At 68.8% G+C, this 56,163-nt stretch carries 56 protein-coding genes and 3 pseudogenes (2 of these 59 cut by a window edge); 25 read left to right on the top strand and 34 right to left on the bottom strand.

Going from position 1 to position 56,163, the window contains the following annotated elements:
• A protein-coding gene (locus GA0070607_RS31655; RefSeq protein ID WP_089021477.1) for a M4 family metallopeptidase crosses the window boundary here: on the bottom strand, positions 1 to 1,851 show its 5' portion. It extends 1,107 nt beyond the left edge of the window; only the first 1,851 of its 2,958 coding nucleotides appear in the window; its start codon is at positions 1,849 to 1,851; the stop codon falls past the left edge of the window.
• 325 nt (positions 1,852 to 2,176) lie between these two features.
• Positions 2,177 to 2,563: pseudogene (locus GA0070607_RS33710) on the bottom strand (guanitoxin biosynthesis pre-guanitoxin forming N-methyltransferase GntF); the annotation flags it as partial.
• A 74-nt stretch (positions 2,564 to 2,637) separates the two neighbouring features.
• Between GA0070607_RS33710 and GA0070607_RS31665 the strand changes: the two are divergent.
• Positions 2,638 to 3,234, top strand: a complete 597-nt coding sequence (locus tag GA0070607_RS31665) for a site-2 protease family protein (RefSeq protein ID WP_231930621.1) — start codon at positions 2,638 to 2,640, stop codon at positions 3,232 to 3,234.
• A 69-nt stretch (positions 3,235 to 3,303) separates the two neighbouring features.
• Here GA0070607_RS31665 and GA0070607_RS31670 read toward each other — a convergent pair whose 3' ends face one another.
• The 4 genes from GA0070607_RS31670 to GA0070607_RS31685 form a co-directional block, all read right to left on the bottom strand.
• Positions 3,304 to 3,831 carry a DUF2231 domain-containing protein gene (locus tag GA0070607_RS31670; protein ID WP_231930623.1) on the bottom strand — a complete coding sequence of 176 codons (528 nt, stop codon included), beginning with the start codon at positions 3,829 to 3,831 and terminating at the stop codon, positions 3,304 to 3,306.
• 41 nt (positions 3,832 to 3,872) lie between these two features.
• A complete protein-coding gene (locus GA0070607_RS31675; RefSeq protein ID WP_089021479.1) occupies positions 3,873 to 4,370 on the bottom strand; it encodes a YcxB family protein in 498 nt (165 codons plus the stop codon).
• Between the two features lie 85 nt (positions 4,371 to 4,455).
• Positions 4,456 to 5,733 (bottom strand): RNA polymerase sigma factor, encoded by a 1,278-nt coding sequence (locus GA0070607_RS31680; RefSeq protein WP_089021480.1) that lies wholly within the window; start codon positions 5,731 to 5,733, stop codon positions 4,456 to 4,458.
• 100 nt (positions 5,734 to 5,833) lie between these two features.
• Complete coding sequence (locus GA0070607_RS31685) at positions 5,834 to 6,265, bottom strand: YciI family protein (RefSeq protein ID WP_089021481.1); 432 nt, start codon at positions 6,263 to 6,265, stop codon at positions 5,834 to 5,836.
• 191 nt (positions 6,266 to 6,456) lie between these two features.
• Here GA0070607_RS31685 and GA0070607_RS31690 point away from each other — a divergent pair, with 191 nt between their 5' ends.
• Complete coding sequence (locus tag GA0070607_RS31690) at positions 6,457 to 8,250, top strand: glycoside hydrolase family 15 protein (protein WP_089021482.1); 1,794 nt, start codon at positions 6,457 to 6,459, stop codon at positions 8,248 to 8,250.
• A gap of 78 nt (positions 8,251 to 8,328) precedes the next feature.
• On the top strand, positions 8,329 to 9,108 hold the full coding sequence (locus tag GA0070607_RS31695) for a glucose 1-dehydrogenase (RefSeq protein WP_089022238.1): 780 nt from the start codon (positions 8,329 to 8,331) through the stop codon (positions 9,106 to 9,108).
• A 3-nt stretch (positions 9,109 to 9,111) separates the two neighbouring features.
• Here the strand turns inward: GA0070607_RS31695 and GA0070607_RS31700 are convergent, their stop codons facing one another.
• The 3 genes from GA0070607_RS31700 to GA0070607_RS31710 all read right to left on the bottom strand — a co-directional run bounded on the left by GA0070607_RS31700 (position 9,112) and on the right by GA0070607_RS31710 (position 11,901).
• Positions 9,112 to 9,642, bottom strand: a complete 531-nt coding sequence (locus GA0070607_RS31700) for a low temperature requirement protein A (RefSeq protein WP_231930625.1) — start codon at positions 9,640 to 9,642, stop codon at positions 9,112 to 9,114.
• 275 nt (positions 9,643 to 9,917) lie between these two features.
• Positions 9,918 to 11,339, bottom strand: a complete 1,422-nt coding sequence (locus GA0070607_RS31705; RefSeq protein WP_089021483.1) for a dihydrolipoyl dehydrogenase family protein — start codon at positions 11,337 to 11,339, stop codon at positions 9,918 to 9,920.
• A gap of 1 nt (position 11,340) precedes the next feature.
• Positions 11,341 to 11,901 (bottom strand): hypothetical protein, encoded by a 561-nt coding sequence (locus GA0070607_RS31710; RefSeq protein ID WP_089021484.1) that lies wholly within the window; start codon positions 11,899 to 11,901, stop codon positions 11,341 to 11,343.
• Between the two features lie 112 nt (positions 11,902 to 12,013).
• On the opposite strand from GA0070607_RS31710, the gene GA0070607_RS31715 reads away from it, so the two are divergent.
• Positions 12,014 to 12,622 (top strand): TetR/AcrR family transcriptional regulator, encoded by a 609-nt coding sequence (locus tag GA0070607_RS31715; RefSeq protein WP_089021485.1) that lies wholly within the window; start codon positions 12,014 to 12,016, stop codon positions 12,620 to 12,622.
• A 45-nt stretch (positions 12,623 to 12,667) separates the two neighbouring features.
• Here the strand turns inward: GA0070607_RS31715 and GA0070607_RS31720 are convergent, their stop codons facing one another.
• Complete coding sequence (locus GA0070607_RS31720) at positions 12,668 to 13,138, bottom strand: VTT domain-containing protein (RefSeq protein ID WP_089021486.1); 471 nt, start codon at positions 13,136 to 13,138, stop codon at positions 12,668 to 12,670.
• A complete protein-coding gene (locus GA0070607_RS31725; RefSeq protein WP_089022239.1) occupies positions 13,135 to 13,728 on the bottom strand; it encodes a CDP-alcohol phosphatidyltransferase family protein in 594 nt (197 codons plus the stop codon). Before GA0070607_RS31725 ends, GA0070607_RS31720 begins: the two co-directional genes overlap by 4 nt.
• Before the next feature lie 397 nt (positions 13,729 to 14,125).
• Here GA0070607_RS31725 and GA0070607_RS31730 point away from each other — a divergent pair, with 397 nt between their 5' ends.
• The 5 genes from GA0070607_RS31730 (at position 14,126) to coaD (ending at position 17,228) form a co-directional block, all read left to right on the top strand.
• The gene (locus GA0070607_RS31730; protein ID WP_231931224.1) at positions 14,126 to 14,974 is read left to right on the top strand and encodes a sensor histidine kinase; all 849 of its coding nucleotides are present in this window, start codon (positions 14,126 to 14,128) and stop codon (positions 14,972 to 14,974) included.
• An 8-nt stretch (positions 14,975 to 14,982) separates the two neighbouring features.
• Complete coding sequence (locus GA0070607_RS31735) at positions 14,983 to 15,615, top strand: response regulator transcription factor (protein ID WP_331716439.1); 633 nt, start codon at positions 14,983 to 14,985, stop codon at positions 15,613 to 15,615.
• A 145-nt stretch (positions 15,616 to 15,760) separates the two neighbouring features.
• The gene (locus tag GA0070607_RS31740; RefSeq protein WP_089021489.1) at positions 15,761 to 15,970 is read left to right on the top strand and encodes a hypothetical protein; all 210 of its coding nucleotides are present in this window, start codon (positions 15,761 to 15,763) and stop codon (positions 15,968 to 15,970) included.
• Positions 15,971 to 16,188: 218 nt separating this feature from the next.
• Positions 16,189 to 16,722, top strand: coding sequence for a DUF6817 domain-containing protein (locus GA0070607_RS31745; RefSeq protein ID WP_089021490.1), 534 nt, complete (start codon positions 16,189 to 16,191; stop codon positions 16,720 to 16,722).
• Positions 16,723 to 16,778: 56 nt separating this feature from the next.
• Positions 16,779 to 17,228, top strand: coding sequence for a pantetheine-phosphate adenylyltransferase (coaD, locus tag GA0070607_RS31750; protein WP_231930626.1), 450 nt, complete (start codon positions 16,779 to 16,781; stop codon positions 17,226 to 17,228).
• A gap of 249 nt (positions 17,229 to 17,477) precedes the next feature.
• Here the strand turns inward: coaD and GA0070607_RS31755 are convergent, their stop codons facing one another.
• From GA0070607_RS31755 to GA0070607_RS34010, 3 genes are all read right to left on the bottom strand, one after another.
• On the bottom strand, positions 17,478 to 19,136 hold the full coding sequence (locus GA0070607_RS31755) for a thiamine pyrophosphate-binding protein (protein ID WP_089021491.1): 1,659 nt from the start codon (positions 19,134 to 19,136) through the stop codon (positions 17,478 to 17,480).
• Between the two features lie 13 nt (positions 19,137 to 19,149).
• The gene (locus GA0070607_RS31760) at positions 19,150 to 19,911 is read right to left on the bottom strand and encodes a cyclase family protein (RefSeq protein ID WP_089021492.1); all 762 of its coding nucleotides are present in this window, start codon (positions 19,909 to 19,911) and stop codon (positions 19,150 to 19,152) included.
• A gap of 346 nt (positions 19,912 to 20,257) precedes the next feature.
• Entirely contained in the window at positions 20,258 to 20,467 is a 210-nt protein-coding gene (locus GA0070607_RS34010) for an Ig-like domain-containing protein (RefSeq protein WP_157743332.1), read from the bottom strand.
• Between the two features lie 667 nt (positions 20,468 to 21,134).
• Between GA0070607_RS34010 and GA0070607_RS31765 the strand changes: the two genes are divergently transcribed.
• Entirely contained in the window at positions 21,135 to 23,567 is a 2,433-nt protein-coding gene (locus tag GA0070607_RS31765; protein WP_331716440.1) for a non-reducing end alpha-L-arabinofuranosidase family hydrolase, read from the top strand.
• Between the two features lie 139 nt (positions 23,568 to 23,706).
• Positions 23,707 to 25,035, top strand: coding sequence for a poly(ethylene terephthalate) hydrolase family protein (locus GA0070607_RS31770; RefSeq protein WP_172899142.1), 1,329 nt, complete (start codon positions 23,707 to 23,709; stop codon positions 25,033 to 25,035).
• 429 nt (positions 25,036 to 25,464) lie between these two features.
• Here GA0070607_RS31770 and GA0070607_RS31775 read toward each other — a convergent pair whose 3' ends face one another.
• Entirely contained in the window at positions 25,465 to 26,205 is a 741-nt protein-coding gene (locus GA0070607_RS31775) for a uroporphyrinogen-III synthase (RefSeq protein WP_157743333.1), read from the bottom strand.
• 203 nt (positions 26,206 to 26,408) lie between these two features.
• Here GA0070607_RS31775 and GA0070607_RS31780 point away from each other — a divergent pair.
• Positions 26,409 to 27,401: pseudogene (locus tag GA0070607_RS31780) on the top strand (IS1634 family transposase); the annotation flags it as partial.
• A 214-nt stretch (positions 27,402 to 27,615) separates the two neighbouring features.
• On the opposite strand, the gene GA0070607_RS31785 reads toward GA0070607_RS31780, so the two are convergent.
• The 4 genes from GA0070607_RS31785 to msrB all read right to left on the bottom strand — a co-directional run bounded on the left by GA0070607_RS31785 (position 27,616) and on the right by msrB (position 30,864).
• Positions 27,616 to 28,272 carry a TetR/AcrR family transcriptional regulator gene (locus GA0070607_RS31785; RefSeq protein WP_089021495.1) on the bottom strand — a complete coding sequence of 219 codons (657 nt, stop codon included), beginning with the start codon at positions 28,270 to 28,272 and terminating at the stop codon, positions 27,616 to 27,618.
• A gap of 245 nt (positions 28,273 to 28,517) precedes the next feature.
• On the bottom strand, positions 28,518 to 29,699 hold the full coding sequence (locus GA0070607_RS31790) for a low temperature requirement protein A (protein WP_089021496.1): 1,182 nt from the start codon (positions 29,697 to 29,699) through the stop codon (positions 28,518 to 28,520).
• Positions 29,700 to 29,868: 169 nt separating this feature from the next.
• Positions 29,869 to 30,375: a peptide-methionine (S)-S-oxide reductase MsrA gene (gene msrA / locus GA0070607_RS31795; RefSeq protein ID WP_089021497.1), complete on the bottom strand. Its 507-nt coding sequence runs from the start codon at positions 30,373 to 30,375 to the stop codon at positions 29,869 to 29,871.
• Between the two features lie 9 nt (positions 30,376 to 30,384).
• Complete coding sequence (gene msrB / locus GA0070607_RS31800) at positions 30,385 to 30,864, bottom strand: peptide-methionine (R)-S-oxide reductase MsrB (protein ID WP_089021498.1); 480 nt, start codon at positions 30,862 to 30,864, stop codon at positions 30,385 to 30,387.
• Between the two features lie 756 nt (positions 30,865 to 31,620).
• Here msrB and GA0070607_RS31810 point away from each other — a divergent pair.
• The 3 genes from GA0070607_RS31810 to GA0070607_RS31820 all read left to right on the top strand — a co-directional run bounded on the left by GA0070607_RS31810 (position 31,621) and on the right by GA0070607_RS31820 (position 33,545).
• Complete coding sequence (locus tag GA0070607_RS31810; RefSeq protein WP_089021499.1) at positions 31,621 to 32,538, top strand: NADP-dependent oxidoreductase; 918 nt, start codon at positions 31,621 to 31,623, stop codon at positions 32,536 to 32,538.
• Between the two features lie 131 nt (positions 32,539 to 32,669).
• Entirely contained in the window at positions 32,670 to 33,038 is a 369-nt protein-coding gene (locus tag GA0070607_RS31815; RefSeq protein WP_089021500.1) for a GNAT family N-acetyltransferase, read from the top strand.
• Positions 33,039 to 33,071: 33 nt separating this feature from the next.
• Positions 33,072 to 33,545 (top strand): GNAT family N-acetyltransferase, encoded by a 474-nt coding sequence (locus tag GA0070607_RS31820; protein WP_089021501.1) that lies wholly within the window; start codon positions 33,072 to 33,074, stop codon positions 33,543 to 33,545.
• A 20-nt stretch (positions 33,546 to 33,565) separates the two neighbouring features.
• Here GA0070607_RS31820 and GA0070607_RS31825 read toward each other — a convergent pair whose 3' ends face one another.
• Complete coding sequence (locus tag GA0070607_RS31825; protein WP_089021502.1) at positions 33,566 to 34,012, bottom strand: DUF1772 domain-containing protein; 447 nt, start codon at positions 34,010 to 34,012, stop codon at positions 33,566 to 33,568.
• 91 nt (positions 34,013 to 34,103) lie between these two features.
• Between GA0070607_RS31825 and GA0070607_RS31830 the strand changes: the two genes are divergently transcribed.
• A complete protein-coding gene (locus tag GA0070607_RS31830; RefSeq protein ID WP_089021503.1) occupies positions 34,104 to 34,682 on the top strand; it encodes a TetR/AcrR family transcriptional regulator in 579 nt (192 codons plus the stop codon).
• Positions 34,683 to 34,814: 132 nt separating this feature from the next.
• Here GA0070607_RS31830 and GA0070607_RS33930 read toward each other — a convergent pair whose 3' ends face one another.
• The gene (locus GA0070607_RS33930; RefSeq protein WP_089021504.1) at positions 34,815 to 35,165 is read right to left on the bottom strand and encodes a P-loop NTPase family protein; all 351 of its coding nucleotides are present in this window, start codon (positions 35,163 to 35,165) and stop codon (positions 34,815 to 34,817) included.
• A 139-nt stretch (positions 35,166 to 35,304) separates the two neighbouring features.
• Positions 35,305 to 35,427 carry a hypothetical protein gene (locus tag GA0070607_RS33935; RefSeq protein WP_269458407.1) on the bottom strand — a complete coding sequence of 41 codons (123 nt, stop codon included), beginning with the start codon at positions 35,425 to 35,427 and terminating at the stop codon, positions 35,305 to 35,307.
• A 138-nt stretch (positions 35,428 to 35,565) separates the two neighbouring features.
• On the opposite strand from GA0070607_RS33935, the gene GA0070607_RS31840 reads away from it, so the two are divergent.
• Positions 35,566 to 36,390: a hypothetical protein gene (locus GA0070607_RS31840; RefSeq protein WP_089021505.1), complete on the top strand. Its 825-nt coding sequence runs from the start codon at positions 35,566 to 35,568 to the stop codon at positions 36,388 to 36,390.
• Positions 36,391 to 36,773: 383 nt separating this feature from the next.
• On the opposite strand, the gene GA0070607_RS31845 is transcribed toward GA0070607_RS31840, so the two are convergent.
• From GA0070607_RS31845 to GA0070607_RS33940, 5 genes and pseudogenes are all read right to left on the bottom strand, one after another.
• Positions 36,774 to 37,706, bottom strand: a complete 933-nt coding sequence (locus GA0070607_RS31845) for a zinc-binding dehydrogenase (RefSeq protein ID WP_089021506.1) — start codon at positions 37,704 to 37,706, stop codon at positions 36,774 to 36,776.
• Positions 37,707 to 37,824: 118 nt separating this feature from the next.
• Positions 37,825 to 38,391 carry a MarR family winged helix-turn-helix transcriptional regulator gene (locus GA0070607_RS31850; RefSeq protein WP_231930630.1) on the bottom strand — a complete coding sequence of 189 codons (567 nt, stop codon included), beginning with the start codon at positions 38,389 to 38,391 and terminating at the stop codon, positions 37,825 to 37,827.
• Positions 38,392 to 38,393: 2 nt separating this feature from the next.
• Positions 38,394 to 38,900: an SDR family oxidoreductase gene (locus tag GA0070607_RS31855; RefSeq protein ID WP_269458408.1), complete on the bottom strand. Its 507-nt coding sequence runs from the start codon at positions 38,898 to 38,900 to the stop codon at positions 38,394 to 38,396.
• A 64-nt stretch (positions 38,901 to 38,964) separates the two neighbouring features.
• Positions 38,965 to 39,078, bottom strand: a pseudogene (locus GA0070607_RS34245) (SDR family NAD(P)-dependent oxidoreductase); the annotation flags it as partial.
• Between the two features lie 55 nt (positions 39,079 to 39,133).
• Positions 39,134 to 39,259, bottom strand: coding sequence for a hypothetical protein (locus tag GA0070607_RS33940; RefSeq protein ID WP_269458409.1), 126 nt, complete (start codon positions 39,257 to 39,259; stop codon positions 39,134 to 39,136).
• A 200-nt stretch (positions 39,260 to 39,459) separates the two neighbouring features.
• Here GA0070607_RS33940 and GA0070607_RS31860 point away from each other — a divergent pair, with 200 nt between their 5' ends.
• From GA0070607_RS31860 to GA0070607_RS31875, 4 genes are all read left to right on the top strand, one after another.
• The gene (locus GA0070607_RS31860) at positions 39,460 to 39,897 is read left to right on the top strand and encodes a hypothetical protein (protein ID WP_157743334.1); all 438 of its coding nucleotides are present in this window, start codon (positions 39,460 to 39,462) and stop codon (positions 39,895 to 39,897) included.
• Between the two features lie 2 nt (positions 39,898 to 39,899).
• On the top strand, positions 39,900 to 44,237 hold the full coding sequence (eccCb, locus tag GA0070607_RS32905; RefSeq protein WP_089021508.1) for a type VII secretion protein EccCb: 4,338 nt from the start codon (positions 39,900 to 39,902) through the stop codon (positions 44,235 to 44,237).
• A gap of 113 nt (positions 44,238 to 44,350) precedes the next feature.
• Entirely contained in the window at positions 44,351 to 46,135 is a 1,785-nt protein-coding gene (locus tag GA0070607_RS31870; protein ID WP_331716441.1) for a hypothetical protein, read from the top strand.
• A 35-nt stretch (positions 46,136 to 46,170) separates the two neighbouring features.
• Positions 46,171 to 47,235, top strand: a complete 1,065-nt coding sequence (locus GA0070607_RS31875) for a glycosyltransferase family 2 protein (RefSeq protein ID WP_231930642.1) — start codon at positions 46,171 to 46,173, stop codon at positions 47,233 to 47,235.
• A 107-nt stretch (positions 47,236 to 47,342) separates the two neighbouring features.
• Here the strand turns inward: GA0070607_RS31875 and GA0070607_RS31880 are convergent, their stop codons facing one another.
• From GA0070607_RS31880 to GA0070607_RS31910, 6 genes are all read right to left on the bottom strand, one after another.
• Positions 47,343 to 48,797: a glucose-6-phosphate dehydrogenase gene (locus GA0070607_RS31880; RefSeq protein WP_089021509.1), complete on the bottom strand. Its 1,455-nt coding sequence runs from the start codon at positions 48,795 to 48,797 to the stop codon at positions 47,343 to 47,345.
• A gap of 51 nt (positions 48,798 to 48,848) precedes the next feature.
• Positions 48,849 to 49,178, bottom strand: coding sequence for a DUF6510 family protein (locus GA0070607_RS31885; RefSeq protein ID WP_089021510.1), 330 nt, complete (start codon positions 49,176 to 49,178; stop codon positions 48,849 to 48,851).
• A 2-nt stretch (positions 49,179 to 49,180) separates the two neighbouring features.
• A complete protein-coding gene (locus tag GA0070607_RS31890) occupies positions 49,181 to 49,921 on the bottom strand; it encodes a ferredoxin reductase (RefSeq protein ID WP_089021511.1) in 741 nt (246 codons plus the stop codon).
• On the bottom strand, positions 49,891 to 50,487 hold the full coding sequence (locus GA0070607_RS31895; protein ID WP_089021512.1) for a sulfite oxidase-like oxidoreductase: 597 nt from the start codon (positions 50,485 to 50,487) through the stop codon (positions 49,891 to 49,893). The genes GA0070607_RS31890 and GA0070607_RS31895 overlap by 31 nt, the downstream gene beginning before the upstream one ends.
• Positions 50,488 to 51,425: 938 nt before the next feature.
• A complete protein-coding gene (locus tag GA0070607_RS31905) occupies positions 51,426 to 51,677 on the bottom strand; it encodes a hypothetical protein (protein WP_089021513.1) in 252 nt (83 codons plus the stop codon).
• Complete coding sequence (locus GA0070607_RS31910) at positions 51,656 to 52,033, bottom strand: low temperature requirement protein A (RefSeq protein WP_157743335.1); 378 nt, start codon at positions 52,031 to 52,033, stop codon at positions 51,656 to 51,658. Before GA0070607_RS31910 ends, GA0070607_RS31905 begins: the two co-directional genes overlap by 22 nt.
• A gap of 403 nt (positions 52,034 to 52,436) precedes the next feature.
• Between GA0070607_RS31910 and GA0070607_RS31915 the strand changes: the two genes are divergently transcribed.
• The 4 genes from GA0070607_RS31915 (at position 52,437) to GA0070607_RS31930 (ending at position 55,432) form a co-directional block, all read left to right on the top strand.
• Positions 52,437 to 52,901: a YkgB family protein gene (locus GA0070607_RS31915; protein WP_089021515.1), complete on the top strand. Its 465-nt coding sequence runs from the start codon at positions 52,437 to 52,439 to the stop codon at positions 52,899 to 52,901.
• Between the two features lie 93 nt (positions 52,902 to 52,994).
• Positions 52,995 to 53,477 (top strand): carboxymuconolactone decarboxylase family protein, encoded by a 483-nt coding sequence (locus GA0070607_RS31920; protein WP_197701205.1) that lies wholly within the window; start codon positions 52,995 to 52,997, stop codon positions 53,475 to 53,477.
• A 289-nt stretch (positions 53,478 to 53,766) separates the two neighbouring features.
• Positions 53,767 to 54,672, top strand: a complete 906-nt coding sequence (locus GA0070607_RS31925; RefSeq protein WP_089021516.1) for a ferritin-like domain-containing protein — start codon at positions 53,767 to 53,769, stop codon at positions 54,670 to 54,672.
• A gap of 190 nt (positions 54,673 to 54,862) precedes the next feature.
• The gene (locus tag GA0070607_RS31930; RefSeq protein WP_089021517.1) at positions 54,863 to 55,432 is read left to right on the top strand and encodes a DM13 domain-containing protein; all 570 of its coding nucleotides are present in this window, start codon (positions 54,863 to 54,865) and stop codon (positions 55,430 to 55,432) included.
• A 79-nt stretch (positions 55,433 to 55,511) separates the two neighbouring features.
• On the opposite strand, the gene GA0070607_RS31935 is transcribed toward GA0070607_RS31930, so the two are convergent.
• On the bottom strand, positions 55,512 to 56,163 hold the 3' portion of the coding sequence (locus tag GA0070607_RS31935; protein ID WP_089021518.1) for a sensor histidine kinase. It continues 371 nt past the right edge of the window; 652 of the gene's 1,023 nt are visible here — the last part of the coding sequence; its start codon lies beyond the right edge, outside the window — the gene reads right to left on this strand; its stop codon occupies positions 55,512 to 55,514.

A 56,163-nucleotide genomic window follows, 5' to 3' on the forward strand; every position in this document is an offset into this window, starting at 1 on the left:
CCACTTCGCGGTGATCCCGCGCGAGTCGAACGCCGCCCGGACCACCTTGAGCTCCTTCTGACTCAGGCCGGAGGACTTGGCGGAGGCGAGCACCGCCTCGCGGGCGTCGACGAAGTCGGACATCGGCGTGAGGTAGTCGGTGAGCGCCCGGTAGACGATCTTGTCAGCGACCGCGCCACCGAATGCCTGACGCAGGTCCCACAGCGCCCCGGACACGATCGTCGAGTTGAGGTGCACGCCGCCGTCGTCCATCTGCGGCGTGTCCATGAGGTGCTGGAAGTTCGCCGTGGTGGCGCCGTCGTCGAGGTTGCGCAGGGCGCACTTGGTGGGCGCAAGGGTGCGGCAGAGGTCGCCGCCGATCAGGCTCGCCTCGGGGTCGGACATGGGCGTGCCGGCCGCGTCGAGGTCGATGGCGTTGCCGAAGTAGTCGGCGATCGCCTCATTGAGCGCGCCGGGCTGGCCGGCGTAGACGAGGTTGGCGGAGTTCTCCACCACACCGTGCGTCATCTCGTGGCCCACGACGTCCGGGTCGGCGGCCAGCGGCAGGTACTCGTCGTCGCCGCTGCCGTACACCATGCGGGTGCCGTCCCAGTACGCGTTGACGAACGGGTAGCCGCCGTAGGTGATGCCCACGATCGAGTTGATCGGCATGCCGTCATCGTCCAGGCTGTTGCGCCCGAGATTCGTCTGGAACCACTCGAACACCTTCGCGGCGTCCCAGGCCGCGTCCACGGCGCCGGCGTCGGTCAGGTCCGCGCCGAGTGTGCTCGACGGCGACGCGAACGGCCCCACGCCCTCGGGCAACTGGCCGTCGAGCAGCTCGTAGTAGTCCCGGCCCCGAGCATCCCAGGTGGTGATCGGCACCGTCCGGCCGTCCGGGAGGGTGTGCGTCTGATCGATCATGAGGTAGGAGCTCGCGTCGTCGGTCCGGACGAGCGGGACCGGCACAGTCGCGCCGTGCAGGCTCCTGCCCTCGCCGACGACCGGCGTCGTGCCCTTGCCCGACGGGAGCGCCTTCGTAACGGCCCGCGGCGCGACGGCGGTCCCGCCGGCGGCCAGGGCGGCGGCCTGCTGCGCGGTGGCGAAGGGCTTGATCCGGCTGACGCTGAGCAGCGTCACCCCGTTCGTCGCGCCCACGTACACGTCGCGGAGCACGGGCTGGCCGGTGACGACGTCCTTGCCCTTGACCAGCACGCGCCGGGCGAGCACGCCGGTGCCGGTCGGCATGACCACGAGACCCTGGTCGGTGCCGCTGAGATCGGCGTGGGCGGCGTCGGGCGTCGTGCCGGGCCGCGGGGCGCCGGCCACGACGGCCGCACCGGGGTGCAGGCTCTTGCGCACGTCCTCGACCGCTCGGGAGACCGCGACGTGCGCGGGCATCGGGGTGCTGGTCGTGTCGACGTCGAGGTCTGTGAAGTAGGTGCCCGACGTGCCGGTCACCGCTCGCTTGCCGGTCTTCTTCTCCATCCGCACCACGTACTGGGCGCCGAACACGGGCAGGCCCTTGTACTTCTGGTTCAGCCGGACCGTCTCCCGCGCGCCCTGCGTGTCGATGTTCGCGGTGGTGAGCGTGCCGGCCGGGTCGGCGATCCGGTAACGGTCCTTGTGGCCCGCGAGGTGGGCCTTGGCGGCCTTGTCCGGTGCGATCGTGGCGTCGACCGGGTCGGCCAGGTCGTCGACGAGCGCGGGGGCGTCCGTAGCGGGTGCCACGGTGGCCGGAACTGAAGCCTCCGCGGCGGTCGTCGTGCCCGTCGCCGACGGGGTCGCCGCGGTCGCGGCCTGGGCGGTGGTTCCGAGGAGGGCGGCCGTCGCCAGGATGGCGAGGGCGGGTGGTGCCTTGAGTCTGCGCATCTGTGCTCCTGCAAGGTGGTCCAGCGCCCGGCCGACTCCTTGCGGCACGGGGTTCGCTCACCCTCACCGCGGTGTCGCCATCGACACAAGGACGACTTTGCGCATCTGCACAAGTCAGAAGCCCGTCGAGGAGAGCCGATCCAAACGGCACACCTGGTCGGGGCCGATGGTGGGCGCATCCCGGCGCGCCGCTCGTTCGGGGTCGGACGCGCTTACGGGCCCAACAGAGGACGATCGCCGAATAGCCGTGTGAGCTCTCCTGGGCGACCTGCCGAACCTCGATCGATCCGTCCAGCGGCCCGAACTCCGGCCGCAGCACAGCCCTGAGGTCGTGTTCATCGACATCAGCGCTGGGAAACGTCCTTCCGGCGACGAGGTAACCGCGACATCGGCGCAGGGCCGCCGTGACGAAGAGCCCCCCGGGCTGGACCAGGCCCGTGATGTGTCGCATGAAGAGTTGCCAGGTGGGCCGGTCGTCGGTGGCGGAGTCCGCACAGTAGGCACTGACCACCGTCGCGTACCGGCGGTCCACCGGGCGGGCTTGCCGGCCGTCCACCCGGATCAGTGCGGTGATCTTTCGCCGGGCGAGGTCCTCGCGAGCGGCCACGTCCCCGTCGGTCGGGCAGCTGATCCCCTCGCACCGCAGGGTGTGGCGGACGAACGGCCGCCAGTCGTGGGCGTCGGATTCGCGGTCGATCCACCGCTGGATCACGCCGCCGGGTGTGGCGCCGATCTACGCCGGGTTCAGGGGCTCGCCGGGGACCTGTCCGGCCGTACCATCTCCCGGTGATCCTCTCCCGCCGACGGCTGGTCGTCGCGTCCGTTCTCCTGGTGTTGGAGGCGGTGGCGTTCGGGCTGTTCGTGACCGAGTCCGCGACGGGTGCTATCGCCGCCGTCGGCATCACCTGCGTGTCGTTGTGGGTGCACATCGTCCTGCACGAGTGCGGGCACCTCGTCGTGGCCAAGCTGCTGCGTCTGCCGGTCACCGCGGTTCGCATCGCACCCTTCGGCGGGTGGCGCAACGAGGTGTCGGTCCGGCCGTCGCCGTCGGCGACCGCGTTGCCGCTGCGGATGGTGCTGTTCTATTTCGGTGGCCCGCTGGCGAACCTGTGCACTGCGACGGCGCTCGCTACCGCGGCAGGGTTGACGAGTTCGGCGTTGGCACGCCTCGCACTGTTCGGCGCGGCGCTCTTCGCCGTGCTGCTCGGGGTGGTCAACCTCATTCCCGGGACTTCCCCCCACAATGACGGCCGCAACCTGCTGCGCTGGCTGCTGGCGCCAACAGCCACCCGCGCCGCGCTACGGGCGGGCTACCACCAGGAGAGCGTTGCCGTGATGCAGGCGGCCGATTCGATGCCGGCCCTGTTGGCCCGGCACCGATGACGGACACCTGAGCGCGGGGACGATCCGCGGCACCGGTTCGGCCCGACAGATCGGCGCGTGGTGTCGGGGTCAGGCGCCGCGCGACGGCGCGCCGCGCAGCGAGCTGCTCGCGTTCACGCCGGCCTTGTCACTCACCCCGATGCCCAGCCGCTCGACCAGCTCCCCGCCCAGCCAGGCAGTCCCCAGGGACAAGATGATGCCCGCGAAGCTCAGGATCAGCGCCGCGGCGTTCGGTTCCCAGTTCTCCCGGGACAGACGCACCAGCCAGCTCACCGCGAACAGGATCACGACCACCAGGTTGCCGATGCCGTGCGCCGCGCCGATCCGTTTGGCCCGGGTGCCGGATGGGATGGCGCTCCAGTCGATGAGGCCGAACACGGCGGCGACCACGCCGCCGATGACACCCGCCGCGATGGTGTACGCGGCGGAGATCTGGAATCCGGTGCGGTCGGTGATCAGATAGAGGATGTCGAAGATGACCGACGTGGCGAGGAGCCCGAGCGGAAACACGATCAGCATGGGATGGATCGCGTGGCCCATCGCTTTGGCTCGACTTTCCACCACTACCTCCTGTCGGGGCGACAACCGCGCCCGCATACCCGGACCGGACGCCGATACACCTGACGGGACGGTTCGGTTCAGCGCTGTCGGAGCAGCCCCCGTGCGGCCATGTGGGCCCGTAACGTCTCGGCATCCTCGGCGGACATCAACCGGCGTGGGATCACGGTCGCCGGCATCCGGCCGACGTACACGATCCAGAACTCCGGGGTGTCCCTCACCTGGGCGACCCCGTCCCAGGCGATGCCACCGGACTCCGAGCCGCTGCGCATCATGATGTTGTCATCGGTGATGTCGTAGGCGCCCTCCACGGCGTAGCCGCTGGAGCGGCGCCGGGCGCGCAAGCGCACCCACGGCCAGTACAGCGTCGACAGCAGGCCACCCACGATCATCACGGTCCACAGCGGCGAAATCTGCTCGCCCCACGAGAGCGCCCGCGAGGCGGCCAACCCGATCGCCCCGACCGCCGCGAGGACCGCGCCGATGTAGCCGTACTTGCGCAGCCGGACGCTGCCGAGCGCAGCGGCCACCCGGCCCGGGTAGGCGGGATCGGCGGGGACGTCGAAACGGATGTGCACGCCAGAACGATAATGCCCCCTGGCAGCGCCTGACTCCCCTGGCCGATCGTCGGAGGCCATCCCTTGCGAAAATCCTTCCCGACGTTCAGGGATCGTCCGTTCGCAGCGGCTGATCGCAGGTGGCGGCACGGTTCAGTAGCAGTGTTCGCTCCCGCTCGTTGCGGGTCAGCGACGCCGCCCGCTCGAACTCCGCCCGCGCCTCGGCGTGCCGGCCCAGCTTGACCAGGAAGTCACCGCGCGCGCCGGGCAGCAGGTGGTAGTTCCGCATGGCCGGGAAGGCCATCAGCTGGTCCAGCAGCGCCAGCCCGGTCGCCGGCCCGAACGCCATGGACAGCGCCACCGCGCGGTTCAACTCGACCACCGGGGACGGCATCGCCTCGGCCAGACCCTCGTAGAGCCAGGCGATGCGCTTCCAGTCGGTGTCCTCGAAGCGCCGTGCCCGGGCGTGGCAGGCGGTGATGGCCGCCTGCAGCACGTACGGGCCGGGCTTGCCGTCGATCAGGGCCTCGGCACGCTCCAGCGCGGCCAAGCCACGGCGGATCAGCAGCTGATCCCAGCGGGCCCTGTCCTGGTCGCCCAGCAGGATCGGTTCGCCGCCCGGGCCGGTGCGGGCGGCCGACCGGGAGGCCTGGATCTCCATCAGCGCCACCAGGCCGTGCACCTCGGGCTCGCGCGGAGCCAGCCGGGCCAGGATCCGGCCCAGCCGCAGGGCCTCCTCGCACAGCGCCGGTCGCATCCACTCGTCGCCGGTGGTGGCCGAATAGCCCTCGTTGAAGATCAGGTAGATGACCTCGAGCACCGAGGAGAGCCGGGCCGCCAGCTCGTCGCCCTGCGGTACCTCGAACGGCACCTGGGCGTTGGCCAGGGTCTTCTTGGCCCGCACGATCCGTTGCGCGACGGTCGGTTCCGGCACCAGGAAGGCCCGGGCGATCTCGTCGGTGGTCAGGCCGCCGAGCAGCCGCAGGGTCAGCGCGGTGCGGGCCTCCGTGGACAGCACCGGATGGCAGGCCACGAACACCAGCCGCAGCAGGTCGTCACCGATGCCGTCGTCCTCGGCGACCATCGCGCCGACGTCCGGGGTGAATTTCTCGAGCTCCCGGCCGACCTGGTCGACCTTGCGCTTGAAGGTCTCGTTGCGCCGGATCTGGTCGATGGCCCGACGCTTGGCGGTGGTCATCAACCACGCGCCCGGATTACGCGGCACGCCCTCGGCCGGCCACTGCTCCAGCGCCGCGACCAGCGCGTCCTGCGCCAGTTCCTCGGCCACGCCGACGTCGCGGACGAGCCTGGTCAGTCCGGCGATGAGCCGGGGCGCCTCGATTCGCCAGGCAGCCTCGATCGCGCGGTGGGTGTCAGTGGCCACGGCCTCCGTCTACTCCACCGCGCGATCGGACGCAACAGTGCTCATGCCGCATGGGCGGGTTCGCTCCTGCGCCGAACCCGCCCATGCCAGGCCGCGCTGATCAGTTCGCGGCGACCTTCGCGCGCCGCTTCTGCACTGCCTCCTGCTGCTCGGCGGTGAAGTTCTCGCCGAAGTCCTCGGCGTGGAAGACCCGCCGGATCTCGATGTTGGTCTCCGCTCCCTCGCCCGGAGGCTGGATCGGGCAGCGCTTGAACCATTCGACGCACTCCTCGAGCGACTTCATCTCGACCAGGTAGTAGCCGGCGATCAGCTCCTTGGTCTCGGTGAACGGCCCGTCCACCACGGTCTTCTTGTCGCCGTCGAAGTAGACCCGGACGCCGTTGGCGCTGGACTGGAGGCCGCCGGCGTCCAGCAGCACGCCGGCGTCGACCATCTCCTGGATGAACGCGCCCATCGTGTCGAAATCCTCGGTGGCGGGCAGCACGCCGGCTTCGCTCGCCGCGGTGGCCTTGGTGATCACCATGAACCGCATCGCTGTCTCCTCGTGTCAGGGTGCCATCTCACCTACGCGTCGAACGGCGCTCGGCCCGCTCGACACCCTGCCAGAAGTTTTTTCCGCCGACCCGCTACGCCGCGCTCGGCGGTCGGCGGGTCGGCTCGTTGGCCGGCGGTGGCCCGCTGGCGTGGTGGCGTACGGAGCGCCACCGCGGGTACGAGCCGGGCGTGGCTGTGATCAGTGACTACGCACTTCTCGGCGACTGCCAGGGTGCGGCGTTGGTCTCCTCGGACGGGTCCGTGGACTGGTGGTGCCCGCCCCGGTTCGACGCGCCGAGCGTCTTCGCCCGTCTGCTCGGCTCTTGCGGCGGCTTCTGGTCGATCCGGCCGCTCGGGCCGTACACAACCTCCCGTCACTACCTCGAGGGGACCATGGTGCTCCGCACGGAGTTCCACACAGAAAGCGGCGTGCTGCGGTTGACGGACGCCCTCAGCCTCGGTGTCGGGGAACGCGGCCACCGAATCGGCTACACGTCCCCGCACGTCCTGTTACGGCAGGTCGAGGTCGTCGCCGGCGCGGTGGACGTGGCGGTCGAGATCGCCGCCCGGCCGGAGTACGGACTGGTCAGCCCCACGGTCGCCGAAACTCCGGTGGGGATCGAAATATCCGGAGGTGCCGACCGCCTGATCCTGGCCGCCGATCGTGATCTTGCCGTCGACGGTTCACTGGTGACCGGGCGATTCACTCTCGCGGCGGGCGACAGCGCCGTGTTCGCGCTACACCACCGCCGGGCCGCCGACCCGCCGTCCGTAACGATCGACGGGCGCGCCGCACTGCGGGAGACCGTCGCCGCCTGGCAGTCCTGGGACAACATCCACCAGGACTACCAGGGTGCCTACCGGCAGGAGGTCCGGCGCAGCGCCCTGGTCCTTCAGGCGTTGACCTACCAGCCGACCGGTGCGGTCATCGCGGCACCCACCACCTCGCTGCCGGAAGAGGTCGGCGGCACGGCGAACTGGGACTACCGCTTCGGCTGGCTCCGCGACGGCAGCTTCACCCTCAAGGCGCTGTGGGTCGCCGCCTGTCCCGACGAGGCGCACCGCTTCTTCAACTGGATGGCCGCCTCGATGGGGTCGGTGGACGCGGAGGACCACGTACCGATCATGTTCGGCGCGGGCGGCGAGCGGGACCTGACCGAACACACCCTGGAGCACCTCGAGGGCTACCAGGGCAGCCGACCGGTCCGGATCGGCAACGACGCCTGGCAGCAGAAGCAACTCGACGTCCTCGGCGAGATCCTGGAGTGCGCCTGGGTCCTGCGCGATGAACTCGCGGACCTGTCGCCCGCCGCCGCGGGCCTGCTGCGGTCACTGGCCGACCGGGCCGCCGACGCGTGGCGGGAGCCCGACGCCGGCATCTGGGAAGGCCGCGAGGGCGAACGGCACTACCTGACGTCGAAGCTGTTGTGCTGGGTGGCCCTGGACCGGGCGATCAAGCTGGCGCGAACCATGGACGCCCAGGCGCACGTCCCGCGGTGGTCGCAGGCCATGGAGCAGCTCTGCGCGGCGATCCTCACCGAAGGCTGGAGCGCCTCGGGCCGGACGTTCACCGGCGCGTTCGGGTCCGACCATCTCGACGCCGGTGTGCTCGCGATGGCGACCGTCGGGTTTCTCCCCGCCGACGACGACCGGGTCCTCGCCACCGTGGACGCCATCAGGCGTGAACTGGAAGTGGGGCAAGACGGGCTCTTGCAGCGCTGGACGGGGTCGGGGTTGGAGGGCGCCTTCATCATCTGCTCGTACGTACTGGTCGAGGCTCTGGCCCTGGCCGGGCAGGTCGACGAGGCCAAGCGGATCTTCGAGTGCGTCACCGCCCAGGCAAACGATCTTGGTCTGCTGTCGGAGGAGATCGACCACCGCGACGGCAGCCTGATCGGGAATTTTCCCCAGGCGCTGTCCCACATCGGTCTCATCAACGCCGCCTGGATCATCGATCAAGCCGAGTCCGGCACCAAACCGTAAGGCCTATGCCCGGCTGATCCCGTTCGGTTAGGGGAGCGTCATGCGGGTAGATGTGACAGCCACGGAGGGAGCGTGCTGATGACCGGACGCCTGACGGGCAGGACGGCCCTGATAACCGGCTCCGACTCGGGGATCGGGCAGGCCACCGCGATTGAATTCGGCCGGGAGGGTGCCGACGTGGTGGTGCACTACCTGCACGACCACGCGGGCGCGAACCAGACGAAGGCCGAAATTGAGCGGACCGGCCAGCGGGCTGTCGTGGTGCAGGGCGACATCAGCGTCGAGCACCAGGTGGAGGCGATGTTCGACGAGGCCCTTGCGGAGTTCGGCCGGCTGGACATTCTGATGAACGACGCGGGCGTGGACGCCTCCGGCATCCCGGTGGCCGACCTGGACACCGCGACCTGGGACCGGGCCATCCGCACCAACCTGTACGGGATGTTCTTCTGCTGCCGGCGGTTCATTCAGCACCGCCGCGACCAGGGCGGACACGGGAAGATCATCAACATCACCTCCGTCCATCAGGAGGTGGCCCGGGCCGGCGGCTCCGACTACGACGCCAGCAAGGGCGGCATGCTGGAGTTGGCCAAGAGCATCGCCCTGGAGGTCGCCCCGATGCACATGAACGTCAACAACATCGGACCCGGCATGGTGCTCACGCCGTTCAACCAGCAGGCGATCGACGACCCGAAATTCCTCGAAGAGCAGGTGCAGTCGATCCCGTGGAAGCGGGCCGCGCAGCCGGAAGAGATCGCCAAGCTCGCCGTCTTCCTGGCCAGCGACGACGCCGACTACGTCACCGGGTCGACGTACTTCATGGACGGCGGGCTGATGCAGAACCAGGGACAGGGCGCGTAGGCATCATCGGCCCGGCCCGATGAGGTGGAGCGATGCCTCCGGGCCCACCGCGCCGGCAAGCCAGAGCGGCGCGCTCACGGCAGCCCAGACGGCAAGCCGGAACGGCACCAGCCGCCGTGGATGACCCCGCAGCGCCGCGGCGACCACCAGCGGCCGCACCACCATCACCATCAGGTACGCGGCCGCGAACGGCAGCGCTCGCTCCTCCATGGCGCGTGGCAGCGTCACCGCCATCACCAGGCCGGCGAACATGGTGCCCACCACGACGGCCTGGATGATCGAACGCTCTGGTTCGTAACGGCTGGTGATCCAGGTGGTGTGCGACCAGATCAGCCAGAGTGCCAAAAAGAGCAGCAGCGTACGACCGAACCCCGCGACGAGCGCCCAGCCGGTGTCACCGCCCAGGTCGGCGAATCGTCGCGAGACCTGGGTGAGGGCCACGACGAAGGCCAGATCGAAGAAGAGCTCCAGGAACGTGGCGCGGCCCGCACTCGCCGGAGGGCGCAGCAGATCGGCACCGCGCCCCGCCGCCATCGTCCGCCTCCGTCCGCCCCTTGCCGCACCAACGAGTCGGCCACCAGCGGGGATGCGTCAACGGGTCACCGGGAACGCTGCCACGAATGAGATGGTTGTCAGCGAGATCCGGAAAGCCGGATGAATCGTCTACACACGGCGGTGGCCCACTAGACGGGACGAGTGGGCCACCGCCCGCGCGGTCATCGCGCGGCTTGCTCGGTAGTGGACGCGATCGGGGCGCCGCAGCGGCCTCGTTCCGGCGAACCGCGACGGGACGAGCGCGCCGTGCACCGTCAGCGGCCGTAAGTTTCCAGCAGCCGCAGCCACACCTCGCTGGCTGTCGGGTACGCGGGGACCGCGTGCCACAGTCGATCCAGCGGGACCTCGCCGACGATGGCGATCGTCGCGGCGTGGATCAGTTCCGCGACGTCCGGGCCGGCGAGGGTGCAGCCGACGATCACCTTGTGGTCCTCGTCGACGACCATGCGGGCGTGGCCCTTGTAGCCGTCGGCGTGCAGGGAGGATCCGGCGACGGCGCCCAGGTCGTAGTCCACGACCCGGACCCGCAGGCCGGCCGCCGCGGCCGCGGCCGCGGTCAGCCCCACCGAAGCGATCTCCGGGTCGGTGAAGACCACCTGCGGCACCGCACGCTCATCAGCCGTGGCCGCGTGCCGGCCCCACCGGCCGTCCTCGACCGTCTCACCCTTAGCCCGGGCCACGATCACGTCGCCCACCGCGCGCGCCTGGTACTTGCCCTGATGGGTCAGCAGCACCCGCCGGTTCACGTCGCCCGCGGCGTACAGCCACTCACCGCCGCCGACGACGCGCAGGGTGTCGTCGACCGCCAGCCAGGCACCCGGCGCCAGCCCGATGTTGTCCAGTCCGATGTCCTGGGTGTTCGGCGTACGACCGATCGCCACCAGAACCTCGTCGGCTTCGACCCGCTCGCCGTCGGCCGTCGCGATGTGGACGGTTCCGGTGTCGTCCCGGTTGACGGAGACGGCCTCCGCGCCGACGCGTACCGACACACCGGCCTCGAGCAACGACTCCTTGACCAACTCACCCGCGAACGGCTCCACCGATGGCAACAGACCGTCACGGGCCAGCACCGTCACCGACGACCCCAGGGCGGCGAACGCTGTCGCCATCTCGGCCGCCACCACGCCACCACCGATGATGGCGAGACGGCGGGGAACCGACCCGGCCGAGGCGGCCTCGCGGCTGGTCCACGGCGTCGCCTCCCGCAGGCCGGGGATGTCCGGCAGCAGAGCGCTGCTTCCGGTCGCGACGACCACCGCGTGCCGGGCGGTCAGCCGCGTCGTGGCACCGTCGACGCCGGTCACGTCGACGACCCGGGCGGAAGAGATCCGTCCCTGGCCGCGGTGCAGCGCGATCCCGGCCGACTCGAGCCAGGACACCTGCCCGTCGTCTTTCCAGTGCGATGCGAAGGAGTCCCGGCGGCCCAGCACCGCCGCCACGTCCAGGTCACCCGTCACCGCCTCGCGGGCGCCCGGCACCTGCCGCGTCGCCCGCAGCGCGGACGCACTACGCAGCAACGCCTTGGTCGGCATACACGCCCAGTACGAGCACTCGCCGCCGACCAGTTCCCGCTCCACGATGGCGGCGGTCAGGCCTCCCTGCGCCACCCGGTCGGCGACGTTCTCCCCGACCGGGCCCGCACCGATCACGACGACGTCGTACTCGAAGGAGGTCATGTCAGTTGCCCTTCGCGCTGCGGACGAGACGGAACGCGGCGATGAGGAAGAAGATGGCGCCGGGGATGGCGTAACCGGCCGCGTTTGTCAGCGACGGGTTCTCCGCGGAAGCGGCGGCGATGAAGGACCCACCGGCCAGCACCGAGATGCCTCCGCTGAAAATCATCGGCCACTGCCCGCCCATCCTGCGACGAGTGACGCCCACGATCAGCTGAACCAGCCCGGCCACGACCGCCCAGGCACCCCACACCCGCAGCACCGCCGGAATACCGGACGCGCTGGCGACACCCACGCCGACGGCGGTGATCAGGCTGACCGCGATGTTCACGTACAGCAGGGTCGGCGAGCCGGTGGCCCGCGACGAGCGAAGATCGTAGATGGCGGCGCCCACGTCGAAGAGCGGGTAGAGCACGAAGAGCACCACCGTGAGCGGACCGATCTCCTTGGCGGTCGCGATCGTCACGAGTGCCCACACGATGGCGAACGCGAAGCGGGTGAAGTACAGCCGCCGCAGTGCGGACGCGGTCTGGGAGATGCCGGGCGAAGCAGCAATGGTGGTCACGGTGACCCTTTCAGTGGAGTGGCTCAGAGAGACAGAACGTTCTACCTAAGCCAGGATGGCGACCGCAGCCCGCCTTGTCAAGACCGAACGTTCTATTCGCTAAGATGGGTGTATGGCGCGCACCGAACCCGCTACCCGGCCCTCTGAGGCGCGACTCCGGCTCCTCAGCACGGCAACCAGGATCTTCTACGCGGAGGGCATCCACTCCGTCGGCGTTGACCGGATCATCGCCGAGGCCAAAGTGACCCGAGCCACCTTTTACCGCCACTTCCCCAGCAAGGAAGACCTCATTCTCGCCTACCTGCGTGAAGTCCATGAGATGGATCGCCGGGCGATCGACGCGGCCATCGCCACAAACCCAGCCTCGCGCGAACCCCTGCTGGCCATCGCCGACTCCATCGCCCAGAACATCCAGTCCCCCGGGTTCCGCGGATGCGCCTTCCTGAACGCCGCGGCGGAATATCCCGACACCGACCATCCCGTGCGCCAGGAGATCATCGCTCACCGGCAATGGTTCCTGGACACGCTCACCACGCTGATGGCGCAGGTTCACGAGGAAACAGCTGATCCCGCCGCGCGCCACTTCGTCATGCTCCGCGACGGCGCCATGGCAGCCGGATGCCTTTTCGACCCCGCGTTGGTGTCCGAGACCTTCCTCCGCGGGGTCGAAGGACTCCTGCGGATCAATGCCGAGCGCCAGTCGACCGAATCCACCCGCTAGTACCACGACAGCGCGGTGTGCGGAGCCGCCACGGTTGCGGTCGCGTCACGCAAGGGCCGCGGGCAGGGCGACGATGGCGAAACGGACTACGCGTCCGAGCAGGCAGGCGATGGCGAACTCCCAGTGTCGCAGGCCGGCGGTTCCGGCGGCGATGCTGACCAGGGCGAGTGGCGGGACGCCGACGAGGGCGGAGAGCAGCACCGTCGGCAGACCGGTGCGGCGGTGCGAGAGCCAGCGCCGGACGGGCTCGGCCCACCGGGCGGTCCTGGCAGCCACGCGCCCTGATCGGCTACGTCGTGCGAGCCTCCGGGCCAACCGGCCCGTTCCTCGACGAGCGGCTTCGAACAGCAGCAGCTTCCCTGCGGTCTGCCCGACCGCGAGAGCGATCACGGCGATCACGGCGTACCCGCCCGAATGCCCGGCGACCACGGCGTAGGCCTCCGCGTTGACGACCGGGACGAGGGCCGAAGCGAAACCGTATCCGAGCGCGGCCGCGGCCTCCACGACACCGCTCATGCCCGGCCGTCCCGGGCGAGCAGCCTGGCTACCGCCACGGCGGACCACGCCTTAACCGCAAGGACGGCCAGTGCCACAGTCACTGCCACCGAGTATTGGCCGAATGCCACGGCACCGATGACGCCGGCGGTGTTTACCGCCTTCGCCAGCGGCGACCAGTTCAATGCCCAGACGCGCCGGTCTACAACATGGAAGTAGTTCGGACTGCTCACCGGCCAGCACAGGAACACGAGCGACAGCATTGTGTCCAGGACCATGAACGATGGCAGAAACACCACGGCGACCAGCGATACATCGGGCACCAGGGCGACCAGGCCCATACAGAGAACGGCAGTGCATGCCCGGTCGCTCACGATGTCCAGGACGGCACCGGCCCGGGTCTCCTGGCCGAGCCACCGCGCGCAGAGGCCGTCGAGCATGTCACCGAGCCAATAGATGCCGTACGCCACAGCGATCAGGGCGACAGAACCGGAGACGAGGGCGACGATGCCGAGTGTGACGGCGGCGAGCGTCCGGATGATGGTGATGTAGTTGGGGATGGTGAGGAGCGGGCCGATCCGCAGGACGGGCCGGGAGTCAACGAGAGTCACCCCCGCAGCGTCCGGTTCCGGGGCCGTCCGACGGAACGTACCGGGGTGCCGACCTCGGCGCGGCCGTGGTACCGGGGTGCCGGTTGAGCTGGTACCTGGGTACCTGGCTGACCCAAGGCGGATCATCGAGACTGTGCAGGTGGTTACCGCAATCGGGCAGTGGGCGCGCGGCGTCGAAGGAGTGCGCCGGCTCGCCTACGTGGCGACGGGTTTGATAGTCGCAGTCGTGGTCGCGACGGTCGACGAGGACCTGCTCGTACCGGCCGGTTGGGTGTGGGTGGTGTTGCCCACCGCCCTGACGGCCATGGCCCTACCTCCCCGCCCTCGGTCTTTGGTCTTCGCGGTCTGCGCCGGGTTCGTGGCGATAGTGAGCACCGGTGAGTCGGTCCAGTTGGGCGTGGCGGCGGCCGGCTTCGTATTCGTCTCGACCTGCGAGGATCCTGCCCGCCGGCCATGGCTGGGATGGGCGGCTGGTCTGGCCGGTGCCGCCGGTGCCTTCGCCATCGCCCTGCTGAACCACCGCGGGATCTACGCACAGCCCTTCGTTTTCGTGGCGGCCGGCTATCTCCTTGCCGTACTCCTGCGCTCGTGGTCGCGCGGCAAGGCCCTCACCCGGGAGACGACCGAGCTACGTGACCAGGCTGCCTGGCTCGAACAGCGCACCAACCTGGCCCGCGAATTGCACGACGTGGTCGGTCACCACGTCACCGCGATGGTGGTCCAGGCCGAGGCCGGACAGTTCAGCAGCGACCCGGCAGTGGCGCTGCGGGCAATCGCGAACAGCGGCCGCACCGCCCTGCGCGAGCTCGACACGCTGGTCGTGCATCTACGCAACCCGGACGCACCCGTGGTCGTGAGTGCTCCGCCGCGGTTGTCCGACATCGACGAACTGCTCGCCGAACCGTTGCGCCAGCAGGGCGTGGCGGTGCACGTTCGCCTCGACGCCGAGCCGGGACTCGACGAGGTGAGTGTGTTGGCGGCATACCGCATCGCTCAGGAGGCGATCACCAACATCGCCCGCCACGCGCACGCCACAACCGCCTGGGTTGAGCTGGTCCGCGTCGGCGGCCATGCCCGGCTGCGGGTGAGCGACAACGGGATCGGTCCGCCTCAGGCCGTGACGCGCGGCTCCGGACTGCTCGGCATCGAGGAACGCGCGCGGGCGCTCGGCGGCAGCTCTCTTCTGAACCGGCGCCCCGGCGGCGGAACTGTGCTGGAGGCCATCCTGCCGGTGGCGAAGCCATGATCCGTGTCGTGATCGCCGACGACCAGCATCTGGTCCGCGACGGCTTCAGCCAGATTCTGCGTTCGCAGCCGGACATCCACGTCGCAGCCGAAGCCGCGGACGGGCGGCAGCTTCTCGATGCCGTGCGCCGCGATCCCCGCATCGACGTCGCCCTCGTCGACATCCGCATGCCGGTACTGGACGGCCTGCAAGCCACCCGGGAGCTGGCCGCGATTCCCCATGCCCCGGCCGTCATCATCGTCACTACCTTTGACGACGATGCGTACGTCCTGGACGCCATCGCCTCCGGAGCGCGTGGATTCCTCCTCAAACGCAGCACTGCCCACGACCTCCTGTCCGCCGTGCGCGCAGTCGCGGCCGGCGGCGCAATCCTCTCGGCCGAGATCACCGGCGCCGTTCTCGAACGTGTACGGTCGACCGGCCCGGCCACCCGTGTGGACCTCGCCGCCTACCAGCTGACCGCGCGCGAGACCGATGTGCTCACGTTGATCGGCGCCGGGCTCAACAATGACGAGATCGCGCGAAGTCTCCATCTGTCAATGAGCACGGTCAAAACCCACGTCGCGAACGTGCTGGCAAAGACCGGCAGCCGCGACCGCGTGCGAGCCGCCATCCTGGCCATCCAGGCTGGCCTTTCATGATGAAAACGCCCAGGCCGCGCTGTACCCCCGCCCGCGCTCGTGGCAACAACCAGGCAGGCGCCCTCAGCGCTGCCGTTTGCCGAGTTTGCCGGGCTCGTAGCTGTAGAGCCAGGCGGTGGCCTTCTCGTAGAACAGCGGCACGAACATGCGCATACTGGAGTACCTACGCGACCGCCACCACCCGTTGCCCGGCGACCCGCAGCTGGTCGCCCCAGCCATCGGCGCGATGCTCTCCACCCTCAACTACGCGACGCCGGCCACCGATCAGCCGGCCCGCGACGACGACACAACCATCGACACCCTCACCGACCTGCTGCTTCACGGGCTGACCGGGCGACGCAACAGCGCGATCTAGGTCCAGGGCCTAAACCCTGGCCGGACAGCGTCGCCCTGCGGCTCGGCCGAACTCGTCGTAGACGGTGTCGGTGACGACCCGGGAGCCGCTACCGCTCTGCCGCGGCCGTAGTGGCCGTCGAAGATCTGGTACGAGGTCATGTAGCTGGCACAGCGCTGTGACATATTGCCCACACCCAGGGGTCAGCGAATCCGACAGCCGATACCTAAAGTCGGGCCATGAGCACCGACAAGGGCGTGCGGGTCTGGCTCCGCCGGCAGGGAGCTGAACAGATCACCCATCCCGGGGGCAACCTGTATGCCCACCTATGTCGAGTCAGCGAACGACTCGCCGTGCTTGGCTGCAGCAGTGAAGTGCGATCCGCGGGCCTTACCCACGCCGTCTACGGCACCGACGGGTTCGACCTCGCCCTGCTCGATTGGGCCGATCGTGCTGTGCTGCGGGATCTCGTCGGTGCCGACGCCGAAGACCTTGTCTATCTGTATGGCGCCTGCGACCGTGGACGCAGCTGGCGGGATCTGGCAAAGACCGGCCAGGTGTTCGACCGCTTTGCACGTCAGCTGAGAACGCCGAGTCCGGCTCAACTTCGCTCGCTCATGGACCTGAGCATCGTCAACGAACTGGACGTCCTCGAGCACGATCCCGCGGTGGCGGACCGGCACGGTACCTACTTCCGGGAACTGTTCGCCTCTTGGGCCCCGCTAGCCTCTGAGCAGGTCATCCGCGATGCGCAGCGGGTCTTGCGGCCGTGACACCGGAACGGTCGGCAGGGCCCGGTTCGAAAGCACGCATCCCCGGTCGCGTACGTGTGCGAGCCGTCTACCCCGGCAGCTTTGATCCCTTTACTCCCGGGCATTTGAATGTGGTGAACCGGGCGCGCGACCTCTTCGACGAGGTGGTCGTGCTCGTCGCGGTCAACAGCATCAAGCATCCGGGCACCGACGAAGTGGAGCGAGCGGCCGCTGTTCGGGCCATTCTGCCGGTCGATTGGGCCTCCGTCACCGTTGCGGCCTGGAGCGGGTTGACCTCCGCCTACTGCCGTCGCCATGACATAGGAGTGATCGTCCGCGGCGTGCGTAACACCACCGACCTTCGAACCGAGTATCAGCTCGCCGCGATGAACCAGTCGCTGGGTGTCCCCACGGTATTTCTGCCCGCGCAGCCCGAACTGGCCGTGGTGTCTTCGACCGCGGTGCGCACGCTGAGAAGTGACCTACGTCCGCGAGCCGTTGACTGCCGGACATTGGCGAACCCCTAATCGGACCGCCGCCGCATAATTCTTGAGACTGCCCCGTCAGGATCAAGTGACGTAGAACCGCACTTGGAATCCGCCGCCTGCGTCCTCGGGCGCCGGCGTTACCTTCAAACGGAGAGTCGACTCCTGGCCGGCGGCCGACTCCTCCGCCTGTTGCAAGGGCGAAGCCTGGAGGGACGCTGCCGCGCGCCAGCCGGGTTCCCGCGCTGATTCCGGTCACGCCGCCCGCGTCGCCGTACGCACGGCGGTGACTCAGTGGCCACGGAACGCCTCCTCCAGCCACCATGAGCCGCGCGCGGCGCTGACCTTGGCGTCGACCACCAGCGGCCGGGTGCGGGGACCAGCGAGCCAGTGGCTTACCGGCCCGAGATCGTCGACGGTCCGGACGGTCAGCCCGTCGCAGCCGTAACCCCGGGCGATCGCGGCCAGGTCGGTCTCGGGGAAGGTGACCGTCTCCAACGGGTACCCGTCCGGGCCGAAGTGGTGCACCTCGGCGCCGTACGCCGCGTCGTCGTAGATCACCACGAGGAGGGGCAGCGCCAGCCGGACGGCGGTGACCAGTTCGGTCGCGGACATGACGAAGCCACCGTCACCGACCGCGGCGACGGTGAGCCGGTCCGGCCGGGCGACCGCCGCGCCGAGCGCACTGGCCAGGCCGAGCCCGACCGACTGGAACGCCTGGGTGAAACAGAATCCGGCCACGTCCGGCACGTCGAGCCACATCGACGGGTAGCCCATGAAGTTGCCGGAGTCGACCACCACCGTCCGGTCGGGCGGCAGCAGGTCGTCCAGGGCGGCCGAGAGCGTTCTCGGGTCGATAGTCGTCGGGGCACCGGCCCACGCCGACCCACTCTCGTCCCGGTACGGGACCGTCCGCCACCGGCCGTGGTCGCGAATCCGTTGTGCCAATTCCGGCGTACGCCAGCCGCTGGTCCCGGCGTCCACGGACCCCGCGGAGCCGGCGCCCAGCCTTGCGAGCACCGCCTCGGCGACCGCCGTCACGTCGCCTGCCACCGTCAGGTCTACCGGGCGGTTAACCCCGAACGCGGACGGGTCGTGGTCCACCTGGACGACGACGGCGGACGGCGGGATCAGTTCGCCGTGCCGGGTGGTCCACATGTTCAGCGTGCTGCCCCACGCGACGACCAGGTCCGCCGAGCCGATCAGCTCGGCGGCGAGCGGGGTGGCGAAGCCGCCGGCCACGTCGATGTTCCACGGGTTCCCGGCGAACAGTCCCTTCGCCGCGGCCGAGACCGCGAGCAGCGCGCCGCACGCGTCGGCGAGCCGGGTCAGCGGTTCCCCGGCCGCCCGGGCGCCCCGACCCGCGATGAAAACCGGTCGACGTGCGGCCTGGAGCGCGGCCAGCAACGGCTCGACCTGCGGGGCGGTGGCCGGGGTCGGCGCGGCCGCGGGGACCGGACCGGACCACGGTTCGGTCACGGCGCTCTGCACCTCCAACGGGAGGCCCAGCACCACCGTCGCGCCCCGGGCGGCGGCCCGGTAGGCCGCGCTCGCGTCCTCGGCCACGTGCGTCGCGCGTACCCGGTGGAAGTCGGCCCCGACCGAGGCGGCGAGTGCCGGCAGGTCGATGAAGAAGTTCGACCGCGGCGCGGTCGCCTCCGGGGCCAGGACCACCATCGGGGTACGGCTCTTCGCGGCCTCGGTGAGGCCGGTCAGCGCGTTGGTGACGCCCGGACCCTGGTGCACCGAGAGCAGGCCCACCGTCGCGGAGGTGCGGGCGTACCCGTCCGCCATGCTCGCCGCGCCGCCCTCGTGGGCGGCCGCCACGAACCGGGCGCCGGCCGCCACAAGCGCGTTAGTGACATGGAAGTTGCCGCTGCCGACCACCCCGAATACGTACCGTGCGCCGTGTCCGTACAGAACCCGCCCGACCACCTCGGCTACCCGCATCTGTGGCCCGGTCCTACCGTTCGACAAGCGCGAGGACCCGGCACGGGCTGCCGGAACCGGAGACGATCGGCAGTGGTCCGGCGATCACCACCGCGCCGGTCGCCGGCAACTGCGCCAGGTTACGGAGCTGGGTCAGGCCGTACTTCTCCTGACCGAGCAGGAACGAGTGGCACGGGAACGGCGGGTCGAACGAATGCGCGGCGCCCGCGTCGGTGCCGACCGTCTCCACCCCGACGCCCTGGATCGGCGACTCCTCGGCCAGCCAGCGGGCGCACTCGACGGAGATGCCCGGGGTCCGTCCCGCGTTGGCGTACCGCTGCGGGTCGTCGCCGTACGCGTCCCAGCCGGTGCGGTAGAGCAGCCAGCCACCCGCGGGCAGGGCGCCGTGTTCCGCCTCCCACGCCTTGACGTGCTCGATCTCGAGCAGGAAGTCCGGGTCGTCGGCGGCGTCGGCGGCGTGGTCGATCACCACCGCCGGGGCGATCAACTGGCTCACCGGGACCTGCGACACGTCCGCGCCCTGTCGACCGGTGACCCAGTGCACCGGGGCGTCGAAGTGGGTGCCGGTGTGCTCGCCGGTGGAGAAGTTGTTCCAGTACCAGGCCGGACCGCGGTCGTCGTACCGGCTGATCTCGCTGAGCCGGAACGGCCAGGTCTGGCCGAACTGCTCGGGCAGACCCAGGATCGGGGTCTGGTCCGAGAGCGGAGCGGTGAGGTCGACGACCTGGATCCGGCCGCTGGAAAGAGCGGCGACAAATTCCTGCAGCACCGTCATGCGGCGACGGTACACCGCGCTCGTGCTCCACGATGGACCCTCGAACGGGGCGTGTCAGCGGCGCTCCCCGCGGTCACGCCCTTGACAACGCGGCGCCAGACAGGGGCGGCCACAGCCTGACAGAGCCGCACCGCGATCGGGCGTATCAGCCAAGCGGTGGTGCCCCGACGCTGTGCGGTGGTCAGCGGCGGAATGAAGTAGGCCGCCTCCCGAGTGCGTCACCGTCGGCGGCACCGACTTCGATGCCAGGAACACGCCCGACGGCCCGGACCACGCGGCGCCGCGCCCCAACGGCACGGCGCACCACGCCGGCACCGGCGTCTCGGCTGGCGCGTCAGGCCGGGCTTTACCGGGCGTCGACCGGTGCGCTCTGGGATTCGTTGAAGAGCGTGTCGCCCTGGTAGTAGGCGACCACCGGAGCGGCCAGTTCGGCATGGACGGTCTTCTTCAGCCGAGCGACACCGTTGTGCACGGGGGCCGACCCGAGGTGGGTGTCTCCCGCGTAGAAGTCGACCTTGCCGGAGGGGGGCCGAGGTGGTGGTGCTGACGGCGCCAACGGTCGCGGTGGCGGTGACCTTGGTGTTGTGCGAGGCGCCAGCGGGTGTCGCCGTGACGTCGAGGCCGGTCGTGGTGGCCCGGAACGTCAGGGTGCGCAGGTAGTGGTTCAGCAGCGGGCGCCAGACGTGCCAGGTGTGCACGCCGGCACGTTGCGCTCCTGGGTACTGGGGCTGGATCTGCCACGGGCTCGCGGGGTCGTCGTGCAGCACGCAGCGCGTTTCGCGAGGTCAGGCGTTGTTTGCACGTATGGGCCCGAAGAGACCCGAATCCCTAACCTCCTGATCCGCAACAGCTCCGAAACTACCGGTTGAAAAACCTGGAATTTTCTGCCAGCCTGAGAGCCATCGATCGACGTGAACGTTAACATGATCCGTCCAGCGATGGAGGCGCCTCACGCGACCGTCAGGCCCACCCACCTGCCAGGTGACCACGTCCACCACCCAGAGAGCCCAGCACCCGCCCACTCCCTCGGCGGTCGACCGGGCGCACTCATCGCAACCCTCCACCCGCTGGTCAGGTAGCCCGAGCCGACCCACCCTCGGGTGGACGCCTGACGTGAGCCCCGGCCCGGTCGAACGGACTCAGCATCGCGGCCGCCGCCATCTGAGCGCGGCCTCCCACTCGAACAGCGACAGAGATTTCCTCTCCCCCACTGGAGGATCAGCATGACATCCCGGACCCGTCCCACCGGGCGTACCCGACTACGAGCACTCACTCTTTCCGGAACTTTCGCGATAGTTGCGGCGCTGGTCGTGTCGCAGCTGCCCAATCTCGCCCAGGCCGCCGAGACGACCCTCGGTGCGGCCGCGGCCCAGTCTGGCCGGTACTTCGGTGCCGCCGTTGCCGCGAACAAGCTCAGCGACAGCGCCTACACGACGATCCTGAACCGCGAGTTCAACAGCGTCACTCCCGAGAACGAAATGAAGATCGACGCGACCGAGCCGCAGCAGAACAACTTCACCTTCGGCAACGCGGACCGGATCGTCAACCATGCCACCTCCCGGGGTTGGAAGGTCCGCGGCCACACCCTGGCCTGGCACTCGCAGCAGCCGGGCTGGATGCAGAGCATGGAGGGCACCGCGCTACGCAACGCGATGCTGAACCACGTCACGCGGGTGGCCACCTACTACCGGGGCAAGATCAACTCGTGGGATGTGGTGAACGAGGCGTTCGAGGACGGCAACAGTGGCGCCCGTCGTAACTCGAACCTGCAGCGCACCGGCAACGACTGGATCGAGGCGGCGTTCCGCGCCGCCGACGCGGCGGACCCGAACGCGAAGCTCTGCTACAACGACTACAACACCGACAACTGGACCTGGGCCAAGACCCAGGCCGTGTACAACATGGTGCGCGACTTCAAACAGCGTGGGGTGCCGATCGACTGCGTCGGGTTCCAGTCCCACTTCAACGCCAACTCGCCGTACAACAGCAACTACCGCACGACGCTGTCCAGCTTCGCCGCCCTCGGGGTGGACGTGCAGATCACCGAGTTGGACATCGAGGGCTCTGGCACGACGCAGGCCAACACCTACCGCAATGTGGTCAACGACTGCCTTGCCGTGGCCCGCTGCAACGGGGTCACCGTTTGGGGGGTGCGGGACTGCGACTCGTGGCGCTCTGGCGGCACTCCGCTGCTCTTCGAGTGCAACGGCAACAAGAAGGCCGCCTACACGGCCACACTGGAGGAGCTGAACAGCGCCACCCCCGGCCCCACGCCCACCACGCCGGGTCCCACCCCCACCGTGCCACCGGGCTCCGCCAGCGAGATCGTCGGCACGCAATCCGGCCGGTGCATCGACGTGCCGAACGCGGCAACCACCAACGGCACCCGGGTGCAGCTCTACGACTGCAACAAGCAAACCAACCAGGCCTGGACCTACACCTCAGGCAAACAACTACAGGTGTACGGCAACATGTGCCTCGACGCGGCGGGCTCCGGCAACGGCGCGGCAGTCCAGATCTACAGCTGCCACAGCCAAACCAACCAACAGTGGAACGTCAACTCCAACGGCACCATCAGCAGCGTGCAGTCCGGGCGATGCCTGGACGTCTGGAGCACCAGCAACGGAGCCCAGGTCCAGCTGTACGACTGCCACGGCCAGAGCAACCAGCAGTTCCGGCTCGCCTCCCTCGGCGGCCCCACCCAAACCCCGACGCCGACGCCGACGACACCGCCGCCGACCGGTGGCACGTGTGATCTTCCCTCCTCGTACCGCTGGTCGTCGACGGGCGCGCTGGCGCAGCCGAGGTCGGGATGGGTGTCGCTGAAGGACTTCACCCACGCCCCGTACAACGGCCAGCAGCTGGTCTACGCGACGACGCACGACACGGGCACGACGTGGGGCTCGATGAACTTCGGTCTCTTCTCGAACTGGAACCAGATGGGGTCGGCGTCGCAGAACCAGATGCCGTTCGCGGCGGTGGCGCCGTCGCTGTTCTACTTCGCGCCGCGCAACGTCTGGGTGTTGGCCTATCAGTGGGGTGGGCCGGCCTTCTCGTACCGGACGTCGACCGACCCGACCAATGTGAACAGTTGGTCGTCGGCGCAGACGCTGTTCACCGGAAGCATCTCCGACTCCGGGACCGGCCCGATCGACCAGGCACTCATCGGTGACGGCCAGAACATGTACCTGTTCTTCGCCGGGGACAACGGCAGGATCTACCGGGCCAGCATGCCGATCGGGAACTTCCCGGGCAGCTTCGGCTCCAACTACACGACGATCATGACCGACTCGACGAACAACCTGTTCGAAGGGGTTCAGGTCTACAAGCTGCAGGGCCAGAACCGGTACCTCATGCTCGTCGAGGCGATCGGCGCGAACGGGCGCTACTTCCGATCGTTCACGGCCACCAGCCTGGGCGGTACGTGGACGCCGCAGGCCACGTCCGAGAGCAACCCGTTCGCCGGTAAGGCCAACAGCGGCGCCACCTGGACCAACGACATCAGCCACGGCGAACTGATCCGCAGCAACGCCGATCAGACCATGACCGTTGACGCCTGCAACCTGCAACTGCTCTACCAGGGGCGTTCTCCCAGCTCCGGCGGCGACTACGGCCTCCTGCCGTACCGGCCTGGTCTGCTGACGCTGCAACGCTGACGACCGGACAGCACCGGGGCGGGCAGGCTCGACACAAGACCGAGCCCGCCCGCCCCGCACTCATCCATCACAGGAGGTACCGACAGTGCGAGGACATGCAGACCACCCCCCGCTCTCGGGGAATGCCCATGCTGACCGAGTGTCCCCCCGTTCGAGGGGACGGCTGTTCAAGCTCGCCGCGGCTGGGATCGCAGCCGCAGTCGGGCTGTTCACCGTCACCGTGGCGACCGGGTCAGCGTCGGCCGCCGACAACCCGTACCAGCGGGGCCCGGACCCCACCCGGACCAGCGTCACCGCCGAGAATGGCCCCTTCGCCAACACGTCGGTCAGCGTCCCGACCGGGTACGGCTTCAACGGCGGCAGGATCTACTACCCGACCGACACCAGCCAGGGCACCTTCGGGGCCATCGCGATCTCGCCGGGTTACACCGCGTTGTTCTCCGCGGAACTGGCCTGGATGGGACCGTGGCTGGCCTCCCACGGCTTCGTCGTGATCGGCATCGAGACCAACAGCCGCAACGACTTCGACACGGCCCGAGGCACACAGTTGCTCGCCGCACTGGACTACCTGACGCAGCAGAGCCCGATACGCGACCGCGTCGACCCCAACCGGTTGGCGGTCGCCGGTCACTCCATGGGCGGCGGTGGCGCGCTGAGCGCAGCCAGCCGGCGCTCGTCGTTGAGGGCAGTGGTCGGCATCGCGCCGTACTCGCCGTCGTCGAACCTGGCCAACGACCGGGTGCCCACAATGATCTTCTCCGGGCAGGCGGACACGGTGGTCACCCCGTCCTACGCCACCGGTCTGTACAACAGCCTCCCGGCCACCACCAAGAGCGTCTACCTGGAGGTCGCCGGTGCCGATCATGGGTTCATGGTCGGACGGTCGAACCCGGTGATGATCCGGACCATGCTGCCGTTCGTCAAGATGTTCATCGATAACGACGCGCGGTACAGCCAGTTCCTCTGCCCGCTGCTGGACTCCAGCGGCGTGGTCACCTACCGCAGCACCTGCCCGTTGCTGCCCTCGACGCCGACCACCCCGACGCCGACCCCCACCGATCCGCCGACGGTCCCACCCGGCTCCGCCAACGAGATCGTCGGCACGCAATCCGGCCGATGCGTCGACGTACCCAACGCCTCCCGCAACAACGGCACGCGGGTGCAGCTCTACGACTGCAACAAGCAGACCAACCAGGCATGGACCTACACCGCAACCAAACAACTACAGGTGTACGGCAACATGTGCCTCGACGCGGCGGGCTCCGGCAACGGCGCGGCAGTCCAGATCTACAGCTGCCACAGCCAAACCAACCAACAGTGGAACGTCAACTCCAACGGCACCATCAGCAGCGTGCAGTCCGGACGATGCCTGGACGCCTGGAGCACCACCAACGGAGCCCAGATCCAGCTCTACGACTGCCACGGACAAACCAACCAGCAATTCAGGCTCGTGTCCCTCGCACGGTGATCATGGCCGACTCGACGAACAACCTGTTCGCGGGTGTGCAGATCTCCAAGCCGCCGGGCGAGATCCAACACACCTGAAGCCGGCGGCCGGACTGAAACGGGCGGGCTCGGCGTCACGCCAGGCCCGCCCGGATCGCCTGCCGTCTCGCCTCAACCATGAACCGCGATCCCTCAAGCTCCGGCCTCCACGCTACGAGGGGAATGGCACGCCCGTCCGGGCTGATCGGCGCCGATCCGCTGCGCCTACGCCAGCCCCTCCCCACTCAGGCGGTGCCACGAGGGGTCGGGGGGTGCCCCCTGAGTTGGCTCACGGTGCCGCGCTCGTGAGACCCGCGTCCCGTTCACCTGCGGTGATGCCTGCAGGTGGGGCTGTTTTCACGCACTAACCGAATGAGTCAACTGGGTCTGACCGGCCAGCCGTCTGGCGGCCTCAGAGCCGCAGCAGCCCCGCGGCGAGCGACTCACGCAATCCGGCGGGCGGCTCCTGGTATCCCTCGTCCCACAACGCACCGGGAAAGCCGCCGGCCGCGAACGCAGTGTTGAGATCGTCGACGAACCAGATCGCGGGCCCCACCTTCCCGTCGATTCCGGGGCCGGGCAGGTCGATGCCGTAGGGCGCGTCGCCGCTGATGTTCGCCTTGTGGAGCTCGTCGGGCGCGTAGTCGAGCTGGAACGGGATGCCGGCGTCCCGGCGCGCGGTGTCCCTGAGGTACGCGGCGTGCTCGGCCTCGTAGTAGGAGCGCGAGCCGCCCCGCTCGGCCCACTCGAGCTGCACCACCAACGGGTCCGCGAGCACGCTGGCCGGCCAACCCGGCAATTCCCCGACGAGCCACACATCGCCCACCTGCCGGATCCACGCGCTGATCGTCATCGGGAACGGCGCGAACGTCACCTCCAGCCAGTCGGCCAGCGCGGGCGCGCCCGGCGACGGGGGAACGTGGGCGCGACACGGCGTCCCCTCGTCGCCGTTCTCCTCCGCACGGAAGCCCCGCGCCTGCAGCCGCTCAACGAGCGTCTCGACGTTCCTGCGGGCACGGTCGGCGAACTCGCGCGCCACCGCCTCGGCGTCCTCGCGGTACGGGGCGTCGAAGACCCGTAGGCCAAGACCGCGCAGGTCGCGCCATACGTCGTCGGGATCACCGGACACGTACCGCGCGTGGAAGCTCGCCACGGCCACCATCCTTGCAGAGAGCCACCAGCGTCGGCGGCGAGGTCTCGGTTGCCGACTCAGCTGGCGATCCGCAACGTCATCAAGCAGCCGCGGCCGCTGGGCTCGGCGACCATCGCGATCAATGGCACGACACAGACCTTCGCCCCGAGGGTGTGCCGGTCGAGGGCGACGCTGAGCCGACGTTCGATCCGGCCGGTGGCCCATGGCGGGCCCGGCTGGCCCGCGCCTGCGCCGCGCACGTCAGCTTGGGGCCGGCGACGTTGCTGCTCTACGACGTCACAACGCTGTACTTCGAGACCGACGAGGGTGACGGGTTCCGCAAGCCCGGGTTCTCCAAGGAACGCCGGCTGGAGCCGCAGATCACCGTCGGGCTGCTCACCGACGGGTCGGGGTTCCCGTTGATGGTGCACGCGTTCGAGGGCAACCGGGCCGAGAACACCACCATGCTGCCGGTCCTACGGGCCTTCCTTAACGCGCAACCCCTGTCGAATGTCACGGTCGTGGCCGACGCGGGGATGATGTCGGAGGCGAACAAACGCGCGATCGAAGCCGCCGGGTTGTCGTTCATCCTCGGTGCCCGCGTCCCCGACGTGCCCTACGTCGTCACAGAGTGGCGCAACGACGTGTTCGTCCAGCCCTGGCCCGCCGGCCCCGGCGACAACCGCCGCGACCACACGATCTACCACCAGTACCGGGCTGACCGGGCCCGCCGCACCCTGCGCGGAATCGACCAGCAGATCACCAAGGCCGAAACCGCGGTCGCAGGCCGGACAGCGGTCAAGCGGAACCGGTACGTGCGCCTGACCGGCGCGGTCAAGAGCGTGAACCGGGCCTTGGAGGTCAAGAACCGGGCCCTGGCCGGGATCAAGGGCTACGTCACCAACCTGCCCAACCCCGACCCCGAGCAGGTCATCGGTGCCTACAGCCGACTGTTGCAGGTCGAGAAGTCCTTCCGAATGTCCAAGACCGACCTGGCCGCCCGGCCGATCTACCACCACACCCGCGAATCGATCGAAGCGCACCTGACCATCGTGTTCGCCGCCCTGGCCGTGTCCCGCTGGATCGAGAACACCACCGGCTGGAGCATCAAACGGTTCGTCACCACCGCCCGCCGCTACCGGACGATCACGATCCAGGCCGGCGACCACAGCATCACCGCCGCCGACCCCCTACCCGACGAACTCCGCGCCGCACTCGACGTCATCCACGGCAAGCCCCTCCCCACTCAGACGGTGCCACGAGGGGTCGGGGGGTGCCCCGATTCCTCCGGTGGTGGTCAGCCGCATAGGCTCCACTGCCGGTTGGCACCGCCCTGGCGGCCCAGATGATCATCGCGGTGCCGTTGCTCGTGCCGGTCTCGTTCGCGCACACCCGCCGTGACCAGCCTGATCACGTTGAAAAGGGGCTCAATTAACGGGTCGGCTCGCCGGAGGGCTGCACGAGGAACGATTTGATGTGGTCCAGCGCCATGTCCAGAGCAACTTCCATGGGTGCGACGTTGTGCGCGGCATTCGCCAGCAGGTAGCCGCCTTGCAAAGCTGCCATCAAACCTGTGGCCAACTTCTGCGGGTCGGCGTCCTGGCGCAGTGCACCGCTGTCCCGCATCCGGTGCAGACCGTCACTGATCAGCTTCTCCCATGCCGCAAACGTCTCAAACAGCATCGAACGAGCCTGCTCATCTTGATCGGACAGCTCGACAGCCATCGACCCGAGACCGCACCCGTATTTGCCGTTGTTCAGCGAGTTGGCCTGGACCAGCGCGTTACGCCACCGGACCAGCCCTGAAAACGATCTCAGTCGTTCGAGCCCTCCGCGCTCGCGCTGAAGCACAAGCGCGCCTCGATATTTGACCAACGCGCGCACGAGCTCCTGCTTGTCGGCGAAGTGGTGGTAAAGCTGCGACTTGCTGGTCTGACTTGCCTCGCGGACGTCGTCAAGGGTGGTCGCGTTCACTCCGCGCACGAACATCAGCCGGTTGGCCGCCTCGAGGATCCGCTCTCGCGTCGCGATGCCCCGTTGACTGATCCTCCGCCGATTCGTCGGCGCAGCCACCTGCTCGTCGGTCATCGTTCAAGTGTATCCAGCGCGCCCGATAGTTCATGGGTAATAGGACCTTGGAGTCCACCTGGTCTCATTGCGCATTCGCGTGGCCGTAAAGGGCGAACGCATGCGCCGCCGGCCTGGTTGAGCGAATGCCATGTGTGCGGGATCGTCCGACAGGGCGAGTCTTTTCCTGGACTATCTGGTCCTCGCGGACAGTGTGAAGGACACCGACGGCGACATCCGCGTACCGTCGGCCGCCTACAGGCCGGCTAGCCGGGTGGTGACGGCGGCTCGGGCGGGTGTCCGCGGGCGCGGGCGGCGTCGGATATGGCGATCCCGGTCAGGACGAGGGCAGCGGCGGCGGCGACCACGACTGGCGGCAGGGGGACCATCGCCGGTGTCAGGGCGGCCAACGCAAGGACGCCGATCGGTCGGGACAGGGACACGCGGCCGAATACCGCGTGCTCGAAGCGGGCGCGCCCGGCCAGGTACAGCGCGGGTCCGCCGAAGATGACGCCGATCCAGGCCGGTGGGGTGTGCCCGAGTGGATGGGTGATGACAAGTTCGTCGCCGACGGCTGTGGCGACCACGCCGGCCACCATGGCGAGGTGGGCGTATGACGCCGAGGCGGCGAGGCGGACCGGGTCGGCGGACACGGCGATCGCGTCCGCCAGGACCTGCCCAGCGCGGTAGATGTAGATCCGCCACAGCAGCACGGTGGTCGCGATCGACACTGCGAAGGCGGCGACCCTCTCCGGCGCGAAGCCGCTGTTGCTCAGCGCCAGCCCGGTGACCAGGATCAGCTCGCCGAGCGCGATGATGAAGAACTGCCGGTAGCGTTCGGACAGGTGCTCGCCCGAGATCACCAGGTCTTGGCTGGGCGTACGGCCCGCCCCCGGGGTGGGAAAGCCGATCTTGCCTGCCGTGTGGTCAAGGACCACCGCGAGCGCCCACAACGCGCCACGCGCCGTGCCGTGCACGAGCGCCCCCGCGAACCACGGCACCGCCGACAGGCCGTACCAGAACAGCCCGCGCACGCCGGTGCGCTGCAATTCGTGGCCACGCAGCACGGCCACCAGCACGAGCCCGCGGCCGAGCTGGACGGCGACGTAGGCGCCCGCGAAGATCAGGCCCGTGTCGCCGAACGCCTCGGGCACCGCAGCCGCCATCAACAGGCTGCCGACCATGGTCGCGATGACCAGCGTCTGGATGACCGGTCGATGCGGGTCGGTCCGGTCGGTCAGCCACGCGGTGCTGGACCAGACCCACCACAGGGCCCCCAACAGCACCAGTGTCCGGAAGGCGCCGTTCCACCCGAGGTCCTCGGCCAGGCCGCGCGAGAGCTGGGCGAGCGCGAGGACGAACACCAGGTCGAAGAAGAGTTCCAGGAACGTGGCCCGCTGTGGATCCTCGGCTTTCCGCACCAGCTCGGACGCCCTGCCCGTCGTCATCGGCTCGCCCGTTCTGCCAGCTTTGCTCCAGGTTTGGGAGCATTCTAGCGGCGGCGGCGGCGGTGACCGCGGACGCGCTGCCGTGAACTGGACTGACCGACCCCGTCACACGGACGGGCCACCTCGGCCCCAGGCCGGCGCGCGGACCGGGGTCCGCGCGCCGGAGGTGTCAGGCCTTCGCCCGCTTCGGGAGCTTCCACCCGGGGCGGGGGAAGTGGCAGGTGTAACCGTTGGGGTAGGTCTGCAGGTAGTTCTGGTGCTCGGGTTCGGCTTCCCAGAAGTCGCCTGCCGGGGTGACCTCGGTGACGACCTTGCCGGGCCACAGACCCGAGGCGTCGACGTCGGCGATCGTGTCCTCGGCGACCCGCTTCTGCTCGTCGCTGGTGTAGAAGATCGCCGAGCGGTAGCTGACGCCGATGTCGTTGCCCTGGCGGTTCTTCGTCGAGGGGTCGTGGACCTGGAAGAAGAACTCGAGCAGCGCGCGGAAGTCGGTCTTCTCAGGGTCGTAGACGACCTCGATGGACTCCGCGTGGGTGCCGTGGTTTCGGTAGGTGGCGTTCGGGACGTCGCCGCCGCTGTAGCCGACGCGCGTGGACACGACGCCGGGCTGGTGGCGGAAGAGCTCCTCCATGCCCCAGAAGCAGCCGCCGGCGAGGATCGCCTTTTCGGTGGTCACGTCGTTTCCTTACTTGTCGTCGGTGTCAGTGTTGGTGTCACTCGTGAACAGGGTGCGGTATTCGCCGTACCCTGCGTTCTCCAGGTCGTCGAGGTGGATGAACCGCAACGACGCGGAGTTGATGCAGTAGCGCAGTCCACCCTTGTCCCGGGGACCGTCGTTGAAGACGTGGCCGAGGTGGCTGTCCCCGTACAGCGAGCGGGCCTCTGTTCGAATCATCCCGTGGCTGGCGTCTTCGCGCTCGACGACGTTCATCTTGACGATGGGCTTCGTGAAGCTCGGCCAGCCGGAGTTGCTGTCGTACTTGTCGGCCGATGCGAACAACGGCTCGCCGGACACGACGTCGACGTAGATGCCAGGCTCGTGGTTGTCCCAGTAGGCGTTGGCGAACGCCCGCTCGGTGCCGTCCTGCTGGGTCACGCGGTACTGCTCCGGGTCGAGCCGCGATACGGCCTCCGGGTTCTTGTGGTACGGGGTCTGCTGGGGCACAACTCTCCCTTCCCGGCCTTTCGGCGTGAAGCTGCGGGGCCAGGCGAAACCCACCTGGACGCGCAGACGTACAGACACCCTGCGGGTCCGTTGTATTCCCGCAACCTCTACCTTCCATGGACCGTCAGGTCCAGGCAAGATGTCCCAGACGTGGCCGGGTGGATGCCGTAGCGACGGCGGCTGACCTGGTTTGCCTCATCGTCGAGGTACCACCAGCCTGGCCCCTAGAGTGGACTTGACGGACCAGTTCTACCACGGTTAGGTTCGGGTGTCCGGCGGTTGCCTCCGCTACCGACGAACTGTCCGACCTGCCCACCGGCACCGCGTTCCCCGGACGTCGCGCCACTCCCGCGGAACCGGGCTCTGCCAACACAAATCGCGATTCAGTGGGGAAGGAACGACTGTCATGAGTGTGAGTTCCGAGGGCGGTAGGCTCGGAGCCGTCGGGGCAGCAGCGGCATCGGCCTCGCCACGGCCCACCAGGTCCTAGCCGAGGGCTGGCGATCGACTTCGTCGTACCCGATAGCGCCCAAGTAGGTAAAATCGCCCGGCGAGTACGGGACGGACGAGTGCGGACAATCATCGGCAAACGTCGCTACCTCGACGACGCCGTCGCCGCCTTCAACCCGACCGAGCGGAACACCGGAAAGACGATCATCCTCGTGCACCCGTGAGCGACACGCGCCCTGACCCCTGGCCCAGATGTCGAACAGGCTTTCCATCCCGCCAAAGACAAATGATCAAGGAGACAATTCGATGAAAGCGATAGTGGTGACGGACCAGGCTGCGGGAACGGCCGGGATGAAGCTGATGGAGCGGCCTGAGCCGGAACCGGCGCTGAACGACGTCATCGTTCAGGTTCATGCGTCGGGATTCGTCCCGACCGAGTTGGCGTGGCCCTCTACCTGGACCGATCGCCTCGGCCGTGACCGGACGCCGTCGATCCCTGGGCACGAGCTGGCCGGAGTGGTCACCGCTCTCGGCTACGGCACGACGGGACTGTCTGTGGGACAGCGGGTGTTCGGCCTCACCGACTGGACTCGCGACGGCACCCTCGCGGAGTATGTGGCCGTCGAGGCGCACAACCTCGCGCCGCTGCCGGGCGACGTGGACTTCACGGTCGGCGCGAGCCTGCCCATCTCGGGCCTGACCGCGTGGCAGGGACTGTTCGAGCACGGCCGCCTTCGGTCGGGGCAGAGCGTCCTCGTGCACGGCGCGGCCGGCGCAGTCGGTGCGATGGTGACGCAGCTCGCAGTTGAGTTCGGCGCCCACGTCATCGGCACCGGACGTACTGCGGACCGTCAGAGCGCGCTCGACTTCGGCGCGCACGAGTTCGTCGACCTCGGCAACGACGCCCTGGAAGATGTCGGCGGAGTCGATCTGGTGTTCGATGTCATCGGCGGCGACATCGGGAAGCAGTCCGCAGGCCTGATCCGAGCCGGAGGAACGCTGGTGTCCGTCGTCGGACCGCCCGAGGCGCGGCCCGCCGACGGCCTGGCGGTCGACTTCGTCGTAGTGTCCGATCGCGCCCAACTGGGTGAGATCGTCCGACGGGTGCGGGACGGACGACTGCGGACGAACATCGGCACCGTCGCGACCCTCGACGACGCCGTCGCCGCCTTCAACCCGACCGACCGGATCAAGGGAAAGACAGTCATCCGCGTTCGCTCGTAAGGACCCGGCACACCCGAGCGTGAGAACGACCCCCGCAGGAGCGAGAAGTACGTCGATGGTGGGCCTTCACCTCCCGTCGACGACATCCGGCTGGGCGAGTACGACTACCGCCACGACCCGAAAGTGATCTGATGACCATCAACGAAGAGGCAACCGACGGCCCAAACGTCCCCGCGTTCGACTTCCACGTCGTCAACGACGAGAAGCTCCGCATCTACGGCGCCACCGTCGGGGACCGAGAGGTGGCCGGGCTGCCCTACAACGTGGCCGGAGACGACCGACTCGTGCTGCTGGGCACCTCGGTGTTCCCCGAGTTCCGCAAACAGGGCATCGCCACCGAGCTGATCCGACGCGTCCTGGACGACGTGCGCGGGCAAGGCAAGACGGTCACCGTCATGTGCCCGATCGTGAGCGCCTTCATCGAGCACAACCCCGAGTACGCCGACCTCATCGACCCCGAGCACCCGGGCGTAGCCCAGGGTCACCCCCAGTCGTCCTAACCCCCCATTAGCTCCTCGACCGAAAGTGTGACGATGACGATCGATTTCGAGGCCGAGGCGGTCGCCCGGGAAGAGAACAACGCGGTGATCATCGCTGCTCTGGACGAGACAAATCTCAGCGAGGTGGAATCCAGCTGGGAGCTCGATGTCATCAACGACGCGGAGCGCGGTCGCTGGATCGCCGCCCTCGGCGCCGAAGCGATCGCCGAGCTCCAGTACCGGTTCGTGGGCGGCCGTGTGGTGCTCCTGACGACCTGGGTCGACCCCGCCTACCGCCATAATCGGGTGGCCACGGAGCTCGTCGCTCGCGTGTTGGACGAGATCCGCGAGAGCGGGAAGAAGGTCACCATCATCTGCCCGGTCGTGGGTAGGTTCATTGCCCGCAACCCGGAGTACCTCGATCTCATCGACAGGGTCCATCCAGGCGCCGGCGCCTACCCCATGCACGAACCTGCGGGAGGCGACCACGACGAGGAGCTCACCGCGTTCGAGAACGACAGGACGTAGCGCGGTGTCGGCCCGCGGGCTCAGGTGAGGGCGGCGACCAGCAGGGCGAAGGCGGCGATGATGATGGCGACGCGGACGTAGTGGAGGCGGTCCCAGCGGTTCATCTGCTGCTTCCAGTCGGCGGGCCGGTTGTCAGGGGTCCACGTCTTGCCCCGGTTGTTGATCGGGACGAGCAGCAGGATCGACATGATCACGCTGAGGATCAGCAGTGCGCCGGCGGTGACGACGAGGCCGGCGCCGTGGTGGTGCCATCCGGCGATGGCCCAGACCGCGACGAGAACGAGCGAGGTGATGTACCAGACCGGCATCACGGCGCCGAGCATCCGGCCCCCGTGTGCGCGGCCGAGTTGGCCACTGTCGCCCGGGAGTGCGTTGAGGATCGGGTTGATGACGAAGGCGACGGAGAACTCCACCCCCACCATCACGCCGACGACCACGGTGGTGAACACCTGGAGCGCGTTGAGCATGATGACCCCTCCTGAGTTCTAGCGTTGGTAGCTGGAGTGGCAACGCTAGCACTGCTGCCGCTCGCTTGCATAGCGGTGCTAGGGTCGCATCATGTCGGTACAGGAACGCAAGGAGCGCGAACGGGCGGATCGCGAACGCCTCATCGTGGCCACGGCCCGCGAACTCGCCGAGCAGCAGGGCTGGGACGCGGTCACCACCCGCCGCCTCGCCGAGCGCATCGAATACAGCCAGCCCGTCCTCTACAGCCACTTCCGCGGCAAGCGCGAGATCATCGGCGCCGTCGCCCTGGAGGGCGCCGCCGAGATGGCCGCGGCGGTGCGGGCCGCGACCGCCGCCGCGGACGATCCTCGTACCCGGGTCACCGCCCTCGCCCGCGCCTACCTCGACTTCGCCGCACTTAACCCGGCGGTCTACGACGCCATCTTCCAGCTCGACGGCGGCCTGGCGTTCGCGCACGAGGACACCCCGGCACCTCTCAAGGACGCCTTCGCCGCGCTACTGGAGAGCCTCGGCGCGGTCGCCGGGGACGACGTCCACCCGGGGCTGTTCACCGAGACATTCTGGGCGGCCCTGCACGGGCTGGCCACCCTGACCCGGGCCGGACGGCTGCCGCCGGAGGACACCGCGCAGAGGGTGGAACTGCTGGTGGACCGGCTCGCCATGCTCTGACGCGCCGTCCCGGTTGGCCGCTCTGCGATGGATCCCGCGTCGGGCCGTCCGCCACCACCTCGCCGTCGCACAGCTGGATGAGCCGGTTGCTCGAGGCCGCTGCGGTCGGGGCGTGGATCACCATCACCACCGTCACCCGAGTCCGGTCCACCCCACTAACAACAGCCGCAGCACCTGCGCGCCAGTGTCCGGATCCAACGCCCCGGTCGACTCGTCCGCGAACACCACGACGGGGCAGCCAGCCAGTGCACGGGCGATGGCCGACCGCTGCCGCTGGCCAACTCGCCGACCGGCCGACCGGGCAGCCCGACCTCGGCCAGCAGCGCAGTGCAGCGACGTGCCCTTGCCCGATTCGGCCGCGCGCATGACCGCCACGAATGTGCTGGCCGGCACCACGAGCGAGACGCCGCGAAGCGCGGCGACCGGCCGGCGGCGCGAGCCGTAGATGCGGGTTACCCCGTCGAGTTGCACCACGTTGTCCATGCGTCTCAGACTCGGCGCTGGCGGCGACACGGACATCCGGGTGGCCGAACGATCAGGGGTCAAGCCCGGCAGCCGGCAGAGGGCAAGGCTCCTCGGCAACGCACCCACCGGTCGCAATGACCGCGTCAGGCCCCATCGACTACGGATCGTGATGCGCTTCGGCGGCGGTCGGCATGCAGAGGAAGAAGAACTCGCTTCCTACGAATACGTGCTTCTGCCAGTCAACCGGCGCCTCGACCGCGTCCAGGCGGCGCTCGAGCATGCCGGCGCCCACCCCGCCCTGGCGGACCGCTCACGCTGCGCCGAACGGCACCGCAAACCTGCACCATCGGCCCACGACAGCGGCGCTTTGTGGGCAATACACTTGCGACCTTGAATCCGGCCTGGGGGACGGCGGCAAATGCCCAAAAAGAAGATGTGGGTTGAGTACGACGACGGATCACATCTCTCGAAGTCGCAGAAGAAACCCGGCGAGTACAGTCCCCTGACTCGTGAAGACGCGACCAACAAGCTCGGTCACGTCACGCTGAGCGACATCGACGACGATGATGATGAAGAAGAAGAAGAAGAAGAACCGCCGATGGTGTACGGCTACACCACGGATTCGAGCGAGCCCGACAGACCGCCGGCACCTGCCGAACCCTTGTTGTCGGAGCGGGAGATGGAGATGCTCGGAGCCCTGCTCATCCTCGGCGCCACCGCCGTGGGCAGGGCCAAACCACAGGTGACGAAATGGCTGGCCGAGCAGGCGGTGCCGGCCGTGCGGTCGACGTGGAATCGGCTCAGATCTCGCGAGCCCGACCGGGCGGCCACCCGTGCCGAGCAGACCGCGGCGGCAGAGGCCGCACCCTCGACCGAGACGCAGGACGTGGTCGCCGCGATCGAGGCGTACCGGGCCAGCATGAGCACGGAGGAAGCGCGGAACCGTTTCCTGGCGGCCCTCGTAACCCGGCTGTACAGCGAGGACCAGCTCAGAATGCTCCGGGAGGCCCGAATCGAGGATGTCGATGGCCTCTTAGAACTGGACGGCATGGTGGAGCCGCTCACCGCCGAGCAGCTCCGGTCTGCCATCAGGGCGCTGCTCGATGAGGATGCGTTCCTGGTAGGCGACGGCGCGCAGGCTGAACTCGGGAAGATTCTCGGGACAAACCGCCCTGAAGCCGCCCGCGTACCCCTGGCCGGTGCACCGTCCACAGGTCCGCTCCGAACCGCCCGCGGGTTGTAGCTGCGACGAGCAGGCCGCCCACCGGCGTGGACGAGCAACCCGGTATCCAGCCGGTCATCCTGCCGTCGTACGCGCGCCCGCTCTTCGCCGTGCGCTGCGCCTACCGCCGAGCGAACGCCGGGTCGTCGCTGCGGGTGCGCGGCGCCGCATGTCGTATCAGCGGTGCTGAAATCGGTATGGGTGTCCAGCGGTTGCGACAGCGCCGGGTCGAGTGCCCGGATAGGGCCAGCGGTCGTCGTTCTGCCGCATTCGCTGGTCGTGCGGACTGCTGGGCAAAGTTGGACCTTTTGCTTCGGGGAAGCACAGCCGAAGGCGGCGGGGACCCAGAGGGCGAACCTCGCCGCCCTCGGAGTTGACCTCGACAACGGTCGTACGGTCGTACGTCAGGGCTGGATGGCGACGATGCGGCCGTCGACCCGTCCGCGTTCCAGCCGCTCGATCGCTTCGCCGATCTGCTCGAAAGAGACGGTACTGAGCAGAGGTTTCACCTTGTTGCGGCTAAACAAATCGAGTACGGCCCGGACGTCGTCGAAGGTGCCGCCAGCCGAGCCGAGGTAGCGCAACTCCTTCGACAACAGCGCCCAGGTGGATATGGTGGCGGTGCTGCGACCGAGTCCGACCTGAACGACGGTGCCGCCGTGCCCGATTGCCTCGAATGCTTCCGCCGTCGTCGTCCCGAAACCGGCGAAGTCAATGATGACTTCGAGGTTCTTGTCGGCGAATTCGCCGATGCTTCTCGCGACGTCGACGACGCCGACGTCGAGAGCACGGGGCCAGACATCTTCGTTGATCTCGACCCCGTACACCTCGGCACCGAGTGCCAGCGCGAACTGTGCTCCGAGGAACCCCAGACCGCCCAGACCGATAATACCGATTCGCGTGCCCTGCTTCGTCCCGCCGTACCGGACCGCGTGGTACGACGTCATCCCGGCGTCCATTGCGAGTGCTGCGTGGACAAAGTCGACGTCGTCCGGTATCCCAATGATGTGTTCCTGGCGGGCGACCACATACTCGGCGAAGCCGCCATCGCTAGCGTTACCCGGCGTCTCGAGAGTGGACGGAATCGCGACCCGTTGTCCGATCTTGAATCCGGTAACGCCGGCGCCGACTTGGACGACGACCCCCGACATCTCGTGCCCCAGCGTGATGGGAGCGAACGGAAGATGCGTGATCGTCCCCTCGAGATATCCGATGTCGCTGTGGCAGAGCCCTGAAGCCTTGACATCGATAAGGACCTGGCCCTGCCCCGCTTCGGGCACATCGACATCACGCAAGGTCAGGGGATTCCCCACACCTATGAACTGCCAGGCTTTCATTTGCGGCACACCTCTCTCATCCTGGTGCCGAGCGACGGGATCGTCCGCGCTCCGACACGCCGTGTTTGACGCCTCACCAACGCTACCCCGGCGTGATGACACGTCAATGACTGACGCATCACATCGAGGTCAGGTGTCGACGCAAGGCATCCAGAATCTCGGCCAACGACGCGAACTGCTGGGCACTCAGCGCGTCGGCGAAGTAGCGCTTGACAGTCGCCGTATGGATCTTGCTGGCTGTTTGAAAACGGGTCTCGCCCTGTGTTGTCAGCGTCACGTGGGTTGCCCGACTGTCATGTGGACCGGAGCCCTCGCGACGGACCAAGCCACGCATCTCCATGCGCCGAAGGTGATGCGACAAGCGACTGCGTTCCCAATCGATGCTGTCGGCCAACTCGGACGAGCGGATCCTCTTCCCGGGGGCCTCCACGAGGGCGAGCAGCACCTGGTAGTCACCCGACGAGAGTCCTGACTCAAGCGCCAGTTCGGCAGTCAAGGCGCGCGCGAGCGCCGATGTCGTATCGAGGAGGGAGCGCCACACCGCCAACTGTTGTTTCGTCATCGCCTCGCGCGGCGCTCGCGCCGGTCCGTTCGCGCTCGGTGTCGAATGAGTATCCCTATGGGCCTTTCGATCGGTCACATCCCCGATCATCCCTTGCGAGAGGTCGACCGTCTCGGCCGGCACACCTACTGACGCTGAAGAGATGTTTGTGCGAGTATGCGGCTTTCAATTTGTGTCTCGTTTCTGAGCCATACAGGGGACTTGGTTGCTGTGAGGTGTTGGCGGCCCGCACCGTTGGGTTCGGTCACCATTGACGGCCCGTTGGCCGAGCAAATCAAGATCATCACCAGGGCGGACAGGACACGGGCCCAGAGGTATCGGCTGCCAATGTCCATCAGCTGCAGGCGGGCCGAGGCCTCGTCCCAAACCGGGCACTCCCCCCAGCTCACAGCGCAGGTCAGCCAGTACCGACCAGTCCCCGGATGGCACAGCCATCTCGCTCGTAGGTCGGGGCGGAGCCACGCCGCCGGTGAGGCGATCGACAGGCCACCGTCGAACGGCAGCACGACGCCGGTGATGAAGTCCGCCGCCGACGAGGCGAGGAACGTCACGGCGGCGGCGACGTCGGGTCGGCCGACCCGCCGCAGTGGGTAGCCCTCGGTGACGGAGGGCAGGTCGGCCTTGCCGATCATGCCTGGGGGCGACGGCGTCGACGCGGATGCCGGCGGGACCATACTCGAGCGCGAGCTGACGGACGAGTCCCTCCACGCCGGCTTTCGCGGCCGCGTAGCCCGGCAGGCCGGGCGCGGCGAGGGTGGCGTTGACGGAGCTGACCGCGACGACGGCGCCGCCGCGCGGCAGCAGGGGCAGGACAGCGCGGACGACGTGGAACGTCGAGCCGAGGGTCGCGTCGAGGACGGCGCCACTACGCGTCGGTGGTCCGCTTCGCCGGAGCGACCGGCATGACCGCGGCGGCGGGCACCACCACGTCGAGCCGGCCGAGAGCGCGGTGGGCATCCCCGACGGCGCGGGGCCGCGCTGCACCGGGCACAGCGGCGCGAACAGCTCGTCGCGGCCCACGGACGACGGCGGCGCACCGGCGCGCATCGATTGACCACGAACACAGCCACCAGCCTCGGCAGCGGGCCAGGCGTTCTGTCCACAGAGGTGGATACGCCCGCACGCCGAGGGGCACGGCGGCTACTGCCGGATGGTGTTGAATGTAGAAACGAGTGCTATCGGAGGTCTACTGTGCCCGAACTCTCCATGCTGATCGAGCCGTCCGTCGCGCTCCCCACCGAACGGGTCGACGCGCTGGCCGCCGGGCTCGCCGATGACCTGCGATCAGTGCGGGGCTTTCAGGTCGCGCACGCCCAGTCGCCCGCCAGCGGGCACGGCAAGTCGCAGCAGGCGTGGGAGCTGGGCATGCTCATCGTCGGCGGTGTCTTCTCGGCGGCCACGATGCGTGCCCTCGCCCAGATCGCGATCGCCTATGCGGACCGGGTCAAGGCCCGGTCGATCACCCTGCGCAGCGGCGGCAACGAGCTGGTCATCACCGGGGCGACCCGGGTGGACCAGCGGCTCGTCGACCAGTTGGGCCGGCTCATGGCACCGGGGTCTGTCGAGTCGGCGGTGGGCGCCGCGCCGCCCGCCGCTCGCGGTCCGGTCGGGGAGATATCCGGTAGCTGATTGTGGGACAGCGACGGGCTCTGCTGGTCGCCAACGACCGGTACATCGACGATTCGTTGACGGACCTCTACGCCCCCCGCGAGGAGGCCCGGGACCTGCTCAGCCTGCTGGCCGACCCGGACGTCGGCGCATTCGACCAGTTCAGGTTGCTGGAGAACGAGTCGAAGAGCGCCATCGAGCGGGAGATCGAATCGATGCTGCGGGCCGCCGGCCCGGAGGACATGGTTCTGCTCTACTTCTCCGGCCACGGCGTACGCAGCAGCAAGCGAGGGCGGCTGCACCTGGCGGTCGCCAACACCGAGGTCGACCACCTCTCCTCCACAGCGATCTCCGCCTCGTTCATCCGTGAACTGCTCGACGAGTCCGACGCCGCCAGCTCGGTGCTCCTGCTCGACTGCTGCTACAGCGGCGCCTTCGAGGGGCTCGGCCTGAAGACGGCGGACGACGACCTCGCCCTCGACGGCGAGCTGCGGACCGGCTACGGCCGCTACGTCATCACGGCAACCAATTCCGTGGAACGTGCCGACGACGGTCGGCCGGCCATCGGTACCGAACCCAGGATGAGTTCGGCCTTCACCGGGACGATCATCCAGGGCCTCAGCACCGGCGCGGCGGACATCACCGGGCAGGGCCGGATCACCCCGGATGACCTGTGGCGGTACGTCCACGTGGAGCTGCCCAAGCGGTCGGCGCAGACGCCGTGTCAGTTCGGCAGCGCGAGCGACGAGATACACATTGCCCTGTCCCGAGAGGGGCAGCACCGTCAGCGCCTGCGGCGAGACCACCGCGATCCCCGCCTCGGTGACCTGCTGGGTAAGTTGGAGTCGACCGGTGACGTGCCGCTCTGCGCCACCGACTGGCGCCGGCGTGGGCTGCTGAAGGTGCCGGTCGGCCAGGCACACCGCGTCGACCAGCCCGCCGGCGAGCCGGTCTGGCTGGACCTGGCATCCGCCGAGGGCCACCTGCTCGTCGTCGGTCGCGCCGGCACCGGCAAGACGACCCTGCTGCGGACCATCATCGCCGGGCTGGCGCTCACGCACTCCACCAGCGAAGTGGCGATCCACTGCCTGGAGTCGGGCGGGAACTGGCTGGGGCCGATGCAGCGGCTGCCCCACGTCCGCTCCGTCCTGGGCGACGACCAGTTGGGCGAGGTCGGCAATCTGCTCGATCGTATGGAACGCGACGTCCTCGACCGCAAGCAGCTGTTTCGCCGCCACTCCCTGGAGTCTCCAGCAAGTCTGCGTGCCCGACGGGCAGGCTTGGACGGCGGGCCCTACCCGGACGTCTTCCTGATTGTGGATCGCTGGCAGGACTTCGCCACGCTGCTGGAGAGCTTCGCTCCCCGGGTGGTTGATCTCGCCAACAAGGGTCTCGGGTACGGGTTCCACGTGGTGATCCTCGACCGGAGCTGGCTGACCATCCCGGAGGAATTGCGGGAGCTGCCGCAGACCCGGATCGAAACCCGGCTGTCCCAGCCACACGAGTCGCTCGTCAATGCGGACCAGGCGGTTCGCCTTCCGCTGAACATGCCCGGCTGGGCCATTCATGGCCGCCGTACCTTCCGGATCGCGCTGCCCGAACCCGCGCTCGGGGAGAACGACCTCAAGGCAGAGGCGGAACCCGCCACGCCGGAGGAAGCCGACGGGTTGGTGCCGGTGATCGCCAAGGCGTGGGGGACGCTGCAGGCGGACGCAGGACCGGGGAGCCTCCGGCCGGCCCGGGAGGCGCTACAGAGTGAGGTGCTGACGCTGCTCGACCTGCCGGACCCCACGGCGCTCCAGACGTTCACGGGCCATCCAACGCCCACGGGCGAGGAGTACCTGCGGATACCCATCGGCGTCGATGAGATCGGCGGACCGGTGCGCCTCGACCTCAAGGAATCGGCCCAGGGTGGGATGGGACCGCACGGGCTGCTGGTGGGGGCGACCGGGTCGGGCAAGAGCGAACTGCTCCGCACGATCGTGGTGGCGCTGGCGGCCCGCCACTCGTCCAGCGATCTCAACTTCATCATGCTCGACTTCAAAGGCGGCGCCACCTTCGCCTCCCTGGACGCTCTGCCACACACCAGTGCGGTGATCACCAATCTCGAGCACGAGCTGTCGTTGGTCGAGCGCCTGGAGGTCTCGCTGTTCAGCGAGCTGAACCGCCGCCAGGAGCTGCTACGCGCGTCCGGGAACTACCCGAGCCGGTCGACGTACGAGGCGGCGCGGGCGACCGGGGCGCCTCTGGAACCCCTGCCCAGTCTGCTGGTGATCTGCGACGGGCTCACCGAACTGCTCACCGTCCGCCCGGAGGTCATCGACCTGCTGGTAACGATCGGCCGGCTGGGCCGATCCCTCGGCGTGCACCTGCTCCTGGCCGCCCAGCGGTTGGAGGAGGGGACGCTGCGTGGGCTGGAAAGCCACCTGTCGTACCGGATCTGTCTGCGTACCTTCTCCGCTGCCGAAAGCGTGACGGTGCTGGGCGTGCCGGACGCGGCTGAGCTGCCGAACATCCCGGGGCACGGCCTGCTGACGGACGGTGCCTGGATGGGCCGATTCCGCGCGACATACGTCTCCGGGGTACCGGTGCTGACCGGGGCGCAGGGCGAAGCGGTGTCAGCCGAGCTGGCCGGCCTCAGCGTGCTCGACATCGTCTTGGGCCGGCTGAGCGGCGGCGGGCCTGCCGCCCGCCAGGTCTGGTTGCCGCCGTTGGACACCGCGCCCAGCCTGGACCGGCTTCTGCCGCCGTTGGCTCGGCACCCGGCTCGGGGCCTGAACGCACCCGGCCCGGCTCCGCTGACCGTGCCCGTCGGAGTGGTCGACATCCCGCACGAGCAGCGACGGGCTCCCCTGCTACTTGACCTGTCGGGAGCCGACGGCAACGTCGCAGTTGTCGGTGCGCCGCGGTCGGGCAAGAGCACTCTGCTGCACGCCCTGGTGGCCGCGCTGGCGCTGATCCACACGCCGGAGGAGGTGCAGTTCCTCTGTCTCGATCTCAGTGGCGGTGCCATGGGTGCCCTGGGACGGCTACCGCACGTGTCCGGTGTCGCCGGCCGGCGGAACACCGAGGCGGTGCGCCGGACAGTCGCCGAGGCGGTCGCGGTCCTCGCGGCGCGGGAGGCGCGGTTCGCCGAGCAGGGCGTCGACTCCATCGCGACCTATCGTCGGCGGCGGGCGGCCGGGGAGTTCGCCGACGACCCGTTCGGTGACATCTTCCTGGTGGTTGACGGCTGGAACACCCTGCGCCAGGAGTACGAGGAGTTGGAGCAGACCATCGGGGACCTGGCCAACCGGGGGCTGGGTTTCGGCGTACACGTGATCGTGACGGCGGTGCGGTGGTCGGAGATCCGGATCAACATGCGCGACCTGCTCGGCACGAAGCTGGAGTTGCGGCTCGGCGACACGGCTGAGTCGGAGATCGACCGGCGGGCCGCCCAGAACGTGCCGGGCGGCTCGCCCGGACGCGGTCTGACCCGCGACAAGCTGCATTTCCTGACCGCCCTGGCCCGCATCGACGACCGGTGCACCGCCGAGGACCTCAGCGAGGCGACGGCCGACCTCGCCCACCAGGTCGCCGCGGCTTGGCCCGGGCCTCCGGCACCACCGGTACGGCTGCTGCCGCGCCAGTTGTCGGTGGCCGAGCTGGGCGAGTGCAGTGATCCGGCTGCCAGCGGCCTGCCTATCGGCGTCGACGAGGCGGCACTCGCCCCCGTCTATCTCGAGCTGCAGGGTGACCCGCATCTGACCATCTTCGGCGACGCCGAATGCGGCAAGACGAACCTGCTGCGGCTGATCGCCCGGGGCATCGTCGAGCGGTACACCCCGAAGCAGGCGCGGCTGGTCATCGCCGACTACCGCCGGGGCCTGCTGGATGCGGTGGAGGGCGACCACCTGATCGATTACGCCCCCTCAAACCAGGCATTCAGCCAGGGGCTCAGCTCGATGTCGAGCGCCCTGCAGGCAAGGCTGCCCGGCCCGGACGTGACAACGGCCCAGCTGCGTGACCGGAGCTGGTGGGTGGGCCCGGACCTCTACATCCTGGTGGACGACTACGACCTGGTCGCCTCCGGCGGGAACAATCCGCTCAGCGCGCTGCACGAGCTGCTGCCGCTGGCGCGGGATATCGGGCTGCACCTGATCATCGCGCGTCGGATGGCAGGTGTGAGTCGGGCACTCTACGAGCCCGTTCTGCAACGCCTGCGCGAGCTGGACTCGCCCGCCCTGCTGATGTCCGGTGACCGGGAGGAGGGCCAGATCTTCGGTGGGGTGCGGCCGCAGCGGATGCCGGCCGGCCGCGGCACGCTCGTACGCCGGCGCGACGGTGTCCGGCTGATGCAGACCGCGTGGTCGGAGCCGTGACCGGGCGCAGCATCATGCCCGCCCGGATGACCAATTCCGACTGATCACTCGGCGAGTCCACAATTCGGACCACCCGTCGACAACGCGATCAGCATCGAGGAGCATGCATATTTGTGTCTACCCGAGCCGCCGACGGCCCGCCGGTCGCCGCGAGCGACGGCCACAGCCCGGTCCCCGCCGCCCCGACCCCTGACCGCTGGGCCCGGTGGCGCTGGTTACGCCACGAGTGGACCGGCGCGATGGTCGGTGGCCTGCTGCTCGCGGTGGTGCTGACCTGGCCCACGATGCGGCATCCGGCGAGCACGGTGCCCGGCGACCTCGGCGACCCGACCTTGCAGGCATGGCAGATGGCCTGGTCTGGCCACGCCCTGGTGAGCCATCCCCTCGACCTCTGGCACTCGAACACGTTCTACCCGGAGAGGTACACGTTCGCCTACAGCGACACGCTCCTGGGATACGCCCCGATGGGCGCGCTCGGGTCGGGCTTCGAGGCCGCCCTGGTCCACTACAACGTCATGTACGTGCTGGTGCACGCGTTGGCGTTCGTCGGGGCGTACGCCTTGGTCCGGCAGCTCGGGGCGGGCCGGTGGGGCGGCGCGGTCGCCGGGCTCGCGTGGGCGTACGGGCCGTGGCGGCTGGCGCACGCGGGTCACCTGAACATCCTCTCCAGCGGTGGGATCGCGTTGTCCCTGGCGATGCTGGCACGCGGGCACGGCTGGTCGATGCGGCACGGGTACCGGCCGGAGCGACGCCGACCCGGGTGGGCGTTGGCCGGGTGGATCGTCGCCGCCTGGCAGGTCAGCCTGGGCTTCGGCATCGGGCTGCCACTGGTCTACTTCCTGCTCGCCGCGGTGCTGGTGGTCGCCGGCTGCTACGGCTGGTCGTGGTGGCGGCGGGCGAGAGTCCCGTTCGGCCGCCGGTTGCTGCTGGCCGACCTGGCCGGTGGGCTCGTCTTCGGGGCGGTGACGCTGCTCCTGGGACTGGTCTACCTGCGGGTCGCCGACCTCAATCCGCAGGCTGTGCGGTCCCTGGACTGGACGCAGATGTTCTCGCCGCCGCTGATCGGCTTCGTCACCGCCCCGGGGGACTCCTGGTTGTGGGGTGAGCCGCACGCGGCGGCCCGGGCACAGCTGTCCTGGCCCCCGGAAATGGCGTTGCTGCCCGGCATTGCCCTGATCGGGATGGCCATGGCGGGGCTGTTCGTCTCGGTGTATCCGGTCCGGTACCGGATCACGTTGGGGCTGGGCGTCCTCGCGACGGTGCTGCTGGGCCTCGGCGCCACGCTGGGTGGCGATGGGGACCCCGGCTACCTCACGCTGTCCCGGCACCTGCCCGGCTGGGACGCGCTACGGACGCCGGGCCGGATGATGCACTGGACCAGCCTGCTGCTGGCGGTGCTGGCGGCCGGGCTGGTGACGACGATCGCCGAGTCGGCGCGACGGTCCCCCACCCGCAGGCTCACGCGGCTGCTGGCGCCTGCGGTTCTCCTGATACCGCTGGTCGTGGTCGGGCTGGAGGGGGTCAACCGGACGCCGCACCCGGTGGTGCCGCGGCCACCCGCCGCGATGCGGGTGGCGCAGGAGCCCGTTCTGCTGCTGCCGATCGGCGGCACGAACGACCTGCACTACATGCTGTGGACGACCGACGGGTTCCCCCGGGTGGCGAACGGGCTGGCCGGCTTCGAGCCCGCCACCCTGGCGCAGACCCGGGCGGCGGCGGCCTCCTTCCCCGATCCCGGCAGCGTGGCCTACCTGCGGGGCATCGGGATCCGGTCGGTCGTGGTCATGCCCGACCGGGCCGTCTCGACGCCGTGGGAGGGCGTCGCGGCCCGGCCGGTCGACGGACTGGGCATCACGCGGGAGGAGCTCGATGGTGTGCTGGTCTACCACCTCGGGTGACGGCTCTGCGCGTACGGCCCGGGCGGGGTGACGACGTGCGGCTGTCGGTAGTGGTGCCCTGTTTCAACGAGGAAGCGTCGGTGGAAGGGCTGCACCGGGCGGTGACCGCCGCGCTGGCCGAGCTGTCCGACGTCGATGTCGAGGTGGTCTACGTCGACGACGGGAGCGCGGACGGCACCCTCGTGGCGCTGCGCCGGCTGGCCGCCGCCGACCCGTCGGTGCGGTACACGTCGCTGAGCCGGAACTTCGGCAAGGAGGCGGCGATGCTGGCCGGTCTGGAGCGCGCCACCGGGGACGCGGTGGTCATCATGGACGCCGACCTGCAGCACCCGCCGCGACTGCTGCCTGAGATGGTGGCGCTGTACCGCCAGGGGTTCGACCAGGTGATCGCCCGCCGGGACCGGCATGGTGACCGGTTCCTGCGGATGCTCGCCTCGCGGTCCTTCTACCGGGTGGTCAACTGGTGGATCGACGTGCGGCTGCTGGACGGCGCGGGCGACTTCCGGCTGCTGTCCCGGCTCGCGGTGGACGCCGTGCTGGCCATGCCCGAGTACAACCGGTTCTCCAAGGGACTGTTCTCCTGGATCGGGTTCCGGACGGTCGTGGTCGCGCACCGCAACGAGACGCGTCGGGCCGGTCGGAGCCGGTGGACGTTCGGCAAGCTCTTCAACTACGGGTTCGACGGTCTCCTGTCGTTCAACAACCGGCCGCTGCGACTGGCCATCTACGGCGGGCTGTTCCTCACCCTGATCGCGCTGGGATACATGATCTGGGTGGTCGCCGACGCCGTCGAGAAGGGCATCGACGTCCCCGGCTACACCACAATCATCGTCAGCGTGATCGGTCTCGGCGGGATCCAGATGATGATCCTCGGCGTCATCGGGGAGTACATCGGCCGGATCTACTACGAGACCAAACGCCGGCCGCACTACCTGGTCCAGGAGACGGAGGACCTGCTGACGGAGAACGGGCAGGCTCCGCGCGTGCCGGCCCGGCCGGTGGACCCCGTCCGGCAGCGGATGCCGGCCCGCGAGGATCCCACCCGGCACGAGGGCCTCCGTCGCGCCGCCGACCGGTCGGTGCGGGGCGACGCGCCGTAGCTGCCGGGCGGGGATCCGGCGGCCTTCGCGGTGCGCGGAGTCCGAGCCGATGCCGGGCTGGTGGGAATCCCCAGCTGCCGGCGGCGGCTGCCGAGAGCAGTGACGCCTCAGTGAAGACCCCCCTCGCCGGGCGCGGGGGCCAGTAGGGAGTCAGCCGGGCCGCGGCTACCGGCCGGGTACTCCTGTAACGGCACCGCCCCCGCCCGCCAGGCTTCGAGCACCGGCTCCACGATGCGCCAGCATTCCTCAGCGGTGTCGCCTCGCACCGACAGCATCGGGTCGCCGTCGAGGGCGCCACGAAGCACCTCCCCGTATGGCGGCAGGTCGCCGGGGCCAAAGTGCGTCACCAGCTGCACCTGATCAAGTTCCAAGGGTTCCCCCGGACCGTTGATGTTGATGTCGAGGCCCAGTTGGTCCGGGCCGAAGCCAATCCGCAGCCGGTCGGGTTGCTCGTGTCCGGAGAGGCCGGTGGGCACCCGCGGAGGTTGCCTGAAGGTGACGACGGCCTCCTTGCGCCGGCCGGCCAGCGCCTTGCCGGAGCGCAGTCGAAACGGCACACCCGCCCACCGCCAGGTGTCCACGGCCAGCACCACCTCCGCCAGGGTTTCGGTCCCCCGGGCCGGGTCGACGCCGGGCTCGTCGGCGTACGCGGGCAGTCGCCGCCCGTTCACCTCCCCCGCCGTATACCGGGCATGCCGGCTCCACCGCACCGGATCGCCGTCCCACACCCTCGTGGCCCGCAGCACCTGCGCCTTGCGGCCCCGCAGTTCCCTGGCGTGAAGGGAGGGTGGCGCGTCCATCGCCATTAGTGCGAGGACCTGCAGCAGGTGACTCTGCACCATGTCGACGAGCGTGCCCGCGCCGTCGTAGTAGCCGGCCCGGCCCTCCAGGCCCAGGGCCTCGTCGAAGACGATGTCCACGCAGGCCACGTGTGCGGCGTTGAGCACGGGTTCGAAGATCCGGTTGGCGAAGCGCAGACCGAGGATGTTCACCACCGTGGACTTGCCCAGGAAGTGGTCGATGCGGTGTACCTGGTCCTCCGGCACGAGCCCGGCCAGGAGTTCATTGAGCGACCTCGCCGATTCGGCGTCCGTACCGAATGGTTTCTCCAGCATCAGCCGGGTACCGGGCGGCAGACCGATGCGGGCCAGCGCTGCTGCGGCCCGGGCCGTGATCACCGGCGGCAGGGCGAAGTAGATCACCAGCTGGCCCTGGCAGGCGGCCAGCAGCCGCCGCAGGTCTTCGTCCGCGGTAACGTCGGCACGCAGGTAGCGGGTGGCGCGCACCAGCTCGGTCTCCCGGGGCCCGTCCGCCCCGACCGTCGCGAAGGACTCGGCCACGTGGCGACGCCACCGCTCGTCGTCCCAGTCGGCCCTGCCGCTGCCGATCAGCGCGAGGCCCGGCTGGGCGCCCGTGGCCACCAGCCGACCCAGCCCGGGCAGGAGCAGGCGCTCGGCCAGGTCACCGCTGGCGCCGAGCAACAGCAGCGTCTGGGGCTCCGGGCCTCCGGGGCCAGGACGCTCGGCCACGGAATTGTCGGCGCTCGGGGGCGATGTCGTCATGCATCCACCATGCCCTGCCGGTCGGGCGGGTAGGTACCCGTTTGCCCGGACTTACCTGGTCGGCGCCCATCGGAGGCCGGCTCCATCTATGGCAGTCGGCGCCGGCAGGCTGAGGACGAGCGATCCACGCAGGTCGACCAGGACACGGCCGGCCGTGCGCACCACGCGCATGACGACGTCCTCGCAGCCGGGACATCGGGCGACGAGGCCGGGCGCTCGGTCGAACACGCGCATCGCGGCCAGCGGACGGGTCGTCCGGCACCCGGCGCAGGTGAGCTCGGCGATGGTGAGGTCGGTCCCCATGATCTCGCCGAGCGGTCCGGCCAGGGCGTTTCCGTCCACCCAGCGTGCGTCGTCGGCTCCGATGTTGGTGGTCGGCATGGTCATCCTCCGGTGGGTCCGAAACGTTCGGTGCGGATGTTCGCGGGATCGTGGCCGATGTCGACGAGGAGGTCGGCCACGGTCTCGACGAACCCGGTGGGCCCGCAGACGAACGCCACAGCGTCGGCATCTCGGGGCCAGGCGACGCGGGCGAGGGCGTCCGCGTCCAGTCTTCGGGGTGGGGCCGGCCAGCCGGGGGGCGCGACCCTGGTATAGACGTGTGCCACGGTGACGCGACCATCGCGTGCGGCTCCCGCAGTAGCAAGATCCGCAGAGAAGAGTGCATCGGACGGGGATCGGGTCGAGTAGAGCAGCCTGGTGGGATTCGTCGCCGCACGCACCATCGACATCAGGGGCGCCACGCCGGACCCGCCGCCGATCAGCAACGCCGGGCGCGGATCGGCGGGTCGGCGTACGAACCAGCCGCCGAGCGGCCCACGGATCTCGAGTTGGTCGCCCGGCTCTGCAACGTCGACGAGGTACGGCGAGACCTCACCGTCGGTCACCGCCTGGACGGTCACCTCGAGCCGGTCGGGCCCCGGGGCGGACGAGATCGAGTAGCTGCGGTACGCCGTGTAGCCGTCGGGAGCCGTCAACCGGACGTCGACGTGCTGGCCCGGCACGTGACCCGTCCAGCGGTCAACGTCGAGGACCAGGGTCCGCGCCGTCGCAGTCTCCGCGCGGGTGGCGGCGACGGTCGCCGGCTGCCAGGTCAGTCTGCCAGGTACCGCTGCTCGCGCCATGGGTCCCCGTAGTTGTGGTAGCCGGCCGTCTCCCAGAACCCGGGCTCGTCGTCGAGACGCAGTTCCAGAGCGCGCAGCCACTTCGCGCTCTTCCAGAAGTACAGGTGTGGAACGAGGAGACGCGCCGGCCCGCCGTGCACCGGAACCAGCGGCTCTCCGTCAAACTCGTACGCCACCCAGGCCTGGCCGTCGAGAAGGTCCTCGAGCGGGATGTTCGTGGTGTAGCCGCCGTAGGAGTGGGCGACGACGTACTCGGCGGCAGTCTCGACGTCGGCCAGCAAGGTGTCCACCGAGACGCCTCGCCAGCTCGTGCCGAACTTCGACCAGTGCGTGACGCAATGGATGTCCACGGTCGGCTCGTCGGCGGGAAGGGCGGTGAACTCCTCCCATGACCACGTGCTCCGCTCGCCGGTCTCGGTGACGACGGCGAGCTCCCACCTGTCGAGGCCGATGCGCGGTGTCGGTCCCGCCGACAGTACCGGGAAGTCGTCCGTGCGGTACTGGCCGGGCGGGAGGTCGGCGTCGTCGCGTCTGCGGCCGCCGAAACCGCGTGTGATCACTGCCATGCGTCCCTCCCCAAGTGGCCGGGCAGCCGAGATCCCGCTGCCACCCGTGCTTCCACTCGGCCGGTGGATGTCGATGTGGTGCCCGCCCATGACGTCAACGTCAGCGAGTGCCCCGGTGATGCGATTCTCCGCGGTGGGGGCGTGGTCGCCCTTCTACCGGGATAAGTTAACTGGACCATCGCGTCCAGAGTAGGCTGGCGTGGCACCAGCCTGCAAGCCGCTGGCCACAGGCCGACGGTGGCGCCCCTAATTGGTAGATGCTTCCGCATCGGGCTTTTAGTGGACTACAGAGTCCATAGGGTGCGGCTAGGAGTGTTCCGAGTTGATCGTTCGACATGTCGTGCCCGCTGCGAGACGGCGGCCAGTGTCTTACCCGGTGTCAGGAGAGTTCGATGGACCCTGTTCCTTCCCGTGGGAACGTTGCCGATGGCCAGCCGGTCGATGCGGTGGACATGATCGCCGCCCTGACCGCCGCACAGCTTGTGTTCCCAGACGGTACAACTCAAACATTCACGGCGGATGGTCGAACGACCTACGTCGACAGGGGAACACCGTCAGCTGGCGAGTGGTCTGTGACCGGTGACGGGACCTTCGCCTCATTCTGGCCGCCGACGTACCGGGCGGCGTACACGGTTCGGTGGACCGTCGAGGACGGAGTGCGGGTGGGCGTCAGCTTCACGGATACCCGGAGCGGAGTTCGCTACGACGGCCGGTACCGATGACTGGACGAGATTGGGCCATACGTCGAATCACGATCGGCTCCGCGTAACTCCCGTGAGGTTGGTCGCCCCTGGCTCAGGGCGCTCTCCTCGTCCGCGTCGATGCCCAGATCAGCCGACCGGCCGCGTCCGCGATGACATGGACGCTCGACGCCGTGCCGCCTGTGATTGCCGTTCGCCGGGCTGCTCGAAGATCGTCCGGCAGGCCCGGACACGTAGTCATTTCGCCGCGGCGGTTGGCCGCCAACTGAGCCGTTCATCACCGACCAGGGCGATCAAGATGACGGCGACCAGAGCGAGGGCGGCGAGGGCGGGAAGGTGTCGGGCGACGGGCAACAGCGCGAGGATGGTGCCAGCCGCGAGGATCGGGGCGGGTGGGGTGTGCCGGACGGTGAGTCGAAGAAACAGGGCCCGACCAATGAGGTAGAGGGCCGGGCCGCCGAACAGAGCTACTGTCGAGGTCCAGTCCACAACAGCGTCTGAGTGACGCCGCCCAACTCCGCGCCGAACAGCAGCGCAGGCACGCCCACCAAGACCGGAATGACCCGCAAGCGCAGCGAAGCGCGTAGCCGCGCGTTACCGGCGGACATGTGCCAGACGAGGGCCAGATATACCGCCCGGACGACGATGTAGGCGACGGCCAAAGTCATGGGCGCGGCCAGTGACTGGTTGCTATGCCGCCACGCCTCGGGAAGGACCAGGGCGGCCACGAACATCGCGGCCATCACAGCCGAGTTTCCGGCGCGGACCAGGCCCACGTCGGCGCGGACCTGGTTGGCCAGCCAAGCGTAGTTGGTGAAGGGCCACCACAGCAGCAGCAGGAGCACGAGGCTATGGGCCAGCCCGAGTGGCGTCGGCGCCTGTGCCGTGAACGTCTCGCCACCCGGATGAACGCGAACACGAACACCAGGTCGAAGAACACCTCGAACGGCGTGGTCCGATGGGCTTCTTCGGTCGGCACCGGCGACCCGGTCCGGAAGATGTACCTCATGGGCCAATCCTTGTTCGCCCAACATCCGACAGATCCGAATTCAACACTTACACCTGGCAGCCGCCGCTGGCCGCCACGTATGACGCTATGGGCTTCCTGAGCCGGGTGGACCTCCACTCCGGCGAGGAACGCAGGCTGAGAGAGGCACTGGAGCGGCACGTCCCCGGTGTGTGTGGCGGGTCCCAGCGGGTAATGGTCCCCGGCACGCCGACCGTCGGCACAGCGACTAGGAGCGAGCGATGGGCACACTACACGCCTCGGCCGATGACCTCGCTTCCGTAGGCTTCTCGGTCCTGCGCGCCGCATTGGCGACGAACATCTTGTGGATCGGTGCGCTCAAATTCAAACAGTACGAGGTCGAAAACGACGAGCCCCTGGTCACATCGAGTCCGCTGTTCTCGTTCTTCCGAGAGAAGCTGGGCGCACAAAAGCTCAACCGACTCATCGGAGTCACGGAGATCACCGTGGGCTCTCTGATCGCCGCGAAACCGTTTGCGCCCAGAGCGTCGGCGATCGGTGGCGTCGGGGCGGCGGGGATGTTCCTCACCACGCTCAGTTTCCTGGCCACGGCACCCGGGACTCGGCAGGAAGGGCAGGGGATGTTCAGCCTCTCTCTGCTGGGGCAATTCCTGTTGAAGGACACAGTGCTCCTCGGTGGCGCTCTCCTGATAGCTGCCGAGTCACTGCGCGCCCGCCACCGATAACGCCCGGCAGTGCGCTCGCAGCGGATGTGGCTGTCCACCGACGTGGACGTCCCCACCACTGGTGTTGTCGTGTGACCTAGAGGAGGTCATTTCTTGGATACCAGGATCCAGAACGTCCGACTGGACGCCGCGTCGAACGAGCAACTGATGGCTCTGGCGAACGCCGGGGCCGCAGCTTTCGGCCATACCGCCACACTCCAGGTGGACCAGGCCCTGGCCCAGCTCCTGCGGTTACGCGTCGCACAGATCAACAATTGCAGCTACTGCCTTCTGGTGCACCACGCAGCTGCCCGTACCGCCGACATCCCGCCGTCCAAGGTCGAGACCCTCACCGCGTGGTGGGAGACGCACCTGTTCACCGAGGAGGAGCGAGCCGCGCTGGCCTACGCCGAGGCGTTGACCCGAGCCGCCGACGCCACCGTCAACAGCCGGATTCAGGAGGCACACGACAGGATGGTCACGCACTTCACGGAGGACGAGATCCTGGAGATCGTGGCCGTTGTGATCAACATGAACATCTGGACGCGACTCAAGCTCGCCGAGGGTGCCATGCCCACGACAGCGCCTCCCATGTGAGTTGATACCCGGTCCTGTTGCCAGAGCAGGCTGGCAGCCGTCCGGTGTGCCTGCTGGCCACTGCGAACTCGGCGTTCAGGCGCTCCCCGGCGCACGTTGGCGACTGCGCTCGCCACGACCGGCGCATGGTCCACCGCGCGGAGCGTAGTCGACGTTTGATTCACCTCGCACCGCCTTTCGGCAAACAATTCCTGAGGCTCGTCCGCGCAACTAACGTGAGTGTCATCCATTCCAGTCAGGTCGGACGGCGCGGACAACTAGGACCTGGATGCACCAAAAGGGAGGCAGCATGGACAACTGGTTCATCTCAGAGGCGGTGTCACGGAGTGCAGAATCCGAAACGGATCGGCGAAGGCTCGCGGCCTTGGTCGATCCAGGGGTGTGCAAAGCCGACCCGGCGGGTGGTGGCTCGCCGAGCGATGCCACTATCCTCAACTTCGCGCTCAATCTCGAATACCTCGAAGCTGAGTTCTATCTCCGCGCGACGACGGGATCCGGGCTTCCTGACGAGATGACTACCGGCACCGGGGTGCGCGGCGAGGTGTCCGGCGGAGGATCAGTCAACTTCAGCAGCAAATTCGTGCAGAGGTTCGCGAAGGAAATCGCCTCCGACGAGATGCAGCACGTGGCCTTCTTGCGATCCGCGCTCGGCAACGCCGCTGTTGCTCGTCCCGCGATTTCGCTGGACGAGAGCTTCACCGCGGCGGCGACTGCCGCTGGTCTAATCAAGCAAGGCGACAGCTTTGACCCGTACGCGAACGACCTAAACTTCCTCTTCGCGGCGTTCCTCTTCGAAGACGTCGGAGTGTCGGCATTCAAAGGATCCGCGTCACTGCTGTCGAACAAAACGTACCTCGATGCGGCAGCCGGCCTGCTGGCCACCGAGGCATACCACGCCGGGATTGTCCGGTCCGCGCTCTACAGCGCCGGACTCGCCGACGACACAGTTTTCGGCTCGGTACAAAAGCTCTCCGACGCGCGCAACAGTCTTGATGGTCCGGCGGATGACGACCAGGGTGTCGGCACGGCGGCGGACCCGAATTTCATCCCCACGGATGAAAACGGGATGTGCTACGGCCGATCGGCCCAGTCCGTTTTGAACATCGTCTACTTGAGCATGACCCCGGCGGCTTCGGGTGGCTTCTACCCCGCCGGCATGAACGGCGAAGTCGCGATGAGCGCCGGAACGGCCTGAGGGTCCAAGTTGCCCGAGCTGGGTCCCTTGAGGAAACCCACGCAGAAACGCTTGTGGTGGCTGTCTGAGCGGCTTGAGCGGCACCAGACTCCGATCGTTCCTGGCCAACCCGCAGCGGTGGGGCACGTCGTAAGAGTTCCGAAAGGGTTCGCGACCAGTTGGGCGACTGCGGTGGTCGTAGGCTCCGGGTATGGGAAAACGGGTCTTCCGGTCGCCGGTGGCATGGGCCGGTCTCGCCTCCGCTGTTGTCGTGGTGATTCTGGTTCTTCACTGGTTCCAGCCGTGGAAGCTGTTCATCGATACATACGTCGACGAAGCACTTCCTCCCGTAGGGACGACATCGGTCGTCCCGGCCCCGGAGTCCGCGGCCCCGTCCCCGGCGGCCTCGGCCGCCGCGCCAGCGGGGAACGAGATCCTGGCCGCCGGCGAGTTCGTCACCCATGAGCACAGGACGAGCGGCAGTGCCGAGATCGTCCGGCTCAGGGACGGGCGCCACCAGCTCGTCATTCGAAACCTGGATACGTCGAACGGTCCGGACCTGCGGGTGTGGCTGACCGACCAACCGCTGACCCGAGGCACGGCCGGCTGGCGAGTGTTCGATGACGGCGACTGGGTCGAGCTGGGCAGGCTCAAGGGCAATCGGGGCGATCAGGTGTACGAGCTACCCGCATCGGTTGATCCGCGCGACTACCGGAGCGTCTCGATCTGGTGCAAGCGATTCGCGGTGTCCTTCGGCGGCGCCGACCTCAACGCCACCTGACCACGCTCGGGCGGGTAGGGATGTCACCATTCGCGCACCTCGCCTCGGTGCCGAACGTGACGCCCGACCGGCCGCCCCGTCAGGCGGCGACCAACCGGACCACGAACCGGCAGCCTTCGGCGGTGTTGCTCACCTCGACCCGACCCCTGTGCGCCTCGACCAACCCATGGACGATCGCCAGGCCGAGTCCTCCGGACGCGCCACCGCTGCCGTTGCCCGGTCCGGGGGTGCGGGCCGGCTCACCGCGGAACGCGACGTCGAACAGCCGCGGGAGGTCGGCCGGGGGGATGCCGCCACAGGTGTCGGCCACCGACAGCCAGGCGTAGTCCCGCTCCCGGCCGGCCTCGATCCGTACCGTGCCGTCCTCCGGGGTGTAGCGGACCGCGTTCAGCAGCAGGTTCGTCACCACCCGAGCCAGTTCCGGTTCGCTCGCGGCAACCGTCGGCCACCCCGACTCGCTGGCGACCAGCTTGATCCGGCGGGCGGCGGCCAGCGGGATGGTGCTCGCCAGCGCGTCCGAGACAACCTCTCCGAGCGGCACCGCCGTCAACGACAACCGCAGCGCTCCAGCGTTGATCCGGGACAGCTCGAACAGGTCGTCGACGAGTCGGGTCATCCTGTCGGTCTCCAGCCGGATCCGTCGGTGGTACTCGTCGACCGTGTCCGGGTCACGGACCACCCCGTCCTCCAGTGCCTCCGCCATCGCCCGGAGCCCGGCGAGCGGGGTACGG

The organism is Micromonospora coriariae (genome assembly GCF_900091455.1).
Taxonomy (GTDB): Bacteria; Actinomycetota; Actinomycetes; order Mycobacteriales; family Micromonosporaceae; genus Micromonospora; species Micromonospora coriariae.

Excerpts from the sequence above, each read along its gene's own strand:
- GA0070607_RS31740 (WP_089021489.1), top strand. The coding sequence starts at position 15,761 with ATGCGCATACTGGAGTACCTACGCGACCGCCACCACCCGTTGCCCGGC.
- GA0070607_RS31695 (WP_089022238.1), top strand. The coding sequence starts at position 8,329 with ATGACCGGACGCCTGACGGGCAGGACGGCCCTGATAACCGGCTCCGAC.
- GA0070607_RS31705 (WP_089021483.1), bottom strand. The coding sequence starts at position 11,339 with ATGACCTCCTTCGAGTACGACGTCGTCGTGATCGGTGCGGGCCCGGTC.
- GA0070607_RS31700 (WP_231930625.1), bottom strand. The coding sequence starts at position 9,642 with ATGGCGGCGGGGCGCGGTGCCGATCTGCTGCGCCCTCCGGCGAGTGCG.
- GA0070607_RS31825 (WP_089021502.1), bottom strand. The coding sequence starts at position 34,012 with ATGCTCAACGCGCTCCAGGTGTTCACCACCGTGGTCGTCGGCGTGATG.
- GA0070607_RS31790 (WP_089021496.1), bottom strand. The coding sequence starts at position 29,699 with ATGACGACGGGCAGGGCGTCCGAGCTGGTGCGGAAAGCCGAGGATCCA.
- GA0070607_RS31840 (WP_089021505.1), top strand. The coding sequence starts at position 35,566 with ATGCCCAAAAAGAAGATGTGGGTTGAGTACGACGACGGATCACATCTC.
- GA0070607_RS31930 (WP_089021517.1), top strand. The coding sequence starts at position 54,863 with ATGGGAAAACGGGTCTTCCGGTCGCCGGTGGCATGGGCCGGTCTCGCC.
- GA0070607_RS31755 (WP_089021491.1), bottom strand. The coding sequence starts at position 19,136 with ATGCGGGTAGCCGAGGTGGTCGGGCGGGTTCTGTACGGACACGGCGCA.
- GA0070607_RS31885 (WP_089021510.1), bottom strand. The coding sequence starts at position 49,178 with ATGCCGACCACCAACATCGGAGCCGACGACGCACGCTGGGTGGACGGA.
- GA0070607_RS31765 (WP_331716440.1), top strand. The coding sequence starts at position 21,135 with ATGACATCCCGGACCCGTCCCACCGGGCGTACCCGACTACGAGCACTC.
- GA0070607_RS31855 (WP_269458408.1), bottom strand. The coding sequence starts at position 38,900 with ATGATCGGCAAGGCCGACCTGCCCTCCGTCACCGAGGGCTACCCACTG.
- GA0070607_RS31810 (WP_089021499.1), top strand. The coding sequence starts at position 31,621 with ATGAAAGCGATAGTGGTGACGGACCAGGCTGCGGGAACGGCCGGGATG.
- GA0070607_RS33935 (WP_269458407.1), bottom strand. The coding sequence starts at position 35,427 with ATGCTCGAGCGCCGCCTGGACGCGGTCGAGGCGCCGGTTGACTGGCAG.
- GA0070607_RS31830 (WP_089021503.1), top strand. The coding sequence starts at position 34,104 with ATGTCGGTACAGGAACGCAAGGAGCGCGAACGGGCGGATCGCGAACGC.
- GA0070607_RS31670 (WP_231930623.1), bottom strand. The coding sequence starts at position 3,831 with ATGCGGGCGCGGTTGTCGCCCCGACAGGAGGTAGTGGTGGAAAGTCGA.
- GA0070607_RS31685 (WP_089021481.1), bottom strand. The coding sequence starts at position 6,265 with ATGCGGTTCATGGTGATCACCAAGGCCACCGCGGCGAGCGAAGCCGGC.
- GA0070607_RS31720 (WP_089021486.1), bottom strand. The coding sequence starts at position 13,138 with ATGAGCGGTGTCGTGGAGGCCGCGGCCGCGCTCGGATACGGTTTCGCT.
- GA0070607_RS31915 (WP_089021515.1), top strand. The coding sequence starts at position 52,437 with ATGGGCACACTACACGCCTCGGCCGATGACCTCGCTTCCGTAGGCTTC.
- GA0070607_RS31820 (WP_089021501.1), top strand. The coding sequence starts at position 33,072 with ATGACGATCGATTTCGAGGCCGAGGCGGTCGCCCGGGAAGAGAACAAC.
- GA0070607_RS31745 (WP_089021490.1), top strand. The coding sequence starts at position 16,189 with ATGAGCACCGACAAGGGCGTGCGGGTCTGGCTCCGCCGGCAGGGAGCT.
- GA0070607_RS33930 (WP_089021504.1), bottom strand. The coding sequence starts at position 35,165 with ATGGACAACGTGGTGCAACTCGACGGGGTAACCCGCATCTACGGCTCG.
- GA0070607_RS31880 (WP_089021509.1), bottom strand. The coding sequence starts at position 48,797 with ATGACGACATCGCCCCCGAGCGCCGACAATTCCGTGGCCGAGCGTCCT.
- GA0070607_RS31815 (WP_089021500.1), top strand. The coding sequence starts at position 32,670 with ATGACCATCAACGAAGAGGCAACCGACGGCCCAAACGTCCCCGCGTTC.
- GA0070607_RS31890 (WP_089021511.1), bottom strand. The coding sequence starts at position 49,921 with ATGGCGCGAGCAGCGGTACCTGGCAGACTGACCTGGCAGCCGGCGACC.
- GA0070607_RS31895 (WP_089021512.1), bottom strand. The coding sequence starts at position 50,487 with ATGGCAGTGATCACACGCGGTTTCGGCGGCCGCAGACGCGACGACGCC.
- GA0070607_RS31785 (WP_089021495.1), bottom strand. The coding sequence starts at position 28,272 with ATGACCGACGAGCAGGTGGCTGCGCCGACGAATCGGCGGAGGATCAGT.
- GA0070607_RS31925 (WP_089021516.1), top strand. The coding sequence starts at position 53,767 with ATGGACAACTGGTTCATCTCAGAGGCGGTGTCACGGAGTGCAGAATCC.
- GA0070607_RS31760 (WP_089021492.1), bottom strand. The coding sequence starts at position 19,911 with ATGACGGTGCTGCAGGAATTTGTCGCCGCTCTTTCCAGCGGCCGGATC.
- GA0070607_RS31715 (WP_089021485.1), top strand. The coding sequence starts at position 12,014 with ATGGCGCGCACCGAACCCGCTACCCGGCCCTCTGAGGCGCGACTCCGG.
- GA0070607_RS31845 (WP_089021506.1), bottom strand. The coding sequence starts at position 37,706 with ATGAAAGCCTGGCAGTTCATAGGTGTGGGGAATCCCCTGACCTTGCGT.